The organism is Streptomyces sp. JW3 (assembly GCF_052216785.1).
Taxonomy (GTDB): Bacteria; Actinomycetota; Actinomycetes; order Streptomycetales; family Streptomycetaceae; genus Streptomyces.
Window position 1 is genome coordinate 1 of record NZ_JBQOUX010000053.1, and the last position, 51,381, is coordinate 51,381.

Here is a 51,381-nt window from a genome sequence, read left to right on the forward strand (position 1 = left end):
GCGCCGGCCCCGGCCGCCGCCGTGGCGCCGCCCGCGCCCGCCGCCCCGGCCCCGGTCGCGCCCACCGACCCCTTCACCTCCGCCGTCGGCCTCCCCGGACCCGCCGAGGCACCCGATGACACGCCGAACGGTCTGCCCGTGCGCACCCCCGGCCGCACCATGGCCGAGGCCGAACGCGAGCGGGAGCAGCGCCGCGGCGAGGACCGCGCCGAGGACGGCACCGCCGGCCTGGAGCGCCCGGCCGTACGCGACGCCGGCTCCCGCTTCGGGGCCTTCCACCGGGCCCGCCGCTCGGGCCGGGACAGTGCCGGCCCGGCCGGCCACCCGGAGCCCGGCCCGCCCGCCGCCCCCTAGCGCCTCCAAGCCCCGGCTCCCTTTACCCCCCGCTTGAGTTTGAGTACGTGAGATTGGAGGAACGGGCCGGTGACCGGTCAGCCGGGCACCCACCGTCCCATCACCACCATGCAGACCACCGACAACAGCCTCACCTGGCTTCTGCAGAACCTTCTGGAGCGCACCCCGGGCACCCGGCACGCCCTCGTCCTGTCCCGGGACGGGCTGAAGCTGTGCTGGTCCGACCACCTCTCCCTGGACCGCGCGGACCAGCTGGCGGCGATCTGCTCGGGCATCCAGGCGCTCGCCCAGGGTGCCTCCGTCGAGTTCGGCGACGGCACCGGGGGAGTGCGCCACTCCATGACCGAGTTCCACGGCGGCCTGCTTTTCATCGTCGAGGCCGGCGAGGGCGCCCACCTCGCGGTCGTCGCCGAGGAGAACGCCGACCCCGGTGTGGTCGGCCATCAGATGACCGAACTGGTCGAGCAGATCGGCGAGCACCTGCGGGCCGAGCCCCGCCAGCCGCTGCCAGGGGGTGCCGTCTCGTGACGCCCCGCAAGCCCGTGGACACCGGCGACCCCGACCGGCTCTACACGGTCACCGGCGGCCGCAGCCGCGCCGACGACGACTTCGACCTGGTCACCCTGGTGGTCCGGGAGAGCGAGGCGTCGCCCGGGATGCAGTCGGAGCACGTCCGCATCCTTCAGATGTGCCGGCACCCGACCGCCGTGGTCGAGATCGCCGCGGAACTGAGGCTGCCGATCACGGTGGTGCGCATCCTGCTCGGCGACCTCCTCGCCATGGGCCGGATCACCGCCCGGCACCCGCGCGCGGCCGAGTCCGTCGCCTCGCTCCCCGACTCCGCCCTTCTCAAGGAGGTGCTCCATGGGCTCCGTAACCTCTGACCTGCCCGCCGGCCGTACGCCCCTGGCCGACGCGGCGGAGACCGGCCTGAAGATAGTGATCGTGGGCGGGTTCGGGGTCGGCAAGACCACCCTGGTCCGCTCGGTCAGCGAGATCCGCCCCCTCAACACCGAGGAGGTGATGACCCAGGCCGGCGTCGGCGTCGACGAGACCAGCGGCGTGGCCGGCAAGACCACCACCACGGTCGCCTTCGACTTCGGCCGGATCAGCCTCAACGAGCGCATGGTGCTCTACTTGTTCGGCGCGCCCGGCCAGGAGCGCTTCTGGTTCCTGTGGGACCGGCTGTTCTCCGGCACCCTCGGCGCGGTGGTGCTGGTCGACACCCGCCGGATGAACGACTCCTGGTACGCCATCGACCGGCTGGAACACCACAAGATGCCGTTCGTGGTGGCCGTCAACCGCTTTGACGACGCCGCCTGCGGACACTCCCTGGAGGAGATCCGCCAGGCACTCGCGCTGCCGGCGCACGTACCGCTGATCGAGTGCGACGCCCGGGTCAGACGGTCCGGCAAAGACGTGCTGATCACCCTCGTGGACCACCTGTACGACCTCGCCATGGCCCGGGAGACGACACCGTGACCGAGACCGGATCCGCCACCCCCGAGGGGCCGCCGCCGGGCTGCCCCGCCCACGCCCACGGCGGCGCGCTGCGCATGTCGGGTCTGGAGTACCAGCAGACGCCGTCGCAGCTGTACCGGTCGCTGCGCCGGGAGCACGGCGCGGTGGCACCGGTGCTGCTGGACGGGGACATCCCCGCCTGGCTGGTCCTCGGCTACTCCGAGCTGAGCTATGTGACCGGCCACGACGAGCTGTTCGCGCGGGACTGCCGACGCTGGAACCAGTGGCCCAACATCCCGCCGGACTGGCCGCTGATGCCGTTCGTCGGCTACCAGCCCTCCGTGCTGTTCACCGAGGGCGAGGAGCACCAGCGGCGGGCCGGGGTCATCACCGAGGCACTGGAGGGCGTCGACCAGTTCGAACTGGCCCGGGAGTGCCGGCAGATCGCCGACGGCCTCATCGCCGCCTTCGCGGGCAGCGGCGACGCCGAGCTGATGAGTTCCTACGCGCACGCCCTGCCGATGCGCGCGGTGGTCCAGATGTGCGGCATGCCGCACACCGGCACCGACACCCAGCAGCTCGTGGACGATCTGCGGATCTCGCTGGACGCGGCCGAGGGCGACGACCCGGTGGCCGCCTACGGGCGGGTGGGCGAGCGGATCGCGCAGCTGGTGAAGGAGAAGCGGGAGCGGCCCGGCCCGGACGTCACCTCCCGGATGCTGCTGCACCCGGCCGGGCTGAGCGACGAGGAGATCGTCCAGGACCTGATCTCCATCATCGCCGCCGCCCAGCAGCCCACGGCCAACTGGATCTGCAACACGCTGCGGCTGCTGCTCACCGACGAGCGGTTCGCCCTCAACGTCTCCGGCGGCCGGCTCAGCGTCGGCGAGGCGCTCAACGAGGTGCTGTGGCTGGACACGCCGACACAGAACTTCATCGGCCGCTGGGCGGTGCGCGACACCCAGCTCGGCGGGCGGCTGATCCGGGCCGGCGACTGCGTGGTGCTGGGCATCGCCGCCGCCAACACCGATCCGCAGATCTGGCCCGAGTCGCACGTCGGCGCCGAGAACTCCGCGCATCTGTCGTTCAGCAACGGCGAGCACCGCTGCCCCTACCCGGCGCCGCTGCTCGCGGACGTCATGGCACGGACGGCGGTGGAGACGCTCCTTGAACGGCTGCCGGACCTGGTCCTCGCGGTCGAGCCGGAGGAGCTGACCTGGCGGGACTCGATCTGGATGCGGGGGCTGACGGCCCTTCCGGTGCGGTTCACGCCGGTCGTGCAGTAGCCCCCGTAGGGTCCTCAGCCGGCGGCGGCCGGGGTGAACCGCACCGGGACCGACTGCGGGCCCCGGGTGAACACGCCCTGCTCGACCGGGTCGTAGCCGTCGGCGAGCCGTACGTCGGGCATGGCGTCCAGCAGCTGGTTGACGCCGGTCTCCACCTCGGCCTTGGCCAGCAGGGCGCCGACGCAGAAGTGCCGGCCCAGCGCGAAGGCGAGGTGGTCGGCGGCGGCGGAGAACGCGGTGGTGGTGGTCAGGTCGTCGCGGAAGAGGTCGAAGCGGTCCGGGTCCCGGTAGCGGGAGCCGTCCCGGTTGGCCGCGCCGATCAGGCAGGTGACGGTGGCGCCCGCCGGGACGGTGCCGCCGGTCAGCTCCACCTCGGTGGCCGTCTGCCGCATGATCATCTGGACCGGGGGCGTGAAGCGCAGCGTCTCGGCGAAGGCCCGCGCGATCAGCGAGCGGTCCGCGCGGACCGCCGCGAGCTGCTCGGGGTTGACCAGCAGGTTGACGAAGATGCTGGCTATCGCCTTGTCGGTGGTCTCCCCGCCGGCCGCGAGCAGCAGCGAGCAGAACGCCTTGATGTCCTCGTCGCTCATCCGCACCCCGTCCACCTCGGCGGCGCACAGCGTGGACAGCAGGTCGTCGCCCAGGTTGTCACGGCGCTGCCGGATGATCGGCAGCATGTACTCGGCGAACTCGGCGCGGGTGCGCTCGCCGGCCGCGGCCACCTCCTGGTCGCCGGACAGATTGCCGAGGAAGGCGATGACCGCGGTGTACCAGCGGTGGAACTGGGCGTGGTCGGCCTTGTCCAGGCCGAGCATGTCGGCGATCACGTTGACCGGGAAGCGGGTGGCGTAGTCGCTGACCAGGTCGGCGGCGCCGGTGTGCCGGAAGCCGTCGATGAGTTCGCGCGAGTTGCGCTCGATGACCGGCAGGAACTTGTCCTTGAGGTCGCCGCCCCGGAAGGCCGGTGCCACCAGGGCCCGCCGGACGGCGTGTTCCCGGCCGCTGAGCTGGAGGATGGTCTTGCCGTGCACCGGCTCCAGCTGCCAGTCGTAGTTGTCGGTGGTGAACTGGCCGGCCTTGTCCTTGAAGACGCGCTCGACGTCCTCGTAGCGGGAGACGATGTAGCTCTGCGTGGCCTCGTGCCAGACGAGGGGCGCGCTCTCGCGCATCACGCGGTAGGCGGGGTAGGGGTCCGCCGCGAACTCTGGTGAGAGGATGTCGGGGACCTGCTGAGCCGTGGACATGGGGCTCCCTGGGGGCGGTAACGGGCGTACGCCCCAAGGCTATTGATCAACTCCCGGACAGGACAGGGGGTCTTGGACAGCTGTTCGGGTCCGGGCGGTCGTTGGCCGAAAACAGCCGTGTCGCGGCGGGGTCAGGACAGTGCGAGCACCAGCGACGAGCCGCCGCCGCGGATCCCCTCGGCCGCCGCGTCGGTCAGCTCGGCGTCGGTGACGATGGTGTCGAACGCGGTCAGCGGCGCCACCCGGTACCGGCCGAAGGTCCCGTACTTCGAGGAGCCGGCCACCAGCACCGAGTGGGCGGCGCAGGCCATCGCCGCCTGCTTGACCTCCACCTTGGCCTCGGACGGCGTGGTGATGCCGCGCAGCAGGTCCCAGGAGCTGGTGCTGATGAACGCGACGTCCAGGGCGAGTTGGCGCAGCGTGTCGGCGGCCAGCCGGCCGACACTGGACCGGTTGGAGACGTCGACGCGGCCGCCGACGTGCACCAGGTCCAGGTGCGGGGTGTCCATCAGCCGGCCGATGGTGGTGAAGTCGTTGGTGACCACCGTCAGGTCCTGCCGCTGGGCGAGCACCGGCACCATCGCCAGCAGGGTGGTGCCGGCGTCCAGGTAGACCGTCATCCCGTCCCGCACCAGCCGGGCCGCCTCGGCCGCCATCGCCCGCTTCTGCGGCTGCTCCACCTGCGACTTGTCGAGGAAGCCGGGCTCACTGTGGATGGCGCCGGCGATCCGCACCCCGCCGGGCACGGAGAACACCATGCCCTTCTTCTCCAGCTCGGCGATGTCGCGCCGCACCGTCATGTGCGAGACGCCGAGCAGCCGGGTGATCTGCTGCACGCTGAGCACCCCGTCGCGCCGCAGGTGCTTCAGCAGCTGTTCGCGGCGCTGGTCGGGGATGAGCGGCGGGCGCTCGTCGTCCGGGGCCATGTGTTCCGTCCTTCCGTCCACCGTGCTGACGTTAGCCGATGATCATCCCGGGTCAGCCGTGCACGACCGTGCTGAGCAGCAGCACGCCGCCCAGGCTGAGCAGTGACTGGAGCGACAGCATCAGCGTCCAGGTGCGGAACGTCTGCGCCACCGACAGCTGGAAGTACTCCTTGAACAGCCAGAACCCGGAGTCGTTGACGTGCGAGAGCATCACCGCGCCGGAGGCGGTGGCCAGCACCATCAGCTCCGGCGAGGTGCCCGGGGAGGCGGCCAGCAGCGGCGCGACGATGGCGGTGGCCGCGGCGGTGGCCACAGTGGCCGAGCCCAGGCAGATCCGCAGCAGCGCGGCGACCAGCCAGCCGAGCAGCAGCGGCGATATCGACCAGTCCACGGCGTAGTCGGAGATCAGCTGATCGATGCCGGTCTCGGTGAGCATCGCCTTGAAGCCGCCGCCGGCGCCCAGGATCAGGATGATCGCGCCGACCGGCCCGAGACCCTTGGCCGCCATCTTCTGGAGCTGGCCGAGCCCGAAGCCGGAGCGCACCCCGAGGGCGAAGAAGGCGAAGACCACAGCCGCCAGCAGCGACAGCACCGAGTTGTTGCAGGCGTCGAAGAACTGGTACGGCAGCGTGCCCTCGGCGGTGTTCGCGGTACCGAGCGTGCCGATCAGCATCAGGCCCGGCGGGATCAGCACGGTGATCATCGACAGCGCGAACGAGGCCGGCTTGCGGCGGTGCTCGGGCTCGATGGCGGCCGACTGCACCGGACCCTTGTCCAGGTCGGGCGCGGGACCGAACCAGCGGCTGATGAACCGGGTCAGTACCGGACCGGTGATGACGGCCATCGGGATGCCGATGCACAGCCCCCACAGGATGGTCAGGCCGGTGTTGGCGCCGTAGGCGGTGACGGCCAGGGTGGGGGAGGGGTGCGGCGGCAGCAGGCCGTGCGAGACGTACAGCCCGGCCGCCATCGGCAGTCCCACCCACAGCAGATGGGTGTTGCTGCGCTTGGCCACGGTGTACACCAGCGGCACCAGCATCACGAAGCTGACGTCGAACAGGTGCGGCATGCCGATCAGCAGCGCCGCGGCGGTGATGGCGGCCGGGATCCACCGCACCGGCCGGGACCCGATGAACACGGTGGCGATCCGGTCGGCGCCGCCGGAGCCGAGCAGGATGCCGCCGAGCAGGGTGCCCAGACCGATGGTGGGACCGCTGCTGGACAGGGCGTCGCCGAACCCGCCCTGGAACGCCTCCACCGCGCGGGCCGGGGCGATGCCCGCCGCGACCCCGAGGCCGAGGGCGGCCAGGCCGAGCGCCAGGAACGGGTGCAGCTTGGCCTTGGTGATCAGCAGGACGAGGACGACGACGGAGCCGACCCCGAGAAGGAGGTGCTGGAGGTCGGTGCTCACGACGCGGTGGTCCCTTCGGTGCGGTCGGGGCAGCCGCGCGCGGCGCGGCCGGCCCGCCAGGCCCGCAGCAGCCCGGCGTCCGGGTCGGCGAGGTCGGCGATCCGGATCAGCTCACCGGCGGCCACCGGCCGGGCGAGCGTGGCGTGGGCGGCGAGGTAGAGCGGCGCCACGTCGTCGGGGGCCTCCTCACCGCGCAGCAGCACGGCCTGGACGCCGGTGACGTCGTGGTGGTGGCCGCCCATCGCCAGCGCGGCCTGGGCGGGCAGTCCGGTACGGGCCCGCCCGGCCAGCACCGCGTAGGAGCGCGGGTCGGTGCCGCCCGAGGGACGGTGGTGCAGCACCGCCGACAGCAGGCTGACCGGCGTCTCGACGCCCATCAGGTGGTACGGCAGGTAGATCGCGGCGTACCGCCCGTCGGCGCTGAGCACATGGCCCTTCTCGCGTAGCGTCTCCCAGGTCACGGGGTCGTCGGTGCGCACCACCACGAAGACGCCGCCCGCGAAGGACGCCTCGCCGGGCAGCCGCAGCGCGCTGAAGACGTCGACCGCGCCGGTGCGGTCCAGTACACCGCCGGCCGCGCGCGGCCGGTACACGTCGGCCAGCTCGGCGATCCGGGCCACCGGGTAGTGCAGCCGCTCGGTGTCCGGGCGGAAACCGGTGTTGTTGGCCACCACGGCCATCTCGCAGTAGTCGGCGGTGGCACCGGTCGGCAGCGCGGCCACCGCGGCGGCCCGCGCCGCCAGGGTGGCGCGCACGTCGTCGCCGAGACCGAGCAGGGCGGACAGCTCCGGGGCGGGCACGGTGGTGTCGAGCTGGGTGACCGTACCGGCCTCGGGGTCGTACACCAGGTCGTACTCGGTGGACTTGCCGATCGCCACGACGTCCAGGCCGAGCAGCTCGGCCCAGGTGACCAGGCCGATCAGGTTGGCCGGCTGGTCGCCGTCGGCGGTGGTGTACACGAGACCGCGCTCGGCGGCGAGGTCCGCCAGGTACAGGCCGGCCACGGAGTCGACCTCCTTGCTGACCATCGCCACGTGCCGGCCGCCCCTCAGCGCCCGCTCGGCCATCGCCAGGCCGGCCGCGGGGGAGCCGGTCGCCTCCACGAGGATGTCCCAGGGCGCGGCGGTGAGCAGCGCGGCATCGGCCACCAGCGCGATCCCGCCGCCGGCCACGGCGTCCGCCACCGCCCCGGCGCCGGCGCAGTCGGCCAGCCGCTCCCCGTCGTAGCCCAGCTCGACGAGCATGGCGCGCAGCCGGGGCAGGTCGCGGTCGCACAGCACGGCCGGGACCAGGCCGGGCAGCCGGCGGGTCTGGGCCAGGAGGGTCCGGGCGAATCCGCCGCCGGCCCCGCTCAGTGCGTAGCGCACCGTCCGGCCGCCGGTGTCGGCGAACAAGTGATGCAGGTTCATGGTGCCCTCCTGGGAAGCAACGATGAACAACGTGTATCACCAGATCTCACCTGCGTAAAGTCTGGTAACATAATTTCACAGATCATCACGAGGTGGCCGTCGGGCCGCGCCACCGACCCGCACCAACGCAGGAGGCTTGATGCCGACCCTCGGGGCCATCGCAGACGACTTCACCGGCGCCACCGACCTGGCCACCATGCTGGTGGCCCGGGGTTTCCGGACCGTGGTCGCGGTCGGGGCGGACGCGGTCGCCGCCCTCGCCGACGCCGCGCAGACGGACGCGGTGGTGGTCGCCCTCAAGTCGAGAACCGCGCCCGTCGCGGAGGCGGTCGACGACTCCCTGAAGGCGCTGCACGCACTGCGCGCGATCGGCTGCCGGCGGTTCTACTTCAAGTACTGCTCCACCTTCGACTCCACCCCCGAGGGCAACATCGGGCCGGTCACCGATGCCCTGCTGGCGGCGCTCGGCGAGCGGCGCACCGTGGTGGTGCCGTCCTTCCCGGCGACCGGCCGCACGGTGTACCGGGGTCGGCTCTTCGTCCACGACGACCTGCTCGACGAGAGCCCCATGCGGCATCACCCGCTCACCCCGATGCGGGACTCCCGTCTCCAGCGGCTGCTGGCACCGCAGACCGCCCACCCCGTCACCCGCGTCGGCCTCGACACCGTACGGGCCGGCGCCGCTGCCCTGCGCGCCGCGCTGGCCGAGCCGGTGCACGCGGACGCGCTCGTCGTCCTGGACGCTGTCGACGACACCGACCTGACCGCCATCGCCGCCGCCACCGAGGAGTTCGGCCTGGTCACCGGCGCGGCCGGGCTCGCCGTCGGACTGACCGGCCCGCACCCGGGGGCGGCCCGTGCCCGCCCCGCCTCCCGCCCCGGCGACGTGGGCGTGGTCCTCGCGGGCAGCGCCTCGGCCGCCACCCGCGCCCAGGTCGCCCACGCCCTCGATCACCTGCCGCACCGCCGGCTCGACCTGCACCGGCTGCGCGCCGACTTCGACACCGCCGTCGCCGAACTGACCGCGTTCGTACGGGAGCACTGGGCCGCCGACCCGGCCCGGCCGCCCCTGATCTACGCCGTCGCCACCCCGGACGACATCGAGACCGACACCCCGGCCGGCGCCGAACCCCCCGCCGCGCTGGTCGAACGGGCCCTGGCCGCCTGCGCCGTCACCCTGGTGGCAGCGGGCGCCCGCCGGCTGCTGGTGGCCGGCGGCGAGACCTCCGGCGCCGTGGTCACCGCGCTGAAGGCCCGCACCCTCGGCATCGGCGCGCCCATCGCCCCGGGCGTCGCCTGGGCCCGCACCGAGGTCTGTCCGGCCGGCACCGCCCACACCGTCGACCTCGCCCTGAAGTCCGGCAACTTCGGGGACACCGCCATCTTCACCGAGGCTTGGGAGCAGCTCGTATGACCGCCGTCGGCCAGGAACTCGCCGCCGCGGCGGCTCACCTCGCGGGGCTCGGGCTGAGCCCCGGATCGTCGGGCAACATCAGCGTCCGCGACGGCGACCGGGTCCTCATCACCCCCACCGGCGCCGACCTGGCGGCCCTGGACCCGGCGCAGCTGTCCGTCCTCGACCTCGACGGACGCCTCCTGGAAGGACCCCGGCCGTCCAAGGAGTTCCCGCTGCACCTCGCCTTCTACCGGCGCGAGAGCGGGACCCGGGCCGTCGTCCACCTGCACTCCCGGCACGCCGCCGCGGCCTCCTGCCGCCCGGCCTGGTCCGAGCTGAGCGCCCTGCCCCCGCTCACCCCCTACTTCGTCATGCGGGTGGGGCAGATACCGCTGCTGCCCTACGCCCCGCCCGGCGACGCCGGCCAGGCGGCCGGCCTGGAGCGGCTGCCGTTCCCGTGCCGGGCCGCCCTGCTCCAGAACCACGGCCCGGTCGTCGCGGGCACCTCGCTGCGCGCGGCCACCGAGGCCGCGGTCGAGGTGGAGGAGGTCTGCGCGCTGTCCCTGCTGCTCGGGGACCGGCCGGTACGCCTGCTGACCCGCCACGAGGCGACGGCGCTCGCCGCCAAGTACGGCACGTACTGGACGGAGAGCGCCGGCCGGACCGGGGCGAGCGCGCAGGGCTGAGGCCGGGTCAGCCGCCGGCGAACTCGGTCAGCTGGTCCGGCGTCCCGTTGAACCGGTCGTGGTCGCCGACGGTCGGCCCGGTCGAGGTGTACTGCCACATGGTGTACCGCGACCAGCCGGCCGGGAGCGTTCCCGGGGTGCTGGCGTACCGCGCGATCCACAGCGGGTTGGTGGCGCCGAACCCGTCGGCGTTGCCGGTGCACTGCTTCCACCAGCTGGTGGAGGTGTAGATCACCGCGGCCCGGCCGGTGCGGGCCGCGTAGCGTTCGGTGAAGTCTCGGATCCAGGACACCAGTTGGGCCGGTGTCCGGCCGTAGCAGGAGTCGCCGTACGGGTTCCACTCGATGTCCAGCACCCCCGGCAGCGTCCGTCCGTCCGCCGTCCAGGACCCGCCGTGGTCGACGAAGTAGTCGGCCTGCGCGGTGCCGCTCGAGGTGTCCGGCGTACCGAAGTGGTAGGCGCCGCGGACCATGCCGACGTCGTACGAACCGTCGTACTGCTGCCCGTACTTGGGGTTGAGGTAGGAGGTGCCCTCGGTGGCCTTCACATAGGCCCACTTGACTCCGCTGTTCCACAGGGTCGGCCAGGCGACGTCGCCCTGGTGACTGGAGACGTCCACGCCCTCCGTCTGGGCGGCGCGGGTGCCGGCCGGGCTGCCCAGCACGCCGTCGTGGGCCAGGACGCCCATGCCCATGTAGGCGGAACCGCGGACCGGGGTGGTGTCATCGGCCGCCGCGGGGGCGGCGGCGGGAGGGGACAGGATCGACAGTGCGGCGAGCAGACTGCCCGACGCGAGCAGGCGGAAGCGGCCGTCCGCCACGGCTATGGGTCTCAGCACGCCTCCATCCGACTGCCCACGCCGCCCGGCCGCATCCCGCGCGCGTCCGGACGGCTGGCCCGGACACCGGGCGGCGGATGTCAGCGGGTCGGTTCGGCGTCCGCGTCGCCCGCCGCCCGGAACTCCACGGCGACCACCCCGTCCACCCGCCGGCACAGGTCCTCCAGCACGCCGACCGGAACCTGCTCCGGGAGGGCGCCGGTGAGTACCACATGGCCGTGCGTCACATCCACCTGGAGGGCCGAGGGCGCCAGCCCGAGCGTCTGCACCAACGCCTCCTCGATGATCTCGGTGCGGATCTCGCGGTCCCCCCGCAGGAAGACCCGCAGCAGGTCGCTGCGGCTGACCACCCCGATCAGCCGCTCGCCGGCGTCCACCACCAGCAGCCGCTTGATGCCGTGCCGGGCCATCACCCGGGCCGCGTCCACCACGCTCCAGTCCTCCCGGGCGCAGAGCGGCGGCGAGGTCATCAGCCCCGCCGCGTCGGTGGCCGACGCCTTGGCCCCGTCGGGCGACGCGGTGTCGCCGCCCCAGATCTTCTCCAGGAGGTCCGCCTCCGACACCACCCCCACCGGGCGGTCGTCCGCGTCCACCACGGGCACGGCGGTGATGTCGTACTCCTGAAGCAGGTGGGCGATCTCCTTGAACGGCGTGCCGCGCTGGACGCGGACCACGGCCTCGCTCATCAGATCGCGCACCTTCTGGTGGTTCATCGCTGGATCTTCCTCTCCGCTCCGGCCCGCTGCGGCCGGCATCCGACCTTCCGCAGGTGAGAACGTCCGGCGGGCCCCAGGGGTGCCCCGCGTCACGCGGAAGGGGCACGACGACGACCGACGTCGGCAGCGGCGAGTCCCGGACCTTCACCTCCACCGACGGCTGCGAACGCGGGCTCCGCGTTCGACGTGACCGCCGCTGCACGGACCCTCCGGGTGGCCCGCGCCACCTGAGCCCGCCGGAATGCCCAGGTCCGTTTCCTCCGGAATACTCGCCTTCGGCGTGTTTCCTGTACTTCCGGAAGAAACGGACCGTCATGGCAGAGCAGCGCACCATCACCCTGGCCGTCACCGGCGCCGGCGGCACCCGCATGGCCCGCTACGTGCTGGCCGCGCTGGAGCGCGACGACCGCGTCGCGCACGTGGACCTGCTGGTCTCGCCCAACGGGCGCAAGCTGGTCGCCCACGAGTTTGGCAGCGCCGAGGACGGCGACATGGCCCAGGTGCTGCTGGGCCGGACCTCCGGCAAGGTGACCGCCTGGGACGCGGACCGCTGGGAGGGGCCGCACACCTCGGGCAGCTACCCGAGCTGGGGCATGATCGTCGTCCCGTGCTCGCTCGGCACCGTCAGCCGGATCGCGCAGGGCCAGTCCTCCTCGCTGATCGAACGGGCCGCCGACGTCTGCCTGAAGGAGCGCCGCCCGCTCGTCCTGTGCGTGCGCGAGACCCCCTTCAACCTCATCCACCTGCGCAACATGACCCAGGCCACCGAGGCCGGCGCGGTCGTCTACCCCATGATCCCGACGTACTACAACCTGCCGGGCACGGTGGGCGAGATGTTCGAGGAGTTCACCGCCCGGCTGCTGGGCTTCGCCGGCCTGGACCAGACCGACTACTACGCCTGGCGGGAGGGCGGCAGCCCGGCCGCCGCCGACCGCGCCACCACCCGTACGGCGACGGGGGCGGGCGCGTGACCAGGCGGTTCGTCGTCGGCATGACCGGGGCCAGCGGCGCGCCGATCGGGGTCCGGCTGCTGGAGGCGCTGCGCGGCGTCGACGGGGTGGAGACCCATCTGGTGCTGTCCCGCTGGGCCCGCACCACCATCGAGCTGGAGACCCCCTACAGCGCCCGGGAGGTCGCCAAGCTCGCCGACGTCGTGTACGGCCCCGGCGACCAGGCCGCCGCCATCTCCTCCGGCTCGTACCCGACCGACGGCATGGTCGTCGCGCCGTGCAGCATGAAGACCGTCGCCGGCATCCGCACCGGGTACGCCGACGGGCTGATCGGCCGGGCCGCCGACGTGACCCTCAAGGAGCGGCGCCGGCTGGTCCTGGTACCGCGCGAGACCCCGCTGAGCGAGATCCACCTGGAGAACCTGCTCGCGCTGTCCCGGATGGGCGCGGTGGTGCTGCCGCCGACGCCCGCCTTCTACCACCGGCCCGCCCGCATCGACGACCTCGTCGACCACCTCGTGACACGGGTCCTGGACCAGCTCGGCCTGGTCACCGACCACCCGGGCCGCTGGACCGGGCTGGCCGCGGCCCGCGGCGCGACGGGTGCGGAAACCCCCTGACCAGTCACCCCGTTCACCTTCCGACCCGGAGCCGCGCCATGCCCGAGCAGCCCGCCCCCGTCAACGACCTGCGCTCGGCCCTGGCCCGCCTCGAGGACCACCCGGGCCAGCTGCACACCACCGACCACCCCATCGACCCGTACGGCGAACTGGCGGGCGTCTACAAACGCGTCGGCGCGGGCGGCACCGTCGAGCGGCCCACCAAGACCGGCCCGGCGATGCTGTTCGAGAAGATCAAGGGCTACGACGGCGCCCGCATCCTGGTCGGACTGCTGGCCAGCCGGGACCGGGTCGGCATCCTGCTGGAATGTCCGCCGCGCGAGGTGACCCGGCGGATGACCGACGCGGTGCGCGCCCCGATCGAGCCGGTGTTCGTCGGCGCCGACCAGGCCCCCTGCCAGGAGGTCGTGCACCGTGCCGACCAGGACGGCTTCGATCTGCGCACCCTGCTGCCCGCCCCGACCAACACCGACCAGGACGCGGGACCCTACTTCTGCGAGGCCCTGGTCCTCGGCTCGGACCCCGACACCGGGCACACCGACGTCACCATCCACCGCCTGTGCGTGCAGAGCGCGGACGAGATCTCCATCTTCTTCGCGCCCGGCCGGCACATCGACGCCTTCCGCAAGAAGGCCGAGGCCAAGGGGAACGCGCTGCCCGTCTCCATCAACATCGGCCTCGACCCGGCCGTCTACCTCGGCACCTCCTTCGAGGCCCCGACCACCCCGCTCGGCTTCGACGAGCTGACCATCGGCGGCGCGCTGCGCGGCGAGGGTGTGGCCCTGGTCGACTGCCTCACCGTCGACCAGAAGGCGATCGCCCGCTCGGAGATCGTGATCGAGGGCGAGATCCTGCCCGAGGTCCGGGTCGCCGAGGACAAGAACACCCGCACCGGACACGCCATGCCCGAGTTCCCCGGCTACGACGGGCCCGCCAACCCGGCCCTGCCGGTCATCAAGGTCAAGGCCGTCACCACCCGGCGCAACCCGATCGTGCAGACCCTGGTCGGGCCGGGCGAGGAACACGTGTCGCTGGCGGGCATCCCCACCGAGGCCGCCGTGCTGCGGATGTGCGAGGACGAGTACCCGGACTTCGTGCTCCAGACGTACGCCCACTCCGCCGGCGGCGGCAAGTTCCTCCAGATCATCCAGGTCAAGAAGACCAGCGCCTTCGACGACGGCCGGGCCCGCCAGGTCGGCGTCCTCGCCCTCGGCGTCTACACCGAGCTCAAGCACGTCGTCCTGGTCGACGAGGACGTCGACCCCTTCGACACCGAGGACGTGCTCTGGGCCATGACCACCCGCTTCCAGGCCGACCGGGACCTGATCGTCCTGCCCGGCGTCGCCGGACACGTCCTGGACCCCTCCCAGACCCCGCAGTACAACCCGGACCTGGGCACCAAGGGCATCACCGCCAAGATGATCTACGACGCCACCCGGCCGTACGACCTGCGGGACATGTTCACCCGCGCCCACTTCCGCGACGTCGATCCGCGGCCGTGGTACCCCGACTACCAGGAATGACCGGCCGCGGCCGGCTATCCGGCGGCCGGGCGGGCGCCGACGCGGCGCAGGCCGCGGTCGAAGACGGTCAGCAGCAGGAACAGCGCGCCGGCGCCCAGCATCAGCCAGGCCAGCTGGTGCAGCCCGCCGGTGCTCGCGTGCGACCCGAACGCGGCGGCGGTGCCGGCCGAGGCGACCATCGAGCCGAGGTACATGAACGTGCGCAGCAGCCCGGCGGAGGACCCGGTCCGCTCCGGGTCGGACTGGTGGTACACCGAGTTCTGCAACGCCAGGTTGTTGAGCCCCTGCGGCACCCCGCAGATCAGCGTGACCGCCAGCAGCAGCCACACCGGGCTGCCCGCGCCGAGGGTGAGCAGCAGCGCGCAGGCGACGAGCTGTCCGACCGCCCCGACCAGCAGCTTGCCGCGCACCCCGGCCCGGCGGCCGGTGAGCGCCGACACCGCGAGGCCGGTCAGGAACAGCGGCAACTGCACCAGACCGGCCTGGGACGGAGACAGGCCGCGGCCCTCCTCGACCCACTGGGTGAAGCCGTAGAGGAAGGCGTAGGAGACGACGTACGCCACCAGGGTGCGGGCGTAGGTCGCCAGCAGCGGCCGGTTGCCGCCGAGCACCCGCAGGTCGATGAAGGGCACGGCGGCGCGCAGCTCGCGCACCGCGAACGCGGCGCCCGCCACCACCCCGGCCAGCGGCAGGTACCAGGCGTCCAGGTGCGGGTTCATCAGGAAGAGCAGCAGTGTCACCAGCGTCGCCGCGAACAGTGCCATGCCGGGCAGGTCCAGGTCGGCGGTGACCCTGCCGCCTCCGCCGCGCGGCACACCGCCCCGCTTCGGCAGCTTCAGCGCGCCGAGCAGCACCGCGGCCACCGAGAGCGGGATGTTGACGGCGAAGGTGGCGCGCCAGCCGCCCAGCCCGATCAGCAGGCCGCCGAGCGAGGGGCCGATCACGGCGACGGTCTGGTTGGCCACCGCCAGCACGGTGAGCAGTCCGGCCGGGCTGTCCACGCCGGTGCGGTCGGCCTCGCTGCGCAGCAGCGCCATCGCGGACGGATAACCGGCGCAGGTGCCGAACCCGAGCAGTACCCGGGCGCCGATCAGCACGCCGAGGTTCGGGGCCAGGGTGCCGGCCAGACCGGCGACGCCGACCAGCGAGGTGCTGATGAGGAACAGCCGCCGGGGCCCGAAGAGGTCGATGAGCCGGCCGACCACCGGCTGCCCCAGGGCGGTGGCGAGGTAGAGCGCGGAGACCAGCCAGGCGGTCTGCGAAGGCGGGGCGCCGAGGGCCGCGCCGATCGGGACCAGGGCGACGGCGACGATCGTGGAGTTGACCGGGTTCAGCACCGAGCCGAGCACCATCGGTGGTATCAGCCCCCGGTCGAAGCGTCCCTTCGGTCCGCCGGGCCCCCGGTCCGTGCGGGTGTCGCGGGTGTCCTCCGTGGGCGGGGCCTCGGTCTCGTCGCTCATGCCTCCACCGTAGATTTAGACAGCCGCACCTGTACAGTTCGGACTGTGCAGTTTGCCTGACCTTGACCGAGTGCCTACCGGGGTCCGGACGAGGTACCCGGTGGGCCCGCCGTCGACGAGGAGTGGTCGCATGCCGGTGAGAGTGAGCCCGTTGGACGGCCGGACGGCCGTGGTGACCGGTGCGGCGCGCGGGCTGGGCGCGGCCCTGGCCCACGAGCTGTCCCGGCGCGGCATGCGGCTGGCCCTGCTGGGCCGGGAGGAGGCGGCGCTGACCCGGATACGGGACGAGCTGCCGGGGGAGGCCTGGTGCTGGGAGGCCGATGTCACCGACGACACCGGGATGGCGCGGGCCGCCGCCGCGGTCCGGCAGCGATTCGGACCGCCGTCCGTACTGGTGGCCAACGCGGGCGTGGCCGAGGGCGGCCCGTTCGCCGGGTCCGACCCCGCGACCTGGCGCCGGGTCGTCGAGGTGAACCTGGTCGGCAGCGCGGTGACCGCGCGGACCTTCCTGCCCGACCTGTTCCGCACCCGCGGCTACTTCCTCCAGGTGGCCTCGCTCGCCTCCCTCGGAGCGGCCCCCCTGATGAGCGCGTACTGCGCCTCCAAGGCCGGCGTGGAGTCGTTCGCCCAGTCGCTGCGGGCCGAGGTGGCCCACCGGCGGGTGGGCGTCGGCATCGCCTACCTCAACTGGACCGACACCGACATGATCCGCGACGCGGACCGGCACCCGGTGCTGCGCGAACTGCGCGGCCACATGCCGCCGCCCGCCCGCAAGGTCTACCCGGTGGCCCACGTGGCCGGCCGGCTGGCCGACGCGGTCGAACGGCGCCGCCCGACCGTGTACGTCCCCGGCTGGCTGCGCGCGGCCCAGCTGGTGCGCGCCGCCATGCCGCCGGTCGTCACCGCGGTCGCCCGGCGGGAGCTGCCCCGGCTCGCGGACGCCGAGCCGTTCGAGGCGACGGGCCTGCTGGGCGCGGGCGGCCGGGCCGCGCTCACCGAGCCCCGCACGCTCGGGCGGCTCGGCGAACCGGGTGACTGAGGCGGCGCGGGCGGCTGGGGCGTTCCGGGTGGAGGCCCAGGTTGACCGGTGCGGCGGTGGCGGGCTCGGCCAGGGCCTGGCGGGCAGCGGCGCGGCGCGGACGTGCCGCGTCCCACCTCGCCGACCACCAGCCCGCGCCGCACGAGTTCGGCGTAGACCCGGCCGGCCGTCGAGGCGGCGATGCCGCGGCGGCGCGCGAACGTCCGCCGCGGGGCAGCCGTTGTCCGGCGCCTAGCCGGCCCGCGAGGATGTCGGCGGCGATCCGGTCGGCGATCCGCCGGTAGTCGTGCACGCGGTCGGCTCCTCGGCGCTAGGGGACGAAGCCCTCATCTTGCGGACCCGGCGACGTGCCGGGTCCGCGGCCCCGGGAACGCTTGGGGCCCGGCTGGAGGGGAAGGTTCCCGCGTGCGAGGGGCCGCCGCCGGGGCGCGGGACACCGGATGCCGGCGGCGGCCGTTCGCACGGCGCGTCGCGCATCTCGGCGACGCGGTGCACGCCCCCGGCACTCCGGGACCCGTGCGGGCACCCGGCTCGAACCGGCCGGACGGGCGTCGGCCGGCCCCGTGTTGTCGGCGGCACGGGACCGGTCGTACAGGGTGAGAGCCGTGTCGGGATGCCGGAAGCGGGACAGGCCGCCGGAGGCGAGGGCGCCGGGACACGGTCTTGTCGGTGCTGAGGACGAGGGACGGGTCCGGGGGCCGGGGACCTGGAAGACGGCACGCGGCCGGGCGGCCGGGCGGTCTTCGTCCACCGTAGACCGGCGGCGCACCCGGCGGTACGGGGGCGCGGTACCAGGTTGGGTGCGTCAGTTCCGGTATGTGCGTGCCGTCGCCCGCCGGTCTCGGCGGTGCGGGTGGTCAGGTGGGGGTGCGGTAGGTCCAGGTGCCGGCGGTCATCGTGGCGTGCACCGGCATCTCGCGCAGGGTGCGCGGGTCCGTGTCGAGTGGGTTCACGTCGGTCACCACCAGGTCCGCCGGGTCGCCGGCCCGGATCAGCCGTCTGCCCCGCGCGGACCCGGTGAGCGCGTCCGCCACCGGGATGCGCTGCTCCGGGTGCCACGGCTCGCGCACCCCGTCCGTCCGGGTCACGGCGGCCGCGATGGTCAGCCAGGGGTCGAGCGGCGCGACGGGCGCGTCGGACCCCAGCTCCAGGACGGCCCCGGCCCGCAGCAGATCGGCGAAGGGGTACGCCCGGTGGGTACGGCCGGGCCAGTGCCGGTCGGCCACGTCCCGGTCGTCCACCGCGTGGCTGGGCTGCACGCCCACCGTGACGCCCAGCTCGGCGAAGCGCGGAACGTCCTTGGCGGCCAGCAACTGGCCGTGTTCCACCCGGCCGTGGCAGCGCACCGCCTCGAAGGCGTCCAGCACCCTCTCGTTGGCGCGGTCCCCGATCGCGTGCACGGCGGGCACGATGCCGTGCGAGGAGGCGTGCCGCAGCAGCCGGACCAGGTCCGGCGGTGACACCTCCGCCAGCCCGTGCGCGCCGGGCGCGTCGGGGGCCAGGCCCGGATAGGCGTCGTGGCACAGCGCGGTGCGGGTGTTGAGCGAACCGTCGCCGAGCAGCTTGAACGGCCCCACCTGGAGCAGGCCGCCCGGCGTGTCGAGTACCTGCCCGGTGCGCAGCCCGCGCCGGATCGCCGCGTCCAGGTGGGGGAGCCAGATGCCCGCCGCCACCCGCAGCGCCGGCGGGGCGGTGTGCGCCCGCCGGGTCCAGTCGGTGATGTTGTCGGCGTACTCGAAGTCGATGATCCCGGTGACCCCCCGCGCGGCCGCCGCCGCGCCGGCCTCCCGCACCCAGCGGTCCGTCACCTTGGCGGACACGGCGGTCAGGTCGGCCACCGCTCGCAGGCACGCGCCCTCCCGCAGCAGTCCGGTCGGGTGGCTGCCGTGTCCGACGGCGTCCAGGGCGGCGGAGTTCAGCCAGGCGCAGTGCAGGTCGGCACTGATCAGCAGAGTGGGCCGGTCCCCGGTGACCGCGTCCAGCAGGCCCTTGCCGGGTGTGTCCGGCCACAGTGCGTCGCGGAAGCCGTAACCGACGAGGAGTTCACCGGCCGGCCGGACGGCGGCCCGCTTCCCGGCCGCGTCGGCCGCCTGCCGGGCCGACCGCGCGCCGGACAGGTCGAGCCGGCGGCGCACCCCCGCCCACTGCACCATGTGCACGTGCGAGTCCCACAGGCCGGGGAGCAGGGTGCGGCCGTCGAGGCGGAGGCGCTCCCCCGGGGCGCGGGGTGCCTCGCCCGCCGGGTACACGGCGGTGACCAGTCCGTTCTCGATCCGTACGTCGCTCAGCGGACCGCCGGCCCCGAGGCGGACCCGCTCCAGGGTGACCGGCGGCGCGCTGGTCGTGGCGGTCGCGGTGGTGGTCGGCACGGTGTCCTCCCGAAGACGCGCGGGGCCGGGCGAGTTCAGCGTGGCGGACAGTACCCCGGGGGCGGCGGCCGGGGCGAGAGCGAGGCCGGCCGCCCGCGATGTCGGCGCGGGCGGCCGGCGGGATCAGCGGTCGCCGCGCCGGGCGGCCGCCCCCTGCGGGGTGCCCGTGATGGTGAACTGGGAGCCCGGTTCGATCTCCACGTCCTGTTCGGCGGAGCCGGTGATGGTGACGTCCGTCAGGGTGGCGCTGCCCCGGGCGCCGCTCATCGCCAGGATGCCGGAGCCGTTGTTGGACTTGTCGATCCGGACGTTCGTGATCCTCACGTCCGGCATCGCGCCGCCGCCCGTCTTGAACTGGATGCCGTCGTAGGTCGAGTCATGGATCTCGGTGTCCCGGATGGTCACACCCGGGATGTCCTGCCCCTGCGCGAACAGGGTGATGGCGCCGAACTCCTGGTCCTCGTTCCAGAACGCGCCGCCGGTGCGGTACAGGGCGTTGCCCGCGAGCAGCGTCTGACCGGTGAAGGGCAGCGGGTCGTGGTCGGTGGCCAGCATGATGCCGGGGTAGTTCATCGTGTCGGAGATGACGTTGTTCTCGACGGTGTTGCCGTAACCCCCGTACACCGCCACCCCGTTGGCCCGCCACGGCAACTGGATGGTGTTGTTGCGGAAGTGGTTGTCGTGGCCGATGTCCACCGAGGTGTCCTTCACGTACTTGCTGGACCACACCGCGAGCGAGTCGTCGCCGGTGTTGCGGAAGGACGAGTTGTAGACGGTCGAGTCGCGGGTGCCGTTGGCGAAGTTGATGCCGTCGGCGTAGGTGTCGCGGATGCGGACGCCGGTGAACTCCAGTCCGTCACCGGGGCCCCACAGCTCGGGGATGTTGGAGTAGTCGCGGCCGGCCCACACCCCGACGTTGGCGTGCTCGATCCACACATTGCTGATCTTCGTGCCCTTGCCGAAGCGGCCGTTGAGACCGACGCCGCCCTCCTGGTTGCCGTCACCGCCCCGGATGGTGCCGGAGCCGAAGATGGCGAGGTCGGATATCTGGGTGTTGTCGTCGATGTCGAAGCCGAAGTTGCCCTCGTGCGGGTGGTTGATGCCGCCCGCCTCGTGCGGCGGGGTCAGTGTGTACAACTGCGAGTGCCACATGCCGGCGCCGCGGATCGTGACGTCCCGGATGCCGACCTGGTTGTACTGGCCCCGGTTCTGCGGGTCGTCGGTCAGGATCTTCTGCTCCTGACGCCACTGCCCGGCCGGCACCCACACGCACGGGATCTGCCCGTTCTGGTCGGCGGTCACCGCCCGCTGGAGGGCGTCGGTGTCGTCGAGCCCGTCGTTCGGCACGGCCCCGTACTCGGTGATGGAGACGCAGTTCGCCGGCTTGGCCGCCGGGGGCGCGACCTGCTCCAGGTCGATCAGGTCGATGACCTGGAAGGCGGCCGAGTCGCTCGCGTCCCGCTGGAGCCGGAACACGGTGCCCGCCGGGTAGGTCGTCGGCAGCAGCGCGTGGGACTCGTCGAACAGCCGCCGCGCGTCACCGCCGGGCCGGTTGGTGAGTCCTTCCGGGTCGTCGGTGTTCCCGTACAGCCAGCTGTGCTTGGAGGACAGGGGCACCTTCTGCACGAACTCGCCGTCCGCGTAGAGGCTGATGGTGGCGTCCGCGCCGCCGCCGGCCGGTGCGTCGGGGACCGAGTTGCGCACCACGACGGAGTTGGTGGAGGTGGTCGAGGTGAACTCCACGTACTCGCCGGTGGCGTCCAGCCGGACCGACTTGCGCCCGGAGGACTCGGTGCCGAAGTCGGTGTGTCCGAAGGTCCGCTCGGCGTCGGCGGCCAGCAAGGTGCCCTCGTAGCGGCCGTCCTCCGCCTCGTACTCGGTGTACGGCACGGCGGCACCGCGCCCCACGACGAGCGACTTGGCGAGGACGTTGTTGTCCTCGTCGGTCTCCTCGACGGCACCGGTGGCGTCGGCGGTCGCGGTGAGCGTGGCACCGCCCGCGGTCGCCGTCCAGACGCCGCTGACCGGCACGTTCACCGTGGCTCCGGCGGCCACTTGGCCGGTGGTGCCGTTGAGTACGGTGCCGCCGGCCTGGAGGCGGGTCACCGATCCGGCCGGTACGGCGGTGGTGCCGGCGTTGTGCACGGCGACCGTGAAGGAGACGGCCGCGCCCACGGCCGGGTTGGCCGGGTCGGCGGTGATCGAGCGGACCTCCAGGTCCGGTCCGGGCGCCCGGGCGACGACGAGGCGGTCCGCCGCGTTGCGGCTGTTGTTGGAGTCGTCCAGCTCGGCGACCGTGTTGCCCGGATCGACGGCCGCGGAGACCGCGTAACTCCCCGCCGGGTGGGTGCCGGTGTCCACCGCCACCTCGGCCGAGGCACCCGGTTCGAGGGCGGGTACGTCGGCCCGGCCGGTGACCGTCCCCTCGACGCTCGCCTCGACCGTCGTCGCGGCCGAGCGGGCCGTCCCGGCGTTGCGGACGGTGGCACCGACGCTCACCGGGTCCCGCTCGCTGGGCTCGGCGGGCGACCAGTCCAGGCCGGTGACGGTCAGGTCGGGCGCGGGCGCGGCGGTGCCGACCACCTGGAACTCGGCGACCTGGCCGCCGGGCGCCCCGGAGTTGGCGAAGAACCTGAGCCGTACGTCGGCCCAGCGGCCGCTGACCGGGATCGTCACGGTGTTGCCGTTGGCCGGGGCGAACGCGTAGTCCGCCCGGTCCCGCACCGAGCTGAAGCCGCTCGCCGCCGCCTGCCGGCCCAGCACCTCGATGCTCTGCGTACGGGCCGCCCACACCGGGTCCGGACTGAGCTTGACCACGACTCCGGTGACGTCCGCGTCCGCGCCCAGCTTCACGGTGAGGTCGGCGGGGTGTCCGGCGGCCTCCCAGTAGGTGGCGGTGGAGTCGTCGGTGGCGTTGGCCGCGACGTAGGACTGCGTCGACGAGGTGGCCTCGGCCGGCTTGCCGCGCGCCAGGTTGGTGCCGGTGGGCGGTGGTTCGGTGGTGACGTCCTCGCCGTACACCTCCAGCTCGGCCAGTTGCGCCGCGGTCCAGCCGGTGTTGCCGGTGACCTGGACGCGGACGTAGCGCACCTCGGCCGGGTCGGCCAGGTCGACGGTGACGGTGTTGGCGCGGGCCGGGTCGAAGGCGCGGGCAGCCGAGGCGGCGAGGGTGCGGAAGGCGGCACCGTCGGTGCTGCCCTGGAGGGCGAGCGTCTGGGTCCGGCCCTCCCAGCCGGACGGCAGCTTGAGCACCACCCGCTCCACGTCCCGGGCGGTGCCCAGGTCGGCCTGCACCCACTGCGGGAAGGACCCGGCGGGACCCTCCCAGTAGGACGCCTGCGCGCCGTCGGTGACGTTGCGGGCGGCGTACTCGCCGTGCGCGCCGCCGGCCGTGGCCGGACGGCCGAGCGCGAGGTTGGGGCCGGCGGCGGCCGGCGCCGAGTGTCGCGCGGCGTGGGCCGGGGCGGCGAGGGCCACCGGCGCCGGACCGGCCGCCATGAGCCCGGCGATCAGGGCACAGGTCAGCGGCCGGCGGCCGAGGGGTCTCCATCTCATGAGGTCCTCCAGGGAATTACTGCACGCCAATTGAGCAACTCAGTCGATTTTTTGCGGAAAACGCGTCAACAGAGTTGTGGCGGCTCTGACGTTTGTCAATGGGTTGGGATGCGAGTCCCGACGGACGGAAATCCGCTTGCGTGACTTGCGGTCAGCAGACCTCGGGGTCACGGGGGTGTACGGGCGTCCGCCACGTCACATGACAGTCAATTCTCCGCAAGAGTTCGCGCGAGTAGCGCAAATACAGCGGACCGCGTTACGACCCCAGGCCGGCGTCCCTGGCCCGGATCATGGCGTCGTCGCGGTTCCTGACCTGGAGCTTGGCGAAGATGTGCGACACGTGGTTGCGCACCGTCTTGTCCGAGAGGAACAGGTGCCGGGCGATCCGCCGGTTGGTGTGTCCGCGGGCCAGCAGGTCGAGGATCTCCCGCTCCCGGTTGGTGAGGTGGGGGAAGGCGACGCGGCCGGGGAAGGTGTGGATGGCGGAGAAGTACGTGCCCAGGCGGGCCGCGATGGACGGGCTGAAGACCGCGCCGCCCGCCGCCACCGTCCGTACCGCCCGCAGCAGTTCGTCCCGGGACGCCTCCTTGGCCACATAGCCGTGAGCGCCCGCGCGCAGCGCCGCCACCACCTCGTCGTCGTCCTCGTACAGGGAGACGACGAGCACCCGCGGCCGGTGCCCGGCGGTCCCCGAGGTGATCGTGCGGATCGCCTCCACGCCCGGCATCCGGGGCAGCCGCAGATCCATGAGGATCACCTGCACGGCCCGCCCGAGACGCGCGACGGCCTCCACCGCCTCCTCGCCGCTGCCCGCCTCCCCGACCACCGTCAGGTCGCCTTCGGGGTCCAGGGCGCTGCGCAGTCCCTGGAGGAACAGGGGGTGGTCGTCGACGATCAGAACCCCCACCGTCATCCGGACACCTTTTCGCGGCCGAGTGCGCCCATTCGTCCCCCTTTTGAGCATGGTCAGGATCAGGCTAGGTCCTGCCCTGTCCCGTCTGGAGAGCCCTTCCGGTCAGCCGCCCGGCCGTTCGGCGGGGCTGCGGGGGGATGCCCAGGGCCCGAGAAATCACACACGCGTCGGAAGGGAAGCTCCGGTGTGCGAATGCCGTCACCGGCACGGTCCGCTTGTCGCAGGAGTGTCCGTGAGGGCAGGTGCGCGTCGGTCGGATGGGCCCCGGGTGAACCGTCCGTGTGCTCCGGCCACTACGACGCGAAGTCGATGTAGGGAACTCGGCGGAGAGCAGTGGTTGCTTGCGTACGCGGTATATTGCGGATGCGGGTATCCGCGAAGTGGTAATGTCTACGAGTGCAAATTGTTGGGACGCCCTCCTGTCTGGAGTTTTCTGAGTGAGTTCTCTTTTCCAGCCCTGCACCCTGCGTTCGGTGACCGTGCCCAACCGGGTGTGGATGCCGCCGATGTGCCAGTACTCCGCCGCCCCCGAGGGCCTGGCCGAGGGAGTGGCCACCGACTGGCACTTCCAGCACTACGGCGCCCGCGCCGCGGGCGGCACCGGACTGATCATTGTCGAGGCCACCGGTATCTCCCCCGAGGGCCGCATCTCGCCCCAGGACCTGGGCCTGTGGAACGAGACGCAGACCGGCGCACTGCGCCGCATCACCGACTTCCTCAAGAGCCAGGGCACCGTCGCCGGCATCCAGCTCGCTCATGCCGGCCGCAAGGCCTCCACCGGCCAGCCCTGGAACGGCGACCGTCCGGTCGGGCCGGACGAGCACGGCTGGACCCCGGTCGGCCCCAGCGCCGAGCCGTACCCCGGCCTGAAGGTCCCGCACGAACTCACCGTCGACGAGATCCGCGCGACCCTCGACCAGTGGCGGGCCGCCGCCCGGCTCGCCCTCGCCGCCGGCTTCCAGGTCGTCGAGATACACGGCGCGCACGGCTACCTGATCGGCAACTTCCTCTCCCCGCACAGCAACCGGCGCACCGACGAGTACGGCGGCAGCTTCGACAACCGCGTCCGGTACGCCGTCGAGGTCGTCGACGCCGTACGCGAGGTCTGGCCGGACGACCTCCCGCTGTTCTTCCGGCTGTCCGCCACCGACTGGCTGGACGAGGGCGGCTGGACCCCGGACGAGTCCGTCGCCCTCGCCCGGATCCTCACCGAGCACGGGGTGGACCTGATGGACGTCTCCACCGGCGGCAACGCCGACGGGGTGACCATCCCGGTCGGACCGAACTACCAGGTGCCGTTCGCCGCCCGGATCAAGCGGGAGACGGACATGCCGGTGGCCGCCGTCGGCGAGATCACCGACCCCGGCCAGGCGGAGAAGATCCTCGCCGCCGGCGAGGCCGACGCGGTCCTGATCGGCCGGCAACTGCTGCGCGAGCCCACCTGGGCCCGGCGCGCCGCCCGGGAACTCGGCGGCGACGTGCGGATTCCCCCGCAGTACGGCTGGCGCCCCTGACCGCCACCGGCCGTCCCTGACCGGCCCGGAGCGGGCGCCCGCCGGACCTGACCGCTTTATGGTGGTCCGGTGCGAATCGTTCCCCGCTGGGCCCTGCTCTCCTCCGGCTGCGCGCCTGTCCTGCTCATCGTGGGCTGGACGATCGCGGGGGCACTGGAAGGACCCGGCTACGACCCCGTCACCGGCACCATCAGCGTCCTGGGGGCCTACGGGAGACCCGGCTACTGGGTGATGAACGGGGCGCTGGCCGCCCTGGGCGTCTGCCATCTGCTGACCGCCTGGGGACTGCGGGTCGCCTCCGGGGCCGGCCGGCTGGCGCTGGGCGGCGGCGGCCTCGCGGCCTTCCTGGTGGTGGCGCTGCCCGCGCCGAGCAGCGGCGGTTCCCTGCGGCACGGCACCGCCACCGTGATCGGCTTCACGCTGCTCGCGGTGTGGCCGGTGCTGGCCGCGTGGGGCGGCGGCGCGGCTCCCTGGGCGCTGCGGCCCGGACCCGCGTGCGCCGCGACCGCTCTGATGGCGGCCGGCGGGATCTGGTTCATGACCGAGATGCAGTCGCACGGGGCCGCGGGACTCGCCGAGCGGGTGGTGACGTCCGTGCAGTCCGTATGGCCGTTCGTGGTGGTCACCTCGTGTCTCGCCCGCTCCGGCGGCCGGAGCCCGGAGCGGGACGAGCAGCCCGCCGGACAGCGGTAGGCGGCCGGCCGGCGTGCTGTCATCGGTGTGCCGGGTCCGTCAGGCGCTGTCCGTCAGGCGCCGGAGGCCCACTCGCCCGGGCCGCCGCCGCGCCACTCGATCAGGCGGGAGCGGACCACGTCCATCTCGTCCCAGTCCTGGAGCCCGACCTCCTGGAGGAAGCGGGCGACGTCCCGCACGCTGAACGCCCGGCCGAGGATCTCGCCGTCCACCCGCACCCGCCGGCCGCCGTCGTCGTCGGGCGGGTACACGGTCACCGGGCGCGTCGCGGTCATGGCACCAGCGTGCGGGCGCGGCCGGCGGTACGCACGCGGAACGCCGTACCGCGCGGCACGGATCGGCTCCTGAGAAAGCGGATCAGCTCTTGAGGAAGTCGAGCAGATCCTCGTTGAACCGCTCCTTGTCACCGGCCACCATCGCGATGCCGTGCGAGCCGCCCTCGTACACCTTGAGCGTGGCCCCCGGGATGATCCGGGCGGCCTTGCGGGCGGTGGCGTCGATCGGGACGACCTGGTCGTCGTCGCCGTGCACGATGAGCGTCGGCACGTCGAACCTGCGGCAGTCCTCGTGGAAGTCGGTGTAGCCGAACGCGTCCACGCAGTCGACGCCGCCCGTGATCGTCTGCCGCATGGCCATGTACCAGAACGCGTCCTTGTTGCCCTGCGTGACCTTGTTCCCCGGGCGGTTCGCGGAGAAGAACCCCACCGCCGTGTCCTGCCAGAACTGCGACCGCTCCTTGACGATGCCCGCCTTGATGCCGTCCAGCACCTGCCCCGGCACCCCCTCGGGGTTGTCCGGCCCCTGGGCCATCAGCGGGGTGACGGCGGAGAGCAGGACGGCGGAGGCGACCCGCGCGGTGCCGTGGCGCCCGATGTAGCGCGCGAGTTCGCCGCCGCCCATGGAGTGCGCGACCAGCGTGACGTCGCGCAGGTCGAGGTGGTGGACCAGGTCGTTCAGATCGTCCGCGAAGGTGTCGAAGTCGTAGCCGTCGTACACCGGGGTGGAGCGGCCGTGCCCCCGGCGGTCGTGGGCGATGCCCCGGAAACCGGCGTCGGCGACCGCCTTGAGCTGGTCCTGCCAGGCGTCGCCGTTGAGCGGCCACCCGTGGATGAAGACGACCGGGCGTCCGCTGCCCCAGTCCTGGTAGAAGATCTCGACTCCGTCACGCGTCGGGCAGATGGGCATGAGCCTGTGCTCCTCGTGGGGGAGAGGTGGGGCAAGGGCGGGGGAGAGGCAAGGGCGCCGGGCCGCCCGGCACCGGCGGGGCGGCGCTCGGGCGCCGGCTCCTCCCTGGCCGCGCTCCCATCAGAGTCCAGCCGGTCGGCGCCCGCAATCGGCGGGACCGGCCACCCGGCCCTGTCGGCCCACCGGCGTGCCCGCCCCGGGCGGCGGCCCGACCCCCGCCGGACCGCCGCCCGGTCCGGCCCGGCCGCCCGGCCTGCCCCGCTGCTCCGAACGGGTGCCGGCAGGCGCCCCGGCCCTCGCCCGGGCAAGAGGGTTAGGGTCGTACCGGTGATGGCCGCGGAGGCCACGAGAAGGGGGGCGCGGACCATGCGCGGGACAGTGACAGCGGTCAGCAGCAACGGGCAGTACTCGTTCACCAAGCCCAACCGGCCGAGCATCACCCTGCTGGCCGGTCTGGGCGTGGCGGGCGACGTGCACGCCGGGGTCACCGTCAAGCACCGGTCGCGGGTCGCGCAGGACCCCACCCAGCCGAACCTGCGCCAGGTCCACCTCATCCACGAGGAACTGTTCACCGAGGTCGGCGAGGACGGTTTCAAGGTCGCGCCCGGTGAACTCGGCGAGAACGTCACCACCCGCGGCATCGACCTGCTCGGCCTCCCGGCCGGCACCCTGCTGCGGCTCGGCGGGGCGGCGGTGCTGGAGGTGACCGGCCTGCGCAATCCCTGTCTCCAGATCGACGCGTTCCAGGACGGCCTGCTCAAGCGGGTCGTGGGCCGCGACGCGGCGGGCCGGATCGTGCGCAGGGCCGGGATCATGACCGTGGTGCGGGAGGGCGGCGTGGTCCGCCCCGGCGACCCGATCACGGCGGAACCGCCGAACGGCCCCCACCGCCCACTGGACCGGGTCTGACCCACCGCCGTACCACTGCCGCCGCGGTGCCGTCCCGTCCCGGCCTCCCGCTGCCACCGCACCGCCGTCTCAAAATGCTGCCCGCATGGCGAGACGGCTTGGCTTCCGGAGGCCGTGGTTCCGTATATTCGCACGCATGTCTGCCCCGGCCCCCCTGCTGTGCCTCGCGCTGTTCGCGACCTCCGCGTGGTGCGTCGACGACGGTCTCTGTCGCCGCCGCTGAGACCCGCCCGTCCGCGCCACCCGCGCCGCCGGGCGCCCCGTGCCCCCGCCCGTCGCTCCCGTGCACACCCCGGAGACCATCCGTGACCACCGCCCCGCCCGCCGGGCCGGCCGCGCCGCCGCGCGTGCCCACCGGCCTCTTCACCCCGTCCCCCACCTCCTCGGCCCGGCCGGACGCGCCGCCCCTGCCGCCGGTGCGGCGCACCCCCCTGGTCGTGGCCGCGCTGCTGGCCGTGGCCCTCACCGCCTACGTGTGGTCCGCACACGGCGCCAAGCCCGGCGTGCTGCTCCTGCTGGGACTCGGCCTCGGCGTCGCCCTGTTCCACTCCCGCTTCGGCTTCACCTCCGCCTGGCGCCAGCTGGTCGCGGTCGGCAACGGCACCGGACTGCGGGCCCACACCCTGCTGCTCGGCACCACCGCCACGCTGTTCGCGGTGATCATCGGCACCGGCACCGGACTGTTCGGCTCCCAGCCGGCCCCGTCGGGCGGCTCGCTCGGCGTCGGCCTGGTGGCCGGCTCGGCGCTCTTCGCGATCGGCATGCAACTGGGCGGCGCCTGCGCCTCCGGCACCCTCTTCGCCGTCGGCTCGGGACAGACCTCGGTGGTGCTGACCCTCGCCGGGTTCATCGCCGGCGCCACCCTCGCCGCCTGGCAGTTCGACCTGTGGAAGGACCTGCCGGCCTGGGACCCGGTGGTGCTGTCCGACCACATCGGCTGGTTCGGCTCCTGGGCGGTGACGATCGCCGCGCTGCTGCTCGTCGTGGTCGTCTCGCGCCGCGTCCAGGCCCGTCGCAACCCGCCGCCGCTCGGCCCCGTCCCCTCGGCGCGCGGCGCGGCCGTCCGGGCCCTGCGCGGCTCCTGGCCGCTGGCCGCGGGCGCCCTGGCCCTGGCCGTGCTCGGAGCCGGCGTGCTGCTGGTCTCCGGCGGCGCCTGGGGCGTCACCAGCGCGTTCAGCCTGTGGGGCTCGGAACTGGTGGGCGCGCTCGGCGGCCACCCCGAGAACTGGACCTGGTGGCGGCAGCCCGGCAACGCCGACATGCTGGCGGGCCCGGTCCTGGCCGACAAGACCAGCCTCACCGACATCGGCATCATGATCGGCGCGGCCGTCGCCGCGGCCCTCGGCGGCAGCTGGGCCCTGCACCGCGGCATCCCGTGGCGGACGGCGGTCGCCTCGGTGCTCGGCGGGGTGCTGATGGGCATCGGCGCGCGGCTGGCCGGCGGCTGCAACATCGGCGCCTACCTCGCGGGCATCGCCTCGGGCAGCCTCAGCGGCTGGGTGTGGGGCGCCTTCGCGCTGGTCGGCACCTGGGCCGGTCTCAAGCTCCGTCCGCTGTTCGGCCTGGGCAACCCCAAGCCGGGCGACGGCGTCTGCTGACCGGACGGTGACCGTCCGAGGAACGAGACGGTACGACGCCGCCGCCGGGGGTACGGACGCCCCGTACGCCCCGGCGCCGGCACACCCCGCGACGACCCGCACCGTCCGACCCCGCACCCGCACCACCCAGGAGCCGCTGTGACGGCGAACGCCTCCGCCCGGACGCCGGCGACCCTCGCCGAGACCCGCCGTGCCCTGGCCGCCGGACGGCCCGTCGTCCTGCCCAACCCGGCGCCGCTGACCCACGTGGTCACCGCCGTCCACGCGCCGGCCGTCAACGCGGCCAAGGAACGGCCCCTCACCCAGCCCGTCGCCCTGTGGGCCCACCACCCGGCCACCCTGCGCGCACTCGATCCGCTCTGGGACCTCACCCCCGCCGACCGCGCGCTGGCCCGCCGCCTGCTCACCGAGGAACACCTCACCGTGCTGCTGCCGCTGCGCCCGGACACCGAACGCCCGGCCTGGACGGCCCCGGCCGCCAAGGACGGCTGGATGCTTCTGTTCGGCGCCCGCTGGGAACCGGTGCGCCCGCTCCTGGACGACCATCCGGTCCTGTACGTCAGCAGCGCCAACCGCACCGGCCGCCCGCCCGCCGCCCACACCGACGAGGCGCTCGCCATGTTCCCGGCCACCGTCCCCGTACTCGCCGCACCGCACCCGGCGGCCGGGCGGCGACGGGCGACGACGACCGTACGGCTGCACCCCGACGGACGGCTCACCCTGCACCGCCCCGGCGCCCAGGACGCGCCGTACCGGCGCCCCGAGGACTATCTGCGCCGGCTGCGCGCCGACGGCTGACTCTCCCTAGACCCGCCGCCGGCGGCGCCGGATCACCAGCCCCGCCACCGCGGCGGCCCCCGCCCCGAGCGCGCTCCACACCAACGGGTCCCGATACGGCCGGTAGGGCAGGGCAGGTGAGGCGGCCAGGGGGATGGTGGCGGTGTCGTTGCCGGGGGTGCGGTCGTAGGGGTTGTACGTGCGGATGGTGCCGTGCGCTCCGGGGACCCGCCGGTCGATGCGGACCCGGAAGCCGATGACGGTCGTGCCGCCCTCGTGCCGTACCTCGTAGAAGCCGTCGTCGCCGATGGCGCAGTCGACGGCCCCGTCGCCCCTCCGGGGCCGCTCGCAGGCCCAGTCGCTGTCGTCGCCCTCGAAGCTGTACGGGACGGAGGTGACGGTGGTGCCGTCCGGCGGGATCACCTGGAAGCCGCCCATCGTCTCCGTGCCGGGCAGCCGGCCGGGGCCGTGGTCGCGCAGCCCGAGCCGCACCGTCACGGTGTCGCCGACCCGGCCCCGTACGGTCGCCGTGACCGGCTCGTAGTCGGCCTGCACCGTGGTCTCGACGTGCACCTCGGTGCGGTCGGCGGTGAGGCCGGTGGCGCTGGTGCGGGTCAGCTTCAGCGGGGCCTCGTCGCCGCGTTCCGGGTGGTCGGCGGGGGCGGTGGTCTCGGCGGACCAGCGGTAGGAGAGGGTCCCGGACAGTTGGCCGGCCTCGGCGGTGAAGCGGACGGGGGAACTGGTGCGGTAGGCGGTGTCCGGGCCGGCCTCGGTGGCGAACCGGCACCACGCGGAGGTCGAGTCCGTGGTGAAGCGGCAGTTGGCCGGGCGGGACGTCAGCCGCAGGCCCTCCGGCGCGGTGAGCAGCAGGGCGACGCCCTCGCTCGCGGTGAAGCGGCTGCGGTTGGCGAAGGCGGGTGTCACCGTCTGAGGTGTCCCGGGGGCCGCGCCGGTGACCGTCCCGGCCTGCTCCGGGGTGTGCAGCGTGGGACCGCCCACGGTCATGCGGGTGAGGCCGGTGACCGGGGACGCGTTGGCGGCGGTGACCCGGTAGGTGACCGTGCCGCTGTCGCCGGGGGCGACGCCGTCCACACCGCGCAGCAGGAACGGGATGTTCGACTCCCCGTCGCCGTTCTGCACGTCGCCGTAGGCACAGGTGAACACGGGACCCTTGTGCACACAGTTGCCGGCCCCGCCCGGCTCCGCCACGGCCACCCCCTTCAGGCCGGTGGTGTCCACCACGACCTCGACGTCCCGCGCGTCGCCGCCCGCGCTCGGCGCGACGGCGACGGGCACCGGGAAGTCCTCGACCCGGGCGTCCGCGCCCTCGTCGGCGTGGTAGAGCAGGTGGGTGCCCGGGGTTTCGAGCTTCAGCAGGACCCCGCCGGTGTCGTCGGCCGCGGCCGGGCCCGAGGCGGTGGCGAGGAGCGCGGCGAGCGTCGCCGTGAGGGCGGCCGGGCGTCTGGTGATCCGTATCCGGTGGCGCATGCGCGCACTATGCCAGTGCCCGCGGGCGATGATCACCGCGGGCACCGGCGGGCCCGGGGGAGTCCCGCCGGGCGCGGCCTCGGATCAGTACTTCTCGGACTGGCCGCCGTCGACCGCGACGACCGTGGCGTTGATGAAGGAGGCGTCGTCCGACAGCAGGAACGCCACCAGCCCGGCGACCTCCTCGGGGCGGCCGAAGCGCTTCATCGGGTTGGAGCTGACGAACTGCCGCCCGGCCTCTTCCCAGTTGACCGGGTCCAGCTGCTTGAGCGAGCCCTCGACCATCGGGGTCATGATGGCACCCGGTGCGATGGCCTTCACGGTGATGCCGAACTGCCCGTACTCCACACCGGAGTTGCGGGTGAGGCCGACCACGCCGTGCTTGGCGGCCGCGTAGCCGGACTGGTTGCCCACGCCCCGGATGCCGCCGACCGAGGCGGTGTTGACGACGCTGCCGCCGCCCTGCTCGCGCATGACGGCCAGCACGTGCTTCAGGCCGAAGAACACGCCCTGGAGGTTGATCGCCACGACCCGCTGGAACTCGTCGCCGCCGAACTCCTCGGTGAGGTTCTGCCGGCCCTCGATGCCCGCGTTGTTGAAGAAGCCGTCGATCCGGCCGTACGCGCTCCTCGTCTCCTCGACATAGCGCCGCACGTCCGCCTCGTCGCTCACGTCGGCGGTGATCAGCAGCACCTCGGTGCCGGGGGACGCCTGCTCGATCTCGGCGGCGGTCTCGGCCAGCCCCTGCTCGCTCACGTCGACGAGGGACAGCTTCGCGCCCTCGGCGGCCAGCCGGAGCGCCGTCGCCCGGCCCAGTCCCGAGCCGCCGCCGGTGATGAGCACGGCCTTGCCGTCGAACCTGTTCGTCATGAGGAGCCTCCTTGAGCCACTGTTTCTCACTATTATTAGACAGTACGTACTGTCGCGTTATTCCAGAGGGTGAGACGAAGAGGGTGAGACGATGACGCAGGAACCGGCCGCCCGGCCCCGCCGCGGCCGCCGCCGCGACCCGGACGCGCACGCCGCCGTGCTGCGGGCGACCCGCGAGCTGGTCGCCGAGCTCGGCTACCACCGGGTCACCATGGAGCGCATCGCCGCCCGCGCCGGGGTGGCCCGGATGACGCTGTACCGCTGGTGGCCCAACAAGGCGGCGGTGGTCACCGAGGCGGTGGCCGACCGGCTGGCCCCCGAGCCGCCGCCCGACACCGGCAGCACCCGCGCGGACGCGATCGCCTCGCTGGTCTCCCTGGTGCGCACCCTGACCCTGCTCGGCGACCCCAGCGTGGTGGCCGGCGCCCTCGTCGAGCGGGGTGAGGCCGGCCGCACCGAACTGCGCGACCTGCTCGCCGCCCGCCTGGAGCCGCTGCGCCGGCTGCTGGAACGCGGCAGGGAGCGCGGTGAGCTGCCGGCCGCGCTGCCCGTCGCCGCCCTGGTCGACAGCTGGCTCGGGTTCGTCCTCTACCGGATCGTCTTCACCGAGCGGGTGCCGGACCAGGACGAGATCGCCGCCCTGGTGGACGTCCTGCCCTTCACCCAACCCTGACCGGGGCGGCCCCGGGCCCTCTGGACCCGGGCGCCCGGTGGCCGCCATCCTGGTGCGGGCCGTTCCCGCAACCGGCTCCAGTGAGGTGGCAGCAGCATGACCGTCGTAGATCTCGCCGCGCTCGGCGAGTCCTTCACCCGCGACCCGTACCCCGTCTACGCGCGCTTACGGGACCAGGGCCCGGTCCACCACATCCGGATGCCGGAGGGCGCGGAAGCCTGGCTGGTCGTCGGCTACGAGGCCGGCCGGGCCGCGCTGACCGACCCCCGGCTCACCAAGGAGTGGAGCAGGGCGGCGCCCGCGCTGCGGCTCGGCGCGGTCTCGGCCGGCCGGCACATGCTGCGCGCCGACCCGCCCGACCACACCCGGCTGCGGAAACTGGTCGCCCGGGAGTTCACCCCCCGGCGCGTGGAGCAGCTCGCGCCCCGCGTCCAGAAGACCACCGACGAACTCGTCGAGGCCATGCTCGCCGCCCCCGACGGACGGGTGGACCTGGTCGAGGCGCTGTCCTTCCCGCTGCCGATCTCCGTCATCTGCGACCTGCTCGGCGTCCCCGACCTGGACCGCGGCGCCTTCCGCAACTGGTCGAACGAGGCGCTCGGCGCCATCGACCCGGACCGGCGCGAGGCCGCGGCCGCCGCCATGATGGGCTACCTGACCACACTGGTCGACGACAAGCGCCACCACCTCGGCGACGACCTGCTCAGCGCCCTCATCCACGGCCAGGACGAGGACGGCGACTCGCTCTCGCCGGAGGAACTGCTCGGCATGGCCTGGCTGCTGCTCGTCGCCGGCCACGAGACCACCGTCAACCTCATCTCCAACGGCGTCCTCGCCCTGCTCACCCATCCGGAGCAACTGGCGGCCCTGCGCGCCGACCCCGGCCTCATGGAGGGCGCGGTGGAGGAGATGCTGCGCTACGACTCCCCGGTGGAGACCCCCACCTACCGCTTCACCACCGAACCGGTGACGATCGGCGGCACCACCGTGCCCGGCGGCGGCGAACTGGTCCTCGTCGCCCTGGCCGACGCCAACCGCGACCCCGGCCGGTTCCCGGCCCCCGACCGCTTCGACATCACCCGGGACGCCCGCGGCCACGTCGCCTTCGGCCACGGCATCCACTACTGCCTGGGCGCACCGCTGGCCCGGCTGGAGGCCCGGATCGCCATCGGCACCCTGCTGCGGCGCTGCGGCGGCCTCGCCCTGGACATCCACCCGGCGGCGATCACCTGGCGCACCGGCATGCTGATCCGCGGCCCGCACAGCCTGCCGGTGCGGGTCACCCCGTAGGCCCCTCGGGTGCGGGACCGGCCGCGCGGACCCACGCTGGAAGGGCGAGAGTCGCGAGCGGTCGGCAGGAGGGAGAACGGCATGGCGAAGAGCGGTGGCGGCGGGAACAAGATCGGGAAGGGCGACAAGGTCGCCTGGAAGAGTCACGGCAGCGAGACCGAGGGCAAGGTCGAGAAGAAGATCACCGAGCGGACGGAGGCGGCCGGCCGCACGGTGGACGCCTCCCCGGAGGACCCGCAGTACCAGGTACGCAGCGCGAAGTCGGGCAAGTCCGCCGTGCACAAGCCGTCGGCCCTGAAGAAGAAGAAATGAGCGGCGACGGCCACCGCGAGACCTGGGACGACTTCCGCGCGCTGGTGAACATGGCACCGGCCGACCTGGAGAAGTGGCTGGCCACCGAGGAGTCGCAGGAGGCCGGACAGCACAAGGACGGGGGAGAGTCCACCGGGCACGCCTCCGGCCGCCGGATCGTGGCGCTCCTGCGTGCGAAGAAGGGCGACCTCACCGACGACGACTACGCGCACATGCGCAAGGTCACCGGCTACCTCCGCCGGCACCTGGCCCAGCGCCCGTCCGGCGATGTGGCGGACACCAAGTGGCGCCACTCGCTGATGAACTGGGGCCACGACCCGCTGGCCTGACCCCGCGGACGGCCGCCGCCGCGCTCACGCGGGCGCGGCCGTCTCCGGCTCCGGCTCCCGGGGCGGGTCGCTCAACTGCTCGCGTACGTAGTTCCAGATCACCGCGATCAGCGCGGCGACCGGCACGGCCAGCAGGCTGCCCACGATGCCGGCCAGTGAGCCGCCCAGCGTCACCGCCAGCAGGATCACCGCGGCGTGCAGCCCCAGCCCGCGGCTCTGGATGATCGGCTGGAACACGTTGCCCTCCAACTGCTGCACCACGATGATGATGGCCAGCGCGATCAGCGCGTCCGTCAGGCCGTTGGACACCAGCGCGATGAGGACCGCGACGAAACCGGCGAACAGCGCGCCGATGATGGGCACGAACGCGGACACGAACGTCAGCACCGCCAGCGGCAGCACCAGCGGCACCCCGAGGATCCACAGACCGAGCCCGATGAAGACGGCGTCCAGCAGCCCCACCAGCGCCTGGGACCGGACGAAGGAACCCAGGGTGGTCCAGGCCCGCTTGGTGACGGCCGGCACGTCGGTGGCGAGCCGGCCGGGCAGCTGCCGGGTGAGCCACGGCAGGAACCGCGGCCCGTCCTTGAGGAAGAAGAACATCAGGAAGACGGCGAGTACGGCGGTGACCAGCCCGTTGACGACCGTGCCCACGCCGGTGGCGACCGTGTCGACCACACTGCCGACGCTGTCCTGGATCCGGGCCATCGCGGAGTCCGCGGCACTGGTGATCTGGGCGTCACCGATGTTCAGCGGCGGCCCCGCGGCCCAGTCCCGCAGATGCTGGATGCCCTCGACCACCCCGTCGGTCAGCTCGTCGGTCTGGGAGGCCATCGGTACGGCGATCAGCGCCACCACACCGGCGGCGGCCAGCAGGAACACCACGGTCACCGTGGTCGCGGCGAGCGCCGGATGCCAGCCGTGCCGGCGCAGGAAGCGGGCCGGCGGCCAGGTGAGGGTGGTGAGCAGCAGGCCGACGACCAGCGGCCACACGACCGACCACATCCGGCCCAGCAGCCAGAGGGTCACCGCGAGCATCGCGAGAAGCAGCAGCAGGTCGAGGGAGAGGCGGGCCCCGGTGCGGAGTGCGGCGCGGGTTCTCGCGGAACTCAACGTGGCAGACATGGGGTTCACCCTATGGGGTGCGCCCCATGCGGCCCGCCGCCGGGAATCAGCCGGTGATCACCTCGTTCCTCGCCAGGCTGCCGGTGCGTTCCTCGACCGTGCCGCGCAGCGACTCGGCCGCGGTGGCGACGGACTCGCCGTCGGCGCCGGACCGCTTGGCCTGCGCGGTGAGCGAGGCGAGGGCGTCGAGGGCGTGACCGGAGGCGAAGAAGCTCCGGTACAGCTTCTTGTAGGCGGAGTGGTAGACGCTGTCGAAGGCGTCCGTCGCCAGGAACCGTTCCTTGAGGACGTTGCCGCCCATGCCGCCGCCGCGCTGTTGTTGCCCGTCGCCGTCGTCGGTGCCCTTGCCGCCGCCCCCGCCCCCGCCCATGCTGGTGCTGTCGTCGGGGCCGGTGGTGGCGGTGCCGGAGAAGGTCAGGTTGAAGTCCCAGCCGAGTACGGAGAACTTCTCGGTGTCCAGGTCGTACCAGAGCACGTAGTTGTTGCCCGGTCCGGCCATGTCGTCGAAGTTCAGGATCAGGTTCTGCGTGGCCACGTACTCGGCGAAGGAGCCGACGTCGACGTACTGGTCCAGATCCGCGGCGAACTCCTCGTCGGACGCCTGGTTCACCCACTTCAGCAGCTTCATCACCGGCGAGAGGTCCTGGCTGCCCTTCAGGTTGAGCTGCTTGAAGGACGTCTCGTAGTCGGTCGGGTCGTCGCCGACGTAGTCGAAGCTGCCGCCGGCCCGCGCCTTGTACGCCACACCCGTGTCGTCGATCTCCGTGTCGACCCAGTCCTTGCTCGGGTTCTCCACCATGAGCCGGGTCGCGGCCGGACGGTTGTTGACCGTCAGGGCGGTGAAGGCGTAGTTCTCCGCCGTCTGACCGGACTTCTCCATCAGGGACAGCGACAGAGCCTCGTTCAGCGGCAGCGCGTCGTCGACGCCGGGGCGCAGCGACAGTTCGCGGTGACCCTGGTAGGCGCGGCCCTCGACGTACTCGTCGATGCTGATCAGCCAGGGCAGTTCCTCGGGCTTGGACGCGGAGAGGTCGTACTGCGCCATGCCGCCGCCGCCCGCTCCTCCGCCACCCTGTTCTTGCTGCTGGGGCTGTCCACCGTCCTGGCCGCCCGGCGGGAGGCCCTGCGGTCCGTCGCCGCCCGGCTGGGGCGCGCCGGTCGGGCGGGCACCACCGGCCGCTCCGCCCGCCGCGCCGGCTCCGCCGCGCGAAGTCCCGCGCAGGCTCTGGAGGGTGGAGTTGCCCTTCAGCCGGATGCCCACGTCGTTCAGGTACACCCCGTCGATGGTGAGATCGGCCTCGATGTACTCCTTCTCGCCCTCGTCCTGGTACTTCGCCATCATGTCGGCGAAGTCGGTCTCGTCGTACTCGAGCCGGACCGTGTGGGCCTCGGAGGTGTCGAACAGAGCGACCGTGCCCGTGACGTCGTCCGTGATCTCGTCCGCGTCCGCCAGCGAGGCGCTGGTGACGAACGGGCTGACCCGCGCGTCGCCGAAGAAGATCAGCAGCACGGCCATGCCCGCGGCCAGCAGCGCGGTCGGCTTCCAGTGGTGCCGCAGCCGCAGCGGGACGCGGTGCACCAGCGGACCGCGGGGCGCCGCCATCACAGGTCCGTCTGGTCGTAACCGGTCAGGACGGTCACGCGCTGGCCCATGGTCCGTTCCCGGAGCGCGGCCACCAGCTCACCGGGTTCGTGCCCCTTCTTGATCCGGACCGTGTAGAACACCTCGGTCAGTGTGCCGCCCCGGATGGACTCCGTGCTGACCAGCTCGAACTCGTCGGTGAAGCGCAGCAGCACGTCCTGGATGGTCTGGGTGTGGTCCTCGCCGGCCGGGACCTGGACCTTGACGACCTGGCGCTGGACGTTGAGGGCGAACCAGTTGAACTTGCTCATCGCCAGGACGATCAGCGCGATGACCACGCCGCCCACGGCGGCCAGGGTGTAGAAGCGGGCGCCGCAGGCCATGCCGATGGCCATCACCAGGAAGACGAACCCGACGTCCCTGGTCTCCTTGACCGCGTTGCGGAACCGGACCACCGACAGGGCGCCGACCAGCGAGAAGGCGCGGGCCAGGTTGGAGCCCACCACCAGCATGATCAGTGCGACCACCATGCCGACGATGACCAGGGTCTGCACATAGGACTGGCTGTAGCTGACGTTCTTGTGGGTGGCCCGATAGACGTATCCGATCATCGTCGAGAGGACGAAGGACAGGGTCATGGCCAGCACGATGTCCGTGACACTGAACGTGCCGCTCAGGTCCTGAAGGTCGAGGTTCACGAGTGCAGTACCTCCGTGGTGCGGTGGGGGTCGGGAGTGGTGGGGGTGGTGGGGGTGGTGGGGGACGGGAGGTCTTCCTCCCGGACGTGGAAGACCGACCGGGGCGCCAGGCCGAACGACTCGACGCTCTGCACGTACTTGGAGACCCGGATCAGGTTCAGGTTGCGCCGGGCGGCGAGATCGGTGATCCAGTACGGGGCGCGTTCGTTGACCTTGATCTCCATCACCGTCAGGTGCGGCGGGACGATGAACCGGTTCTCGGGGTTCGCGGTGCCGAAGTGGAAGTCGCGGTCCCGGCCGCGGATCCGGCGGTCGAAGGTGACCCGCAGCCCCGTGTCCTGGTCCCGGCCGGCCAGGGCCTCGCGCTGGTAGCCGGTGATGGCGGTGGGCTGGAGGTTGAGCCGGACGACGAGTTCGAGCACCTCGTGGACGAAGGCCCGTTCCCCGGGGGAGTGCGGTATCTCCTCCCGGTCGTCGCACAGGTGGCGGGCCGTGGCGTACGGCAGGGTGATGCGGCGTTTCTGGGTGACCCGGTTGACCCGCTGCTTGATCTCCACGCAGACCGGGGACTCGTCGGTGACGCCGTCGAGGTCGCCGTAGTGCCGGATGCGCAGCTTGCGGCGGAACTTCAGCCCCTCGATCTTCTCCCAGTAGAAGCGCAGTTGCGGCGTGTCGTAGTACAGGCTCCACACGCCGTAGCCGCCGACGGGGCTGTGCGGGTCCTGGTCCATCCGCTCGCCCAGTTCGGCGCGGATCGCGGCGGCCTGTTCGACCGGGACCAGGTACTTGAGTTCGTAGCGGTTGAAGGCGTGCAGTCTGCTGGCCACCCGCAGGGCCTCTTCGGTCGCCGTCCGGTGCGGCGGTTCGCCGGGCGCCGCCGCGGGCGCCTCGTCGTCGCTCGCGCCGACGGCCCGGCGGCGGCGTGTCAGCCAGCCAGTCATGGGGTCCTCTCGATCCGTGGGGTGATCGGTCTCCCCGTAAGGAATCGGTAAGACATGAAAGGCCGCTGAGAGAATCCCCCAAACGGCATGAGGACTTGGGGTTAACGCAAGGTGAATGGATCTGCCGTTGCTGATGCTGGGCCTGGACACCACCCTCGTCGGCCGGGACGCGGCCTGCCGCGGCGCCGTCTCCGTCTTCCGCGGCGTCGGCGTCCAGCAGGCCGCGGGCCGCGTCGTCGCCGGACATCCCCGTCCCGCGTCCCCGCTACCTCCGCTGTCGTGATCGGCGGCCCTAGTGTGGGCCGGTGACTCCCGCACCCCTCCTCGGTGACACCGTCCGCCTCATACCCCTGTCCGCCGACCACGCCGACGCCCTGTTCCCGTCCGCCTCCGACCCGGAGGTCTGGCGCTGGATGCCCCGGCCGCGCCCCGGCACGGTGGCCGAGACGCGCGCGATGCTCGACCGGATGCTCGCCGACCCCGCCCGGCGCTGCTTCGCCGTCCAGCGGCGCGGTGACGACGCGGTGATCGGCTCGACCAGCCTGTACGACATCGACCCGGCCGAGGGACGCGCGGAGATCGGCGCGACCTGGTTCGACCGCTCCTGCTGGGGCGGTCCGTACAACGCCGAGTCCAAACTGCTGCTGTTCGCCCACGCCTTCGAGGACCTGGGACTCGTACGGCTCGCGCTGCGCACCGACAACCTCAACGAGCGGTCCCAGCGCGCCCTGACCCGGCTCGGCCTGGTCCACGAGGGCACGTTGCGCAGTCACATGCGGCGTCAGGACGGCACTCGCCGCGACTCGCTGTACTACAGCCTGCTCGCCAGTGAGTGGCCGGCGGTGCGCGAGACCCTGCGGGACCGGATCGCGGCCAAGAAGCCGCCCCGGCGCGGTGGCGACGTCCGACGACAGGATCACTGACGTACCGGTCGAATCCGGCGTGTTCCTCCCCCGCCCGCCCGCCCGCATCCGCCGGCCCGACTCTGGTCCTCGGCGAAACACTGATACATACTGTGGATGTTTGTATCTCTCTCGTGTGTACCTCTCGTACCCGGCATCGCGTTCACAGGAGGGCTCCGATGGACATCGACGAGGCACGAACCCGGTTCGCGGTCCTGCGTGGCAAGGAGTCGGCCGTATCGGCAGACGAACTCGACACCGTGTGGGCCGCGTTGCCGGCCGTCCGCGTCGAGGACATCCTCGGCGCGTGGCGGGGCGGCGAGTTCGACACCGGGCATCCGCTGAACGGACGGCTGCGAGCGTCCGGTTGGTACGGCAAGACCTTCGCCGCCGCCGCCGACGCCAAGCCGCTGATCATGCGCGGCGAGGACGGGAACCTCTACTCCGACACCACCCTCGGCAAGGGCGAGGCCAGCCTGTGGATGGTCGAGTTCCGCGGCGAGGTGACGGCCACGATGGTGTACGACGGCCAGCCGGTGCTCGACCACTTCAAGGCGGTCGACGACCGCACGCTGATGGGCATCATGAACGGCAAGGGCTTCGGCGACGGCCCCTTCTTCTACTTCTTCCTGGACAGGGTCCGGGCGTGAGAGCCGCGGTGGTGCAGACACCGGGCGGTGGATTCACCGTCCAGGACGTCGACATCGACCGCCCCGTGGACCGCGAGGTGCTGATGGAGGTACGGGCGGCCGGTCTCTGCCACACCGACCTCACCCTCGCCACCCACGGCCTGGGACGGCTCCGCCTGCCGGTCGTCCTCGGGCACGAGATCGCCGGAGTCGTCGTCGCCACCGGGCCGCACGTCACCGAGTTCACCGCCGGCGACCATGTCGTCGGCTGCCTCGTGCAGTGGTGCGGCGGCTGCCCGGCCTGCCTCGACGGTCGGCCCCACCAGTGCCCGCACCCCGAGGCGACACTGCGCGACCCCGGCCGGCACGGCCCACGCCCACGGCTCGGCCGCGCCGGCCGGCCCGTCACCCAGGGCATGGGGCTCGGCGGCTTCGCCCAGCGGGCCCTCGTGCACGCCAACCAACTGACCGCCGTGCCACGCCGGTTGCCGTTCGCCTGCGCCGCCCTGCTCGGCTGCGGGGTGCTGACCGGCGTGGGCTCCGTCCTCAACGGCGCGCGGGTCCGGGCGGGCGAGACCGTGGCCGTGATCGGCGTCGGGGGCGTCGGCCTGAACGCCGTCGCCGGTGCGGCGGTCGCCGGCGCCTCGCGCATCGTCGCCCTCGACGTCCAGGACGGCAGGCTGCGCCGCGCGCGGGAGTTCGGCGCCACGGACGTCGTCAACTCGGCCGACACCGACGCCGCCGCGGCGGTCCGTGAAATGACCGGCGGGGGAGTGCGGCACGCCTTCGACATCGTCGGCACGGCCGCGACGACCCGGCAGGCCCTGGACATGACCGCGCTCGGCGGCGGTGTCCACGTGGTGGGACTGGCGCCGGGCGACGGCGAACTGACCCTCTCCCTGCCCCGGCTGCTGCTCCAGCAGAAACGCGTCCAGGGCCTGATCATGGGCGCCGGGGACCCGCGGCGGGACATCCCCCGCTACGCCGACCTCTGCCTGCGCGGACACCTGAACCTCGACGGCCTCGTCTCCCGGCGGATCGCCCTGCACGAGATCGACACCGGATACGCGGCCCTGCGGGACCCGGAGGTGGCGCGGGTCGTCGTCACGTCGTTCTAGCCCTCCGACTGTCCTCCGAGTCAGGAAAGAACCGGCGGCGGGGGACGGGGGCAGGGGTGCCCCCCTCAGCCGATCCCCACCGGCCCCCGCTCCGAACCCACCGTGCACGAGAACCCCGCCGGCCCGGTGCCCAGCGGCAGCCCGGTGCCCAGGGCGGCGAGGAGCGGGCGGATCTCGTCCGGGTCGGGAGCGGTCGCCGACAGCGACAGCAGCGGTGTCACCGGAAGGCCGGCCGACGGATGGACGGTGTCGCCCCAGTCGATGAGGAACGGCACCAGGCCCGACGGGTGCGCGCCGGCGCCGTCGGTCAGCCGCCAGGACAGCAGGGTGCCGTCGGGCCGGCGGCGGCTCATCGGACGCACCGGCCCGGGGTCGTAGCCCCGCAGCCGGGCCGCCGCCACCGCCGCGTCCAGGTCGGGCGGGCGGACCGCCCAGGTCACGATGGCCGGCTTGGAGATCCCGTCGACACCGAACGGGCGCGGCCCCCGGGGCGCGGGCTGCGCCGGATCGGGTCCGATGATCTCCAGATAACCAGTGCCGCCCAGCGACACCAGGAAGTTGCGGGTGCCGCGCCCGAGGTGCGCGCCGCCGGGCGCGGGGGCCACCCCGGTACGCCGGGTGAAGTCGGCGACCGTCGCGGCCAGGTCCGGGGTGGCGAGGACGAGGTGGTCCAGCAGAGCGGGGTGGGTGTTCACCGCACGGAGGGTACGCAGCCCCGCCCCGGCTGTCGATCACCTGTTCGGCAGGGCGCGGCGATCCCTGCCGTACGCACCTGATTCATGGGATTCTCATCGCTTTCCCATGGCGGCCCCGGGGGTGTCCCACGTTATGGTCAAGCATCCAACAGGGGGGTCCAGCTCGCAGGCCGATGGGAAGCGCGGTGCCGATGTCGAACGGTACGAGAACGGACATGCGTCGAGTGGCGCGCGGCATACGGCGGCGGCTGCTCAGACTCGCCGAACCTCCCGTGCCCCAGTCGGCCCGACGGCTCGTACCGGAACCGGTCTTCGTCATCTCCTCGGTGCGGTCCGGCTCCACCCTGCTGCGGGTGCTGCTCAACAGCCACCCGGAGATCCGGGCCCCGCACGAAATGCATCTGCGGACCCTCACGGTCGACCTGACCAAGCCGTACACCAAGAAGGCGATGGCGGAACTCCAGCTCGATCAGCGGGAGTTGGAGTACCTGCTGTGGGACCGGATACTCCACCGCGAGCTGGTGCGCAGCGGCAAGAAGATCATCGTCGACAAGACGCCCGGCAACGCCGGGGTCTGGGAACGGCTGCACGAGTGCTGGCCGGGGGCCCGGTACATCTTCCTGCTGCGGCACCCCGCCTCGATGGTCAGCTCCCTGATCAACAACCGTCCGGACCGCGACCTCGACGCCACCGTCCGGGAGGTGCGCGGCTATGTGGAGGCGGTGGAGGCGGCCCGCACCGCACTGCCTGGCCTGACCGTCCGCTACGAGGAACTCACCGAGCGGCCGGAGCAGGTCACCCGGGAGATCTGCGCGTTCCTCGGTGTCTCCTGGGCGCCCGGCATGCTGGAGTACCGGAAGGGCGACCACGGGCCGTTCGTCCCGTTCATCGGTGACTGGAGCGACAACATCAAGTCCGGGTCGGTCCAGAAGGCCCGGCCGCTGCCGTCCCCGGAGGAGGTACCGGCCCCTCTGCGCGACATCGCGCGGGCCTGGGACTACCCCTGCTGAGGCGCCTGTGAGGCGCCGGCCGCGGTGAGCGGGGCGGCGGGACGGCTTCGCGCCTCGCGTCCTGCGGGTCGGGCCTCGCGTCCTGCGGGTCGTGCCCCGCGCCCCGCAGGGCGCGGTGGGATTCGGTCCGGCCCCGGCCCTTCCGGCACCCGGCCCTTCCGGCCGCCCGGCCTCCTCCCGCCCCGGTCGGCCACCCCTCAGCAGGACACCGTCCCGCCCTGGTCAGTCACGGCGCGCAGGGCCGACGAACGAGATCCACACATCCGGCGGCACCTCCGGCCGATGCGGCACCGGCCGCCGCTCCTCGGTCCAGGCGTCACCGGCGATCTCCGCGGCCACCCGCCGCCAGAACGCGACCGCGGGCGGGTTGGAGTCCTGGAAGGGGATCTCCCACGGCCCCGGATGCCTGGCGACGACCTCCTGGGCGGCCCGCAGTCCGGTCCCCGCCCGACGCGCGCCCCGCACCACGAAGAAACTGTTCATCACCCGTGCCGGGCCGCGCAACGCGCGGACGAAGGCGAAACCGGCCGGCCGGTCGCCGCTCACCAGCAGGTACGGCGCCCAGTCGGCGTCCGTGAAGGCCGAGCGCAGCCGGTCGGCGCGGAAGGACCCGTCCGATTCGGGCAGCGAACCGGACGGCTCGGACATGTCGTGCCGGAACATCAGCCAGAGCCGTTCCACGGTCGGACGGTCGGCGGCGAGGGCGGGGCGGACGAGGACGGGCATCTGACTCCTCCGAGGCGGTGAACTGCCCGCAACCGGGCATGAAAAAAGCCTCCCCGGCGGACATCTGTCCCGGCCAGGAAGGCCTGCGTGCTGACGGAGACCATAGCAGGAGCCGGCGGATCACCCGGAGGGCCGCCCCCGAGGACGTACCGCGTCCCGCCCGGCCCGCACCGCACGGACTCTTGCCAGTTACTCAGCCGTCACCCTATTCTCCCCACGCGGAAAGCGCTTTCTGCGCTCGTCTCGGCGGCCGGCACCTCGGCGATGCGCGTCGCAACGGGCGGCACGGTTCAGCACGACACCACACCCGACATGGCAGAAGGCAAGGGGAGTGCGAGCATGAGACGACCAGTCGCAGTGCGCCTGTACGCGACACTGGCCACGATGGCCCTCGCGGCGGCGACCGGCGCGGTCCTGACGGCACCGGAGGCGACGGCGGCCACCGCCGGCGCCACCGGTTACGCGACCCAGAACGGCGGCACCACCGGCGGCGCGGGCGGCCAGACCGTACGGGCCACCACCGGAACGGCCATCCACGAGGCCCTGTGCAACCGGGCCGCGAGTGACACCCCGGTCGTCATCGAGGTCGAGGGCACCATCAACCACGCCAACACCGCCAAGGTGTCCGGCGACAGCTGCAACACCGCCGCCGGCGTGATCGAGCTGAAGCAGATCAGCAACGTCACCATCGTCGGCGTCGGCAGCGGTGCCGTCTTCGATCAACTGGGCATCCACATCCGCGAGTCCAGCAACATCATCATCCAGAACGTGACCGTCAAGAACGTCAAGAAGTCGGGCTCACCCACCTCCAACGGCGGTGACGCCATCGGCATGGAGAGCGACGTCCGCAACGTGTGGGTCGACCACACCACCCTGGAGGCGTCGGGCGGTGAGTCGGAGGGGTACGACGGCCTCTTCGACATGAAGGACAACACCCAGTACGTGACGCTGTCCTACAGCACCCTGCGCAACTCCGGCCGCGGCGGCCTGATCGGGTCCAGCGAGAGCGATGTCTCCAACGGCTACGTCACCTTCCACCACAACCTGTACGAGAACATCGACTCCCGCACCCCGCTGCTGCGCGGCGGCACCTCCCACATCTACAACAACCACTACGTCAGCCTGAACGAGTCCGGCATCAACTCCCGGGCCGGCGCCAAGGCGAAGGTGGACAACAACTACTTCGAGGACTCCAAGGACGTCCTCGGCACCTTCTACACCGACCAGGCCGGCTACTGGCAGGTCAGCGGCAACATCTACGACAACGTGACCTGGTCGGCGCCGGGCGAGGACACCAACCCGGCGGGCCCCGACCCGCAGTCCAACACCACGGTGAGCATCCCCTACGCGTACGCCCTCGACCAGGCGGCGTGCGTACCGGACATCGTGAGCCAGACGGCCGGCGCGGGCAAGGGACTCAAGGTGTCGGACGGCAGCTGCTCGCCCCAGACGCCGACCGACCCGACACCGGAGCCGACGGACCCCACCGATCCGACCGACCCCACGGACCCGTCGCCCGAGCCCACGGACCCCACTGGGACCAACCTCAGCATCGGGGCCGGTTCCGACGGCTCCAGCAAGGCGAGCGGCACGAGTTACGGCAACGTGCGCGACGGTGACCCGAGCACCTACTGGTCGCCGAGCGGTTCGACCGGTTCGGTCTCGATCAAGTGGGGCTCCGCCACGACGGTGTCCACCATCGCCGTCCGGGAGACCTCGGCCGCCGCCGGCCGCATCGGCGCCTGGCGGGTCCTCAACGGTGACACCGGAGCCGTCCTGACCTCCGGCAGCGGGGCCGGTGTCATCACCTTCCCCGCCACCGCACTGCGCAAGATCACCTTCGAGATCACCGGTTCCAACGGCGTACCGCAGGTCGCCGAGTTCGAGACGTACGCCGGCTGACGCCCGCCGCCCGCCGCCCGCCGCCCGCCCGGACCCCGTGCCCAGGGGTCCGGGCGGGCACCGCTGTGTGCCGGGCCCGCCGGCCGGGGTCCGGAGATCAGCGCGAGATCTGCGACGGCGGCCGAACTCGCCGCCGCCGTCCTCGACAACGTCGCCGCCACCCGCGCCGACGCCCGCCACGCGCGCGGCGTCCGGGCCCCGAGAACATCGCGGTAGCCGGCTTCGACGCCGTGAGCCTCAGCTCCGTGGCACCGGCGGTCACCTGGCGGCACGCGCGAGCACGCCGGCCCGGTCACCCCGCGTTACACGATCTTCATGACTTCACATTCCGCCACTGCCTGCGAGAACGCGGCGACCCACGGACCGGGGCGGCGGGCCCCGTCCGGATTAAATATCCGGAGTGTTGACGTAATTCGGCGCGCGTTCGCATGCTGAAGCGCACCCCTGGTCACTCCTCCGTGCCGGCTGCCCTCCCGGGCAGGTCATCGGCGCGCCCTCGACGACGAAAGAGAACGTGACTGATGAGCCACTCCGAGAGCAGGTTCACCGTCGGCCGCCGTTCCCTGCTGGCGACCGTCGCCGGCGCGGGAGCCGGTGCCGTCCTCCCGGCGGCGACCGCCCAGGCGGCACCGGCCGGCTCCGTACCGGTCAACTCCGCGTCGGCGCACGGGCGGTACCCGGCGAACTGGCCCGACCCCGAGCCCTACGGTCTGGCCGACGCCCGGCTGGACCTGTGGCCGCGGGCGGACAACTCCTTCGTGCTGCCCCTGGAGTTGCGCCCCCGCGACGAGGAGCGCGGCACGGTCTGGATCCGGGACACCTACGTCAACTGCTTCGTCGTCGACGGCCGTCCGCTCTACGTCGCCACCGGCACCACCCGGGTCCCCGGACTCGCCGTGGCCGCCCCCTGGAACGACGGCATCTTCGTCTGGACCTCCCGCTCCCTCAAGGGCCCCTGGCGACTGGCCGACACCACCGGTATCCGGCCCGGCGCGGAGAAGGGCAAGGTGTGGTCGCCCGAGTTCGTCGACGAGAACACCACCGGACGCACGGTCGTCGCGCCGTGGCAGGAGTACTGGACCGACACCACCTACGGCAAGCGCGGCCACGCCTGGGCGCCCGAGGCGCACTACTTCCGCGGCAAGTGGTACATCGTCGCCTGCACCGGCGACTACGCCAAGAAGGTCGGCTCGTTCATGCTGGTCAGCGAGGGCGGCGTGGAGGGCCCGTACCGGCTGGTCGAGGGCAACCTGGAGAAGCCCTTCGGCGACTCGTTCATCGGCGGGCCGAGCTTCATCGAGCCCGGCGCCTACCACCACATCGACGGCGGCCTCTACTCCGAGGGCGACCAGGCGTGGCTCGTCCTGCACAACAACCTGTACGCCAGGTTCCGGGACGACATGGAGGACATCGTCACGACGACGAACCTGCCGACGTTCCAGCAGCAGCCCTACTCGCCCGAGCCGTACCTCGAAGGCGCCTACGTCTTCAAGTACAAGGGCAAGTACCACCTGGTCCACGCCGCCTGGAACCGGGCCTCCGTCAACGCCGACGGCACCACCCGGCACGCCTACGACGTGGCCGCCTCCGGACGGGTGCAGTACCAGTACGACGCGATCGTCGCGGTGGCCGACCGCTTCGAGGGCCCCTACTCGAAGCGGTACACCGCCGGTGTCGGCGCCGGGCACAACAACTTCTTCGTCGACCACAAGGGCGACCTGTGGGCGACCTACTTCCTGAATCCGGCCGCCGGCTACTGGTCCAACACCTCGCGCGTCGACGACGCCGCCGTGCCCGGTGTCGTACGGCTGGAGTGGACCGGCCCGCAGGGTGACCGCCTGTACGTCCAGCGCCGCAAGTAGACCGCCGCCGCCCTCGGCACTCACCCCGACCGGGTGGGTGCCGATGGCTGTCTTGACATAGGTATGTTGACATAGTTAAAGTTCTCGTATGCCCGAGGAGAACGCGTCCGTGCAGGACATCGACCACGTGGCCGCGCGGCTCGTGGCGTGCCTGCCGCGGCTGGCCCGGGCCCTGGACCGGCAGGTCGCGCAGGACTACGCGTACCCCAAGCCGCCCGAGGCGCAGCTCGCGCTGTTGCGGCACGTCGAGGAGCACGACGGCACCACCGTCCGCGCGGCGGCCGAAGCCCTGCTGATGAAGGCGAACAACGTCAGCGCGCTGGTCACCCAGCTCACCGAGCAGGGCCTGCTGGCGCGCCGCCAGGACGCGGCCGACAAGCGGGTCGCGCACCTGCACCTCACCCCGCTGGCCCGGCGCCAGCTCGCCGAGGTCGAACGCCTGATGAGCGCACACCTCGGCAGCGCCCTGCGCGCGCTGACCGAAGGCCAGCTGGACGCCCTGGGCTCGGCCCTGTCGTCGCTCGCGGCGCTCGACCGGCAGCTGCGCCCCCGCGCCTGACACCCCGCCCCGGCCCGTCATCGGCCGGGGCGCCAAAGCGGGGCGCGCCTGCCCTCGCGGGCCCTCTCCTCATCAGTAACCCTCCCGGTGCACCCCGGCCGTTCCGTCGCGTCGCGTGCGGACCGGCCGCCCGGTGCCGCCGTCCGGTGTCACCACTGTCACTCCCCGCACGATCGAAGGACACGCACAGTCATGCCCTCCGCCCCCACCGCCTCCTCCGCTCCACCGACCCGTGCCCCGGCCGCGGACCGCCCCCGCGGCCGGCGGGCCAACCCGTGGCTGACGCTGATCGCCGTCGCCTTCGGTCTCTTCATGGTCGGCCTGGACGGCTCGGTCGTCTCCATCGCCAACCCCGAGATCGGCCGGGACCTGGGCGCTTCCACCTCCGACCTCCAGTGGGTCACCAACTCCTACCTGCTGGCCCTCGCCGCGGCCCTGATCCTCGGCGGCAAGCTCGGCGACCGGTTCGGCCGCCGCACCTTCTACCTGATCGGCGTCGCGGGCTTCACCCTCGCCTCCGTCGCCATCGGGCTGTCCGGCTCCATCGAGGGCGTCATCGCCTTCCGCGCCGTCCAGGGCTTCTTCGGCGCCCTGCTGATGCCCAACACCCTCGGCATGCTGCGGGCCGTCTTCCCGCCGCAGAAGTTCGGCATGGCGGTCGGCATCTGGGCCATGGTCTCCTCGGTCTCCACCGCGCTCGGCCCCATCGTCGGCGGACTGCTCGTGCAGCACGTCAACTGGGAGTCGGTCTTCTACATCAACGCCCCGATCGGCGTCATCGCGCTGGTCTTCAGCCTGATCGTGCTCCCGCAGACCAAGAACGGCGTTGCCGCCGACGAAAAGTTCGACGTCCTCGGTGTCGTGCTGCTGGCCCTCGGACTGCTCGCCGTGGTCTTCGGCGTCGTCAAGGGCGAGACCTGGGGCTGGACCTCGGGCGGCACCCTCGGCTGCATCGCCGCCGGTGTGGTGGTCCTGCTGGTCTTCGGCCTCTGGGAGACCCGGGTCGCCTCGCCCCTGCTGCCCATGCGGCTGTTCCGCAGCCGGGCGCTGACCATCGGCACCGGCGTCACCGCGCTGAACTTCTTCGTGCTGCTCGGCGTGATCTTCTTCGTCATGCTCTATCTCCAGAGCGTGCGCGGCTTCACCCCCGTGGAGGCCGGGGTGCGCACCCTGCCGCTGAGCCTCGCCTCGGTCGTCGCCTCCCCGCTCGGCGCCGCGCTCACCGGCCGGTTCGGACCGCGGCTGACGATGCCGCTCGGCATGGCCCTCCAGGCGGTCGCCTGCTTCGTCATGCTCGGCTGGAGCGCCGACTCGTCGTACGCCACGATGTGGCCGCCGTTCATCGCCCTCGGCCTGGGCGTCGGCATGGTGATGTCGTCCTCCTCGGACGCCATCGTCGGCAACGCGCCGGTCCGGGACGGCGGCGTGGCGGGCGGGCTCCAGGCGACCGCCCTCCAGATCGGCGGCGCGCTCGGCACCTCGGTGCTGGTGTCGCTGATCAGCAGCCGGGTCGGCACCACCCTCACCGGTGAACTGACCTCCGCCGGCGTGCCCGCGGCCACGGCCACCGGTCTGGAGGAGGCCAAGGACGCGGTGGCCATGGGCGTCGCGCCGGTCTCCGACGGCATGCCGGCCCGGCTCCGGGACGCCGTCGTCGAGGGCAGCCACCAGGCGTTCATGAACGGTGTGCACACCGCCGTGCTCGTCGCCGGTGTGCTGTGCGTCATCGGCGCGCTGGTGGCCGCCGTCGGCGTGCGCCGCACCGCCGCCGCGGAGCAGCCCGCCGCCTGAGCGGACCTCGGCGCCGGGCCCGCGTCCGCCCATCGGCGGGCGCGGGC

At 72.8% G+C, this 51,381-nt stretch carries 48 protein-coding genes and 2 pseudogenes; 29 read left to right on the top strand and 21 right to left on the bottom strand.

Annotated elements, in window-relative coordinates; translation table 11 throughout:
- The 5 genes and pseudogenes from ACTT8P_RS21570 to ACTT8P_RS21590 form a co-directional block, all read left to right on the top strand.
- Window positions 1–354, top strand: a pseudogene (locus tag ACTT8P_RS21570) (ATP-binding protein); the annotation flags it as partial.
- A 108-nt stretch (window positions 355–462) separates the two neighbouring features.
- The gene (locus ACTT8P_RS21575) at window positions 463–882 is read left to right on the top strand and encodes a roadblock/LC7 domain-containing protein (protein ID WP_442833379.1); all 420 of its coding nucleotides are present in this window, start codon (window positions 463–465) and stop codon (window positions 880–882) included.
- Window positions 879–1,238 carry a DUF742 domain-containing protein gene (locus ACTT8P_RS21580; protein WP_442833335.1) on the top strand — a complete coding sequence of 120 codons (360 nt, stop codon included), beginning with the start codon at window positions 879–881 and terminating at the stop codon, window positions 1,236–1,238. The genes ACTT8P_RS21575 and ACTT8P_RS21580 overlap by 4 nt, the downstream gene beginning before the upstream one ends.
- Window positions 1,219–1,836, top strand: a complete 618-nt coding sequence (locus ACTT8P_RS21585) for a GTP-binding protein (RefSeq protein ID WP_361173621.1) — start codon at window positions 1,219–1,221, stop codon at window positions 1,834–1,836. The genes ACTT8P_RS21580 and ACTT8P_RS21585 overlap by 20 nt, the downstream gene beginning before the upstream one ends.
- Window positions 1,833–3,101, top strand: coding sequence for a cytochrome P450 (locus ACTT8P_RS21590; protein ID WP_361173618.1), 1,269 nt, complete (start codon window positions 1,833–1,835; stop codon window positions 3,099–3,101). The genes ACTT8P_RS21585 and ACTT8P_RS21590 overlap by 4 nt, the downstream gene beginning before the upstream one ends.
- 14 nt (window positions 3,102–3,115) lie before the next feature.
- Here ACTT8P_RS21590 and ACTT8P_RS21595 read toward each other — a convergent pair whose 3' ends face one another.
- From ACTT8P_RS21595 to ACTT8P_RS21610, 4 genes are all read right to left on the bottom strand, one after another.
- A complete protein-coding gene (locus ACTT8P_RS21595) occupies window positions 3,116–4,345 on the bottom strand; it encodes a cytochrome P450 (protein ID WP_442833336.1) in 1,230 nt (409 codons plus the stop codon).
- 131 nt (window positions 4,346–4,476) lie between these two features.
- Window positions 4,477–5,271 carry a DeoR/GlpR family DNA-binding transcription regulator gene (locus tag ACTT8P_RS21600; protein WP_442833337.1) on the bottom strand — a complete coding sequence of 265 codons (795 nt, stop codon included), beginning with the start codon at window positions 5,269–5,271 and terminating at the stop codon, window positions 4,477–4,479.
- A 52-nt stretch (window positions 5,272–5,323) separates the two neighbouring features.
- On the bottom strand, window positions 5,324–6,682 hold the full coding sequence (locus ACTT8P_RS21605) for a GntT/GntP/DsdX family permease (RefSeq protein ID WP_442833338.1): 1,359 nt from the start codon (window positions 6,680–6,682) through the stop codon (window positions 5,324–5,326).
- On the bottom strand, window positions 6,679–8,091 hold the full coding sequence (locus tag ACTT8P_RS21610; RefSeq protein ID WP_442833339.1) for a homoserine dehydrogenase: 1,413 nt from the start codon (window positions 8,089–8,091) through the stop codon (window positions 6,679–6,681). The genes ACTT8P_RS21605 and ACTT8P_RS21610 overlap by 4 nt, the downstream gene beginning before the upstream one ends.
- A 139-nt stretch (window positions 8,092–8,230) precedes the next feature.
- Here ACTT8P_RS21610 and otnK point away from each other — a divergent pair, with 139 nt between their 5' ends.
- Both otnK and ACTT8P_RS21620 read left to right on the top strand, forming a co-directional pair.
- Window positions 8,231–9,505 (top strand): 3-oxo-tetronate kinase, encoded by a 1,275-nt coding sequence (otnK, locus tag ACTT8P_RS21615; RefSeq protein WP_442833340.1) that lies wholly within the window; start codon window positions 8,231–8,233, stop codon window positions 9,503–9,505.
- Window positions 9,502–10,173, top strand: a complete 672-nt coding sequence (locus ACTT8P_RS21620) for a class II aldolase/adducin family protein (RefSeq protein WP_442833341.1) — start codon at window positions 9,502–9,504, stop codon at window positions 10,171–10,173. Before otnK ends, ACTT8P_RS21620 begins: the two co-directional genes overlap by 4 nt.
- 7 nt (window positions 10,174–10,180) lie before the next feature.
- On the opposite strand, the gene ACTT8P_RS21625 is transcribed toward ACTT8P_RS21620, so the two are convergent.
- Window positions 10,181–11,011 carry a lysozyme gene (locus ACTT8P_RS21625; protein WP_442833342.1) on the bottom strand — a complete coding sequence of 277 codons (831 nt, stop codon included), beginning with the start codon at window positions 11,009–11,011 and terminating at the stop codon, window positions 10,181–10,183.
- A gap of 80 nt (window positions 11,012–11,091) precedes the next feature.
- A complete protein-coding gene (locus ACTT8P_RS21630) occupies window positions 11,092–11,724 on the bottom strand; it encodes a CBS domain-containing protein (RefSeq protein WP_442833343.1) in 633 nt (210 codons plus the stop codon).
- 317 nt (window positions 11,725–12,041) lie between these two features.
- On the opposite strand from ACTT8P_RS21630, the gene ACTT8P_RS21635 reads away from it, so the two are divergent.
- Genes ACTT8P_RS21635 through ACTT8P_RS21645 form a run of 3 tightly spaced genes read left to right on the top strand, consistent with a single transcriptional unit; the run spans window position 12,042 to window position 14,820 of the window.
- Window positions 12,042–12,698: a UbiX family flavin prenyltransferase gene (locus ACTT8P_RS21635; protein ID WP_442833344.1), complete on the top strand. Its 657-nt coding sequence runs from the start codon at window positions 12,042–12,044 to the stop codon at window positions 12,696–12,698.
- A complete protein-coding gene (locus tag ACTT8P_RS21640; protein WP_442833345.1) occupies window positions 12,695–13,297 on the top strand; it encodes a UbiX family flavin prenyltransferase in 603 nt (200 codons plus the stop codon). Before ACTT8P_RS21635 ends, ACTT8P_RS21640 begins: the two co-directional genes overlap by 4 nt.
- 38 nt (window positions 13,298–13,335) lie before the next feature.
- The gene (locus ACTT8P_RS21645; protein WP_442833346.1) at window positions 13,336–14,820 is read left to right on the top strand and encodes a UbiD family decarboxylase; all 1,485 of its coding nucleotides are present in this window, start codon (window positions 13,336–13,338) and stop codon (window positions 14,818–14,820) included.
- 14 nt (window positions 14,821–14,834) lie between these two features.
- Here ACTT8P_RS21645 and ACTT8P_RS21650 read toward each other — a convergent pair whose 3' ends face one another.
- On the bottom strand, window positions 14,835–16,172 hold the full coding sequence (locus ACTT8P_RS21650) for an MFS transporter (RefSeq protein ID WP_442833380.1): 1,338 nt from the start codon (window positions 16,170–16,172) through the stop codon (window positions 14,835–14,837).
- A 238-nt stretch (window positions 16,173–16,410) separates the two neighbouring features.
- Between ACTT8P_RS21650 and ACTT8P_RS21655 the strand changes: the two genes are divergently transcribed.
- Window positions 16,411–17,319: an SDR family oxidoreductase gene (locus tag ACTT8P_RS21655; RefSeq protein WP_442833347.1), complete on the top strand. Its 909-nt coding sequence runs from the start codon at window positions 16,411–16,413 to the stop codon at window positions 17,317–17,319.
- Here the strand turns inward: ACTT8P_RS21655 and ACTT8P_RS21660 are convergent.
- The 4 genes and pseudogenes from ACTT8P_RS21660 to ACTT8P_RS21675 form a co-directional block, all read right to left on the bottom strand.
- Window positions 17,315–17,611: pseudogene (locus ACTT8P_RS21660) on the bottom strand (GntR family transcriptional regulator); the annotation flags it as partial. The gene ACTT8P_RS21655 and the pseudogene ACTT8P_RS21660 overlap by 5 nt on opposite strands.
- 565 nt (window positions 17,612–18,176) lie before the next feature.
- Window positions 18,177–19,688 carry an amidohydrolase gene (locus ACTT8P_RS21665; RefSeq protein WP_442833348.1) on the bottom strand — a complete coding sequence of 504 codons (1,512 nt, stop codon included), beginning with the start codon at window positions 19,686–19,688 and terminating at the stop codon, window positions 18,177–18,179.
- A gap of 123 nt (window positions 19,689–19,811) precedes the next feature.
- The gene (locus ACTT8P_RS21670; RefSeq protein WP_442833349.1) at window positions 19,812–23,243 is read right to left on the bottom strand and encodes a CARDB domain-containing protein; all 3,432 of its coding nucleotides are present in this window, start codon (window positions 23,241–23,243) and stop codon (window positions 19,812–19,814) included.
- A gap of 256 nt (window positions 23,244–23,499) precedes the next feature.
- Window positions 23,500–24,156, bottom strand: coding sequence for a response regulator (locus ACTT8P_RS21675; protein WP_442833350.1), 657 nt, complete (start codon window positions 24,154–24,156; stop codon window positions 23,500–23,502).
- Between the two features lie 437 nt (window positions 24,157–24,593).
- Here ACTT8P_RS21675 and ACTT8P_RS21680 point away from each other — a divergent pair, with 437 nt between their 5' ends.
- Both ACTT8P_RS21680 and ACTT8P_RS21685 read left to right on the top strand, forming a co-directional pair.
- Complete coding sequence (locus tag ACTT8P_RS21680) at window positions 24,594–25,670, top strand: NADH:flavin oxidoreductase/NADH oxidase (RefSeq protein WP_442833351.1); 1,077 nt, start codon at window positions 24,594–24,596, stop codon at window positions 25,668–25,670.
- A gap of 69 nt (window positions 25,671–25,739) precedes the next feature.
- Complete coding sequence (locus ACTT8P_RS21685) at window positions 25,740–26,363, top strand: DUF998 domain-containing protein (protein WP_442833352.1); 624 nt, start codon at window positions 25,740–25,742, stop codon at window positions 26,361–26,363.
- Between the two features lie 53 nt (window positions 26,364–26,416).
- Here the strand turns inward: ACTT8P_RS21685 and ACTT8P_RS21690 are convergent, their stop codons facing one another.
- Window positions 26,417–26,638 carry a hypothetical protein gene (locus ACTT8P_RS21690; protein ID WP_442833353.1) on the bottom strand — a complete coding sequence of 74 codons (222 nt, stop codon included), beginning with the start codon at window positions 26,636–26,638 and terminating at the stop codon, window positions 26,417–26,419.
- Window positions 26,639–26,720: 82 nt separating this feature from the next.
- A complete protein-coding gene (locus ACTT8P_RS21695) occupies window positions 26,721–27,548 on the bottom strand; it encodes an alpha/beta fold hydrolase (RefSeq protein ID WP_442833354.1) in 828 nt (275 codons plus the stop codon).
- A gap of 366 nt (window positions 27,549–27,914) precedes the next feature.
- On the opposite strand from ACTT8P_RS21695, the gene ACTT8P_RS21700 reads away from it, so the two are divergent.
- The 3 genes from ACTT8P_RS21700 to ACTT8P_RS21710 all read left to right on the top strand — a co-directional run bounded on the left by ACTT8P_RS21700 (window position 27,915) and on the right by ACTT8P_RS21710 (window position 30,853).
- Window positions 27,915–28,457 (top strand): MOSC domain-containing protein, encoded by a 543-nt coding sequence (locus ACTT8P_RS21700; RefSeq protein ID WP_442833355.1) that lies wholly within the window; start codon window positions 27,915–27,917, stop codon window positions 28,455–28,457.
- Window positions 28,458–28,762: 305 nt separating this feature from the next.
- Entirely contained in the window at window positions 28,763–30,055 is a 1,293-nt protein-coding gene (locus ACTT8P_RS21705) for a YeeE/YedE family protein (RefSeq protein ID WP_442833356.1), read from the top strand.
- A 138-nt stretch (window positions 30,056–30,193) separates the two neighbouring features.
- A complete protein-coding gene (locus ACTT8P_RS21710; RefSeq protein WP_442833357.1) occupies window positions 30,194–30,853 on the top strand; it encodes a Sua5/YciO/YrdC/YwlC family protein in 660 nt (219 codons plus the stop codon).
- Window positions 30,854–30,859: 6 nt separating this feature from the next.
- Here the strand turns inward: ACTT8P_RS21710 and ACTT8P_RS21715 are convergent, their stop codons facing one another.
- Window positions 30,860–32,320 carry a hypothetical protein gene (locus tag ACTT8P_RS21715; protein WP_442833358.1) on the bottom strand — a complete coding sequence of 487 codons (1,461 nt, stop codon included), beginning with the start codon at window positions 32,318–32,320 and terminating at the stop codon, window positions 30,860–30,862.
- Window positions 32,321–32,404: 84 nt separating this feature from the next.
- Window positions 32,405–33,190, bottom strand: coding sequence for a glucose 1-dehydrogenase (locus ACTT8P_RS21720; protein WP_442833359.1), 786 nt, complete (start codon window positions 33,188–33,190; stop codon window positions 32,405–32,407).
- A gap of 91 nt (window positions 33,191–33,281) precedes the next feature.
- Here ACTT8P_RS21720 and ACTT8P_RS21725 point away from each other — a divergent pair, with 91 nt between their 5' ends.
- The 4 genes from ACTT8P_RS21725 (at window position 33,282) to ACTT8P_RS21740 (ending at window position 35,794) form a co-directional block, all read left to right on the top strand.
- On the top strand, window positions 33,282–33,863 hold the full coding sequence (locus ACTT8P_RS21725; RefSeq protein WP_442833360.1) for a TetR/AcrR family transcriptional regulator: 582 nt from the start codon (window positions 33,282–33,284) through the stop codon (window positions 33,861–33,863).
- A gap of 96 nt (window positions 33,864–33,959) precedes the next feature.
- On the top strand, window positions 33,960–35,153 hold the full coding sequence (locus ACTT8P_RS21730; protein ID WP_442833361.1) for a cytochrome P450 family protein: 1,194 nt from the start codon (window positions 33,960–33,962) through the stop codon (window positions 35,151–35,153).
- A gap of 81 nt (window positions 35,154–35,234) precedes the next feature.
- Window positions 35,235–35,465 carry a DUF2945 domain-containing protein gene (locus ACTT8P_RS21735; protein WP_442833362.1) on the top strand — a complete coding sequence of 77 codons (231 nt, stop codon included), beginning with the start codon at window positions 35,235–35,237 and terminating at the stop codon, window positions 35,463–35,465.
- Complete coding sequence (locus tag ACTT8P_RS21740) at window positions 35,462–35,794, top strand: DUF3140 domain-containing protein (RefSeq protein WP_442833363.1); 333 nt, start codon at window positions 35,462–35,464, stop codon at window positions 35,792–35,794. The genes ACTT8P_RS21735 and ACTT8P_RS21740 overlap by 4 nt, the downstream gene beginning before the upstream one ends.
- A gap of 24 nt (window positions 35,795–35,818) precedes the next feature.
- On the opposite strand, the gene ACTT8P_RS21745 is transcribed toward ACTT8P_RS21740, so the two are convergent.
- From ACTT8P_RS21745 to ACTT8P_RS21760, 4 genes are read right to left on the bottom strand one after another with little or no spacing between them, the layout of a single operon-like run.
- Window positions 35,819–36,919, bottom strand: a complete 1,101-nt coding sequence (locus ACTT8P_RS21745; RefSeq protein WP_442833364.1) for an AI-2E family transporter — start codon at window positions 36,917–36,919, stop codon at window positions 35,819–35,821.
- 46 nt (window positions 36,920–36,965) lie between these two features.
- Window positions 36,966–38,522: a CotH kinase family protein gene (locus ACTT8P_RS21750; RefSeq protein ID WP_442833365.1), complete on the bottom strand. Its 1,557-nt coding sequence runs from the start codon at window positions 38,520–38,522 to the stop codon at window positions 36,966–36,968.
- Window positions 38,522–39,199, bottom strand: coding sequence for a DUF4956 domain-containing protein (locus ACTT8P_RS21755; protein ID WP_442833366.1), 678 nt, complete (start codon window positions 39,197–39,199; stop codon window positions 38,522–38,524). Before ACTT8P_RS21755 ends, ACTT8P_RS21750 begins: the two co-directional genes overlap by 1 nt.
- Window positions 39,196–40,140 (bottom strand): polyphosphate polymerase domain-containing protein, encoded by a 945-nt coding sequence (locus tag ACTT8P_RS21760; RefSeq protein WP_442833367.1) that lies wholly within the window; start codon window positions 40,138–40,140, stop codon window positions 39,196–39,198. The genes ACTT8P_RS21755 and ACTT8P_RS21760 overlap by 4 nt, the downstream gene beginning before the upstream one ends.
- A gap of 115 nt (window positions 40,141–40,255) precedes the next feature.
- Here ACTT8P_RS21760 and ACTT8P_RS21765 point away from each other — a divergent pair, with 115 nt between their 5' ends.
- The 4 genes from ACTT8P_RS21765 to ACTT8P_RS21780 all read left to right on the top strand — a co-directional run bounded on the left by ACTT8P_RS21765 (window position 40,256) and on the right by ACTT8P_RS21780 (window position 42,789).
- Complete coding sequence (locus ACTT8P_RS21765) at window positions 40,256–40,423, top strand: hypothetical protein (RefSeq protein WP_442833368.1); 168 nt, start codon at window positions 40,256–40,258, stop codon at window positions 40,421–40,423.
- Between the two features lie 22 nt (window positions 40,424–40,445).
- A complete protein-coding gene (locus ACTT8P_RS21770; RefSeq protein ID WP_442833369.1) occupies window positions 40,446–41,063 on the top strand; it encodes a GNAT family N-acetyltransferase in 618 nt (205 codons plus the stop codon).
- 158 nt (window positions 41,064–41,221) lie between these two features.
- Window positions 41,222–41,692, top strand: a complete 471-nt coding sequence (locus ACTT8P_RS21775) for a DUF4334 domain-containing protein (RefSeq protein ID WP_442833370.1) — start codon at window positions 41,222–41,224, stop codon at window positions 41,690–41,692.
- Window positions 41,689–42,789, top strand: a complete 1,101-nt coding sequence (locus tag ACTT8P_RS21780) for a zinc-binding dehydrogenase (RefSeq protein ID WP_442833371.1) — start codon at window positions 41,689–41,691, stop codon at window positions 42,787–42,789. The genes ACTT8P_RS21775 and ACTT8P_RS21780 overlap by 4 nt, the downstream gene beginning before the upstream one ends.
- A gap of 65 nt (window positions 42,790–42,854) precedes the next feature.
- Here the strand turns inward: ACTT8P_RS21780 and ACTT8P_RS21785 are convergent, their stop codons facing one another.
- On the bottom strand, window positions 42,855–43,484 hold the full coding sequence (locus ACTT8P_RS21785) for a VOC family protein (RefSeq protein ID WP_442833372.1): 630 nt from the start codon (window positions 43,482–43,484) through the stop codon (window positions 42,855–42,857).
- A 215-nt stretch (window positions 43,485–43,699) separates the two neighbouring features.
- On the opposite strand from ACTT8P_RS21785, the gene ACTT8P_RS21790 reads away from it, so the two are divergent.
- On the top strand, window positions 43,700–44,494 hold the full coding sequence (locus ACTT8P_RS21790; RefSeq protein WP_442833373.1) for a sulfotransferase family protein: 795 nt from the start codon (window positions 43,700–43,702) through the stop codon (window positions 44,492–44,494).
- A 222-nt stretch (window positions 44,495–44,716) separates the two neighbouring features.
- On the opposite strand, the gene ACTT8P_RS21795 is transcribed toward ACTT8P_RS21790, so the two are convergent.
- Entirely contained in the window at window positions 44,717–45,220 is a 504-nt protein-coding gene (locus ACTT8P_RS21795; protein ID WP_442833374.1) for a GNAT family N-acetyltransferase, read from the bottom strand.
- A 339-nt stretch (window positions 45,221–45,559) separates the two neighbouring features.
- On the opposite strand from ACTT8P_RS21795, the gene ACTT8P_RS21800 reads away from it, so the two are divergent.
- The 4 genes from ACTT8P_RS21800 (at window position 45,560) to ACTT8P_RS21815 (ending at window position 51,334) form a co-directional block, all read left to right on the top strand.
- Entirely contained in the window at window positions 45,560–47,122 is a 1,563-nt protein-coding gene (locus ACTT8P_RS21800) for a pectate lyase family protein (RefSeq protein WP_442833375.1), read from the top strand.
- 521 nt (window positions 47,123–47,643) lie between these two features.
- Window positions 47,644–48,984, top strand: a complete 1,341-nt coding sequence (locus tag ACTT8P_RS21805; RefSeq protein WP_442833376.1) for a family 43 glycosylhydrolase — start codon at window positions 47,644–47,646, stop codon at window positions 48,982–48,984.
- An 88-nt stretch (window positions 48,985–49,072) separates the two neighbouring features.
- Complete coding sequence (locus ACTT8P_RS21810) at window positions 49,073–49,543, top strand: MarR family winged helix-turn-helix transcriptional regulator (protein WP_442833377.1); 471 nt, start codon at window positions 49,073–49,075, stop codon at window positions 49,541–49,543.
- A gap of 192 nt (window positions 49,544–49,735) precedes the next feature.
- Window positions 49,736–51,334, top strand: a complete 1,599-nt coding sequence (locus ACTT8P_RS21815) for an MFS transporter (RefSeq protein ID WP_442833378.1) — start codon at window positions 49,736–49,738, stop codon at window positions 51,332–51,334.
- The last annotated feature ends 47 nt before the right edge of the window (window positions 51,335–51,381 follow it).

Bases quoted from the DNA above. Each gene is read 5' to 3' on its own strand.
- ACTT8P_RS21695 (WP_442833354.1), bottom strand. From the start codon at position 27,548: ATGCCCATCTGCCCGACGCGTGACGGAGTCGAGATCTTCTACCAGGAC.
- ACTT8P_RS21630 (WP_442833343.1), bottom strand. From the start codon at position 11,724: ATGAACCACCAGAAGGTGCGCGATCTGATGAGCGAGGCCGTGGTCCGC.
- ACTT8P_RS21620 (WP_442833341.1), top strand. From the start codon at position 9,502: ATGACCGCCGTCGGCCAGGAACTCGCCGCCGCGGCGGCTCACCTCGCG.
- ACTT8P_RS21740 (WP_442833363.1), top strand. From the start codon at position 35,462: ATGAGCGGCGACGGCCACCGCGAGACCTGGGACGACTTCCGCGCGCTG.
- ACTT8P_RS21675 (WP_442833350.1), bottom strand. From the start codon at position 24,156: ATGACGGTGGGGGTTCTGATCGTCGACGACCACCCCCTGTTCCTCCAG.
- ACTT8P_RS21815 (WP_442833378.1), top strand. From the start codon at position 49,736: ATGCCCTCCGCCCCCACCGCCTCCTCCGCTCCACCGACCCGTGCCCCG.
- ACTT8P_RS21735 (WP_442833362.1), top strand. From the start codon at position 35,235: ATGGCGAAGAGCGGTGGCGGCGGGAACAAGATCGGGAAGGGCGACAAG.
- ACTT8P_RS21720 (WP_442833359.1), bottom strand. From the start codon at position 33,190: ATGACGAACAGGTTCGACGGCAAGGCCGTGCTCATCACCGGCGGCGGC.
- ACTT8P_RS21600 (WP_442833337.1), bottom strand. From the start codon at position 5,271: ATGGCCCCGGACGACGAGCGCCCGCCGCTCATCCCCGACCAGCGCCGC.
- ACTT8P_RS21790 (WP_442833373.1), top strand. From the start codon at position 43,700: ATGCGTCGAGTGGCGCGCGGCATACGGCGGCGGCTGCTCAGACTCGCC.
- ACTT8P_RS21585 (WP_361173621.1), top strand. From the start codon at position 1,219: ATGGGCTCCGTAACCTCTGACCTGCCCGCCGGCCGTACGCCCCTGGCC.
- ACTT8P_RS21655 (WP_442833347.1), top strand. From the start codon at position 16,411: ATGCCGGTGAGAGTGAGCCCGTTGGACGGCCGGACGGCCGTGGTGACC.
- ACTT8P_RS21610 (WP_442833339.1), bottom strand. From the start codon at position 8,091: ATGAACCTGCATCACTTGTTCGCCGACACCGGCGGCCGGACGGTGCGC.
- ACTT8P_RS21670 (WP_442833349.1), bottom strand. From the start codon at position 23,243: ATGAGATGGAGACCCCTCGGCCGCCGGCCGCTGACCTGTGCCCTGATC.
- ACTT8P_RS21715 (WP_442833358.1), bottom strand. From the start codon at position 32,320: ATGCGCCACCGGATACGGATCACCAGACGCCCGGCCGCCCTCACGGCG.
- ACTT8P_RS21645 (WP_442833346.1), top strand. From the start codon at position 13,336: ATGCCCGAGCAGCCCGCCCCCGTCAACGACCTGCGCTCGGCCCTGGCC.
- ACTT8P_RS21810 (WP_442833377.1), top strand. From the start codon at position 49,073: ATGCCCGAGGAGAACGCGTCCGTGCAGGACATCGACCACGTGGCCGCG.
- ACTT8P_RS21765 (WP_442833368.1), top strand. From the start codon at position 40,256: ATGGATCTGCCGTTGCTGATGCTGGGCCTGGACACCACCCTCGTCGGC.
- ACTT8P_RS21575 (WP_442833379.1), top strand. From the start codon at position 463: ATGCAGACCACCGACAACAGCCTCACCTGGCTTCTGCAGAACCTTCTG.
- ACTT8P_RS21750 (WP_442833365.1), bottom strand. From the start codon at position 38,522: ATGGCGGCGCCCCGCGGTCCGCTGGTGCACCGCGTCCCGCTGCGGCTG.
- ACTT8P_RS21760 (WP_442833367.1), bottom strand. From the start codon at position 40,140: ATGACTGGCTGGCTGACACGCCGCCGCCGGGCCGTCGGCGCGAGCGAC.
- ACTT8P_RS21730 (WP_442833361.1), top strand. From the start codon at position 33,960: ATGACCGTCGTAGATCTCGCCGCGCTCGGCGAGTCCTTCACCCGCGAC.
- ACTT8P_RS21700 (WP_442833355.1), top strand. From the start codon at position 27,915: ATGCGCGGGACAGTGACAGCGGTCAGCAGCAACGGGCAGTACTCGTTC.
- ACTT8P_RS21795 (WP_442833374.1), bottom strand. From the start codon at position 45,220: ATGCCCGTCCTCGTCCGCCCCGCCCTCGCCGCCGACCGTCCGACCGTG.
- ACTT8P_RS21635 (WP_442833344.1), top strand. From the start codon at position 12,042: ATGGCAGAGCAGCGCACCATCACCCTGGCCGTCACCGGCGCCGGCGGC.
- ACTT8P_RS21650 (WP_442833380.1), bottom strand. From the start codon at position 16,172: ATGGTGCTCGGCTCGGTGCTGAACCCGGTCAACTCCACGATCGTCGCC.
- ACTT8P_RS21805 (WP_442833376.1), top strand. From the start codon at position 47,644: ATGAGCCACTCCGAGAGCAGGTTCACCGTCGGCCGCCGTTCCCTGCTG.
- otnK (WP_442833340.1), top strand. From the start codon at position 8,231: ATGCCGACCCTCGGGGCCATCGCAGACGACTTCACCGGCGCCACCGAC.
- ACTT8P_RS21745 (WP_442833364.1), bottom strand. From the start codon at position 36,919: ATGTCTGCCACGTTGAGTTCCGCGAGAACCCGCGCCGCACTCCGCACC.
- ACTT8P_RS21690 (WP_442833353.1), bottom strand. From the start codon at position 26,638: ATGACCGCGACGCGCCCGGTGACCGTGTACCCGCCCGACGACGACGGC.
- ACTT8P_RS21775 (WP_442833370.1), top strand. From the start codon at position 41,222: ATGGACATCGACGAGGCACGAACCCGGTTCGCGGTCCTGCGTGGCAAG.
- ACTT8P_RS21595 (WP_442833336.1), bottom strand. From the start codon at position 4,345: ATGTCCACGGCTCAGCAGGTCCCCGACATCCTCTCACCAGAGTTCGCG.
- ACTT8P_RS21725 (WP_442833360.1), top strand. From the start codon at position 33,282: ATGACGCAGGAACCGGCCGCCCGGCCCCGCCGCGGCCGCCGCCGCGAC.
- ACTT8P_RS21800 (WP_442833375.1), top strand. From the start codon at position 45,560: ATGAGACGACCAGTCGCAGTGCGCCTGTACGCGACACTGGCCACGATG.